Source organism: Colwellia meonggei, from assembly GCF_057537295.1.
Genome location: NZ_BAAJLZ010000007.1, coordinates 115,344 through 171,793, shown reverse-complemented (window position 1 = coordinate 171,793; position 56,450 = coordinate 115,344). Strand labels below are relative to the sequence as shown.

Annotated in this window: 61 protein-coding genes and 1 tRNA gene (1 of these 62 only partly in view); 49 read left to right on the top strand and 13 right to left on the bottom strand. The window is 38.5% G+C overall.

Annotated elements, in window-relative coordinates; translation table 11 throughout:
* Window positions 1-123 precede the first annotated feature (123 nt).
* The gene (locus AC27E9_RS16105; protein ID WP_487131925.1) at window positions 124-2,127 is read right to left on the bottom strand and encodes a methyl-accepting chemotaxis protein; all 2,004 of its coding nucleotides are present in this window, start codon (window positions 2,125-2,127) and stop codon (window positions 124-126) included.
* A 201-nt stretch (window positions 2,128-2,328) separates the two neighbouring features.
* A complete protein-coding gene (gene fusA, locus AC27E9_RS16100; RefSeq protein WP_487131923.1) occupies window positions 2,329-4,416 on the bottom strand; it encodes an elongation factor G in 2,088 nt (695 codons plus the stop codon).
* Between the two features lie 615 nt (window positions 4,417-5,031).
* On the opposite strand from fusA, the gene rpsJ reads away from it, so the two are divergent.
* The 30 genes from rpsJ (at window position 5,032) to AC27E9_RS15950 (ending at window position 21,245) form a co-directional block, all read left to right on the top strand.
* Complete coding sequence (gene rpsJ / locus AC27E9_RS16095) at window positions 5,032-5,343, top strand: 30S ribosomal protein S10 (RefSeq protein WP_487093364.1); 312 nt, start codon at window positions 5,032-5,034, stop codon at window positions 5,341-5,343.
* Between the two features lie 13 nt (window positions 5,344-5,356).
* Window positions 5,357-5,995 carry a 50S ribosomal protein L3 gene (gene rplC / locus AC27E9_RS16090; protein ID WP_077287504.1) on the top strand — a complete coding sequence of 213 codons (639 nt, stop codon included), beginning with the start codon at window positions 5,357-5,359 and terminating at the stop codon, window positions 5,993-5,995.
* A 15-nt stretch (window positions 5,996-6,010) separates the two neighbouring features.
* Complete coding sequence (rplD, locus tag AC27E9_RS16085) at window positions 6,011-6,616, top strand: 50S ribosomal protein L4 (RefSeq protein WP_487082119.1); 606 nt, start codon at window positions 6,011-6,013, stop codon at window positions 6,614-6,616.
* Window positions 6,613-6,915 (top strand): 50S ribosomal protein L23, encoded by a 303-nt coding sequence (gene rplW, locus AC27E9_RS16080; protein WP_085284014.1) that lies wholly within the window; start codon window positions 6,613-6,615, stop codon window positions 6,913-6,915. The genes rplD and rplW overlap by 4 nt, the downstream gene beginning before the upstream one ends.
* 12 nt (window positions 6,916-6,927) lie before the next feature.
* Window positions 6,928-7,752 (top strand): 50S ribosomal protein L2, encoded by an 825-nt coding sequence (rplB, locus tag AC27E9_RS16075; RefSeq protein ID WP_487131921.1) that lies wholly within the window; start codon window positions 6,928-6,930, stop codon window positions 7,750-7,752.
* A gap of 25 nt (window positions 7,753-7,777) precedes the next feature.
* Window positions 7,778-8,053 carry a 30S ribosomal protein S19 gene (gene rpsS, locus AC27E9_RS16070; RefSeq protein ID WP_077287496.1) on the top strand — a complete coding sequence of 92 codons (276 nt, stop codon included), beginning with the start codon at window positions 7,778-7,780 and terminating at the stop codon, window positions 8,051-8,053.
* A 10-nt stretch (window positions 8,054-8,063) separates the two neighbouring features.
* Window positions 8,064-8,396: a 50S ribosomal protein L22 gene (gene rplV / locus AC27E9_RS16065; protein ID WP_487131919.1), complete on the top strand. Its 333-nt coding sequence runs from the start codon at window positions 8,064-8,066 to the stop codon at window positions 8,394-8,396.
* A gap of 11 nt (window positions 8,397-8,407) precedes the next feature.
* Window positions 8,408-9,106 (top strand): 30S ribosomal protein S3, encoded by a 699-nt coding sequence (gene rpsC / locus AC27E9_RS16060; RefSeq protein WP_487082121.1) that lies wholly within the window; start codon window positions 8,408-8,410, stop codon window positions 9,104-9,106.
* An 11-nt stretch (window positions 9,107-9,117) separates the two neighbouring features.
* Complete coding sequence (gene rplP / locus AC27E9_RS16055; protein ID WP_085301057.1) at window positions 9,118-9,531, top strand: 50S ribosomal protein L16; 414 nt, start codon at window positions 9,118-9,120, stop codon at window positions 9,529-9,531.
* On the top strand, window positions 9,531-9,722 hold the full coding sequence (gene rpmC / locus AC27E9_RS16050) for a 50S ribosomal protein L29 (RefSeq protein ID WP_130601348.1): 192 nt from the start codon (window positions 9,531-9,533) through the stop codon (window positions 9,720-9,722). Before rplP ends, rpmC begins: the two co-directional genes overlap by 1 nt.
* A complete protein-coding gene (gene rpsQ, locus AC27E9_RS16045; protein WP_487131917.1) occupies window positions 9,722-9,973 on the top strand; it encodes a 30S ribosomal protein S17 in 252 nt (83 codons plus the stop codon). Before rpmC ends, rpsQ begins: the two co-directional genes overlap by 1 nt.
* A 426-nt stretch (window positions 9,974-10,399) precedes the next feature.
* On the top strand, window positions 10,400-10,768 hold the full coding sequence (gene rplN / locus AC27E9_RS16040; protein ID WP_303455072.1) for a 50S ribosomal protein L14: 369 nt from the start codon (window positions 10,400-10,402) through the stop codon (window positions 10,766-10,768).
* Between the two features lie 12 nt (window positions 10,769-10,780).
* Window positions 10,781-11,095 carry a 50S ribosomal protein L24 gene (gene rplX / locus AC27E9_RS16035; RefSeq protein ID WP_487082123.1) on the top strand — a complete coding sequence of 105 codons (315 nt, stop codon included), beginning with the start codon at window positions 10,781-10,783 and terminating at the stop codon, window positions 11,093-11,095.
* A gap of 12 nt (window positions 11,096-11,107) precedes the next feature.
* The gene (rplE, locus tag AC27E9_RS16030) at window positions 11,108-11,653 is read left to right on the top strand and encodes a 50S ribosomal protein L5 (protein ID WP_487131915.1); all 546 of its coding nucleotides are present in this window, start codon (window positions 11,108-11,110) and stop codon (window positions 11,651-11,653) included.
* 4 nt (window positions 11,654-11,657) lie between these two features.
* Complete coding sequence (gene rpsN / locus AC27E9_RS16025; protein ID WP_487131914.1) at window positions 11,658-11,963, top strand: 30S ribosomal protein S14; 306 nt, start codon at window positions 11,658-11,660, stop codon at window positions 11,961-11,963.
* A gap of 19 nt (window positions 11,964-11,982) precedes the next feature.
* Window positions 11,983-12,372 carry a 30S ribosomal protein S8 gene (gene rpsH / locus AC27E9_RS16020; RefSeq protein ID WP_487131913.1) on the top strand — a complete coding sequence of 130 codons (390 nt, stop codon included), beginning with the start codon at window positions 11,983-11,985 and terminating at the stop codon, window positions 12,370-12,372.
* Window positions 12,373-12,384: 12 nt separating this feature from the next.
* Entirely contained in the window at window positions 12,385-12,918 is a 534-nt protein-coding gene (rplF, locus tag AC27E9_RS16015) for a 50S ribosomal protein L6 (RefSeq protein WP_487131912.1), read from the top strand.
* Window positions 12,919-12,927: 9 nt separating this feature from the next.
* Complete coding sequence (rplR, locus tag AC27E9_RS16010) at window positions 12,928-13,281, top strand: 50S ribosomal protein L18 (protein ID WP_487131910.1); 354 nt, start codon at window positions 12,928-12,930, stop codon at window positions 13,279-13,281.
* 9 nt (window positions 13,282-13,290) lie between these two features.
* Window positions 13,291-13,800, top strand: coding sequence for a 30S ribosomal protein S5 (gene rpsE / locus AC27E9_RS16005; protein WP_487082129.1), 510 nt, complete (start codon window positions 13,291-13,293; stop codon window positions 13,798-13,800).
* 6 nt (window positions 13,801-13,806) lie between these two features.
* On the top strand, window positions 13,807-13,986 hold the full coding sequence (rpmD, locus tag AC27E9_RS16000) for a 50S ribosomal protein L30 (protein ID WP_487131909.1): 180 nt from the start codon (window positions 13,807-13,809) through the stop codon (window positions 13,984-13,986).
* A gap of 2 nt (window positions 13,987-13,988) precedes the next feature.
* The gene (gene rplO, locus AC27E9_RS15995; RefSeq protein ID WP_487131908.1) at window positions 13,989-14,423 is read left to right on the top strand and encodes a 50S ribosomal protein L15; all 435 of its coding nucleotides are present in this window, start codon (window positions 13,989-13,991) and stop codon (window positions 14,421-14,423) included.
* Window positions 14,424-14,431: 8 nt separating this feature from the next.
* Entirely contained in the window at window positions 14,432-15,757 is a 1,326-nt protein-coding gene (gene secY, locus AC27E9_RS15990; RefSeq protein ID WP_487082132.1) for a preprotein translocase subunit SecY, read from the top strand.
* Between the two features lie 28 nt (window positions 15,758-15,785).
* Complete coding sequence (rpmJ, locus tag AC27E9_RS15985; RefSeq protein ID WP_077287462.1) at window positions 15,786-15,899, top strand: 50S ribosomal protein L36; 114 nt, start codon at window positions 15,786-15,788, stop codon at window positions 15,897-15,899.
* Between the two features lie 153 nt (window positions 15,900-16,052).
* The gene (gene rpsM / locus AC27E9_RS15980) at window positions 16,053-16,409 is read left to right on the top strand and encodes a 30S ribosomal protein S13 (RefSeq protein ID WP_044833209.1); all 357 of its coding nucleotides are present in this window, start codon (window positions 16,053-16,055) and stop codon (window positions 16,407-16,409) included.
* 14 nt (window positions 16,410-16,423) lie between these two features.
* The gene (gene rpsK / locus AC27E9_RS15975; RefSeq protein ID WP_085300443.1) at window positions 16,424-16,813 is read left to right on the top strand and encodes a 30S ribosomal protein S11; all 390 of its coding nucleotides are present in this window, start codon (window positions 16,424-16,426) and stop codon (window positions 16,811-16,813) included.
* 21 nt (window positions 16,814-16,834) lie between these two features.
* Window positions 16,835-17,455, top strand: coding sequence for a 30S ribosomal protein S4 (gene rpsD, locus AC27E9_RS15970; protein ID WP_077287458.1), 621 nt, complete (start codon window positions 16,835-16,837; stop codon window positions 17,453-17,455).
* A gap of 25 nt (window positions 17,456-17,480) precedes the next feature.
* The gene (locus tag AC27E9_RS15965) at window positions 17,481-18,470 is read left to right on the top strand and encodes a DNA-directed RNA polymerase subunit alpha (RefSeq protein ID WP_487131907.1); all 990 of its coding nucleotides are present in this window, start codon (window positions 17,481-17,483) and stop codon (window positions 18,468-18,470) included.
* Window positions 18,471-18,511: 41 nt separating this feature from the next.
* Window positions 18,512-18,919: a 50S ribosomal protein L17 gene (gene rplQ, locus AC27E9_RS15960; protein ID WP_487131905.1), complete on the top strand. Its 408-nt coding sequence runs from the start codon at window positions 18,512-18,514 to the stop codon at window positions 18,917-18,919.
* Between the two features lie 155 nt (window positions 18,920-19,074).
* Window positions 19,075-19,974, top strand: a complete 900-nt coding sequence (locus AC27E9_RS15955) for a phosphoribulokinase (protein ID WP_487131903.1) — start codon at window positions 19,075-19,077, stop codon at window positions 19,972-19,974.
* A 2-nt stretch (window positions 19,975-19,976) separates the two neighbouring features.
* Window positions 19,977-21,245, top strand: a complete 1,269-nt coding sequence (locus AC27E9_RS15950; protein ID WP_487131901.1) for a hypothetical protein — start codon at window positions 19,977-19,979, stop codon at window positions 21,243-21,245.
* A 35-nt stretch (window positions 21,246-21,280) separates the two neighbouring features.
* Here AC27E9_RS15950 and AC27E9_RS15945 read toward each other — a convergent pair whose 3' ends face one another.
* The gene (locus AC27E9_RS15945; RefSeq protein ID WP_487131899.1) at window positions 21,281-21,685 is read right to left on the bottom strand and encodes an OsmC family protein; all 405 of its coding nucleotides are present in this window, start codon (window positions 21,683-21,685) and stop codon (window positions 21,281-21,283) included.
* Window positions 21,686-21,799: 114 nt separating this feature from the next.
* Window positions 21,800-21,876, bottom strand: a tRNA-Arg gene (locus tag AC27E9_RS15940).
* A 256-nt stretch (window positions 21,877-22,132) separates the two neighbouring features.
* On the opposite strand from AC27E9_RS15940, the gene AC27E9_RS15935 reads away from it, so the two are divergent.
* From AC27E9_RS15935 to prsR, 4 genes are read left to right on the top strand one after another with little or no spacing between them, the layout of a single operon-like run.
* On the top strand, window positions 22,133-23,125 hold the full coding sequence (locus AC27E9_RS15935; protein WP_487131897.1) for an efflux RND transporter periplasmic adaptor subunit: 993 nt from the start codon (window positions 22,133-22,135) through the stop codon (window positions 23,123-23,125).
* Window positions 23,126-23,130: 5 nt separating this feature from the next.
* Window positions 23,131-26,166 carry an efflux RND transporter permease subunit gene (locus tag AC27E9_RS15930; RefSeq protein ID WP_487131895.1) on the top strand — a complete coding sequence of 1,012 codons (3,036 nt, stop codon included), beginning with the start codon at window positions 23,131-23,133 and terminating at the stop codon, window positions 26,164-26,166.
* Window positions 26,167-26,169: 3 nt separating this feature from the next.
* Window positions 26,170-28,203, top strand: coding sequence for an XrtA/PEP-CTERM system histidine kinase PrsK (prsK, locus tag AC27E9_RS15925; RefSeq protein ID WP_487131893.1), 2,034 nt, complete (start codon window positions 26,170-26,172; stop codon window positions 28,201-28,203).
* A gap of 35 nt (window positions 28,204-28,238) precedes the next feature.
* Window positions 28,239-29,588 carry a PEP-CTERM-box response regulator transcription factor gene (gene prsR, locus AC27E9_RS15920; RefSeq protein ID WP_487131891.1) on the top strand — a complete coding sequence of 450 codons (1,350 nt, stop codon included), beginning with the start codon at window positions 28,239-28,241 and terminating at the stop codon, window positions 29,586-29,588.
* Window positions 29,589-29,675: 87 nt separating this feature from the next.
* Here prsR and AC27E9_RS15915 read toward each other — a convergent pair whose 3' ends face one another.
* The 5 genes from AC27E9_RS15915 to AC27E9_RS15895 are packed head-to-tail and all read right to left on the bottom strand — an operon-like array spanning window position 29,676 to window position 35,392.
* A complete protein-coding gene (locus AC27E9_RS15915) occupies window positions 29,676-30,707 on the bottom strand; it encodes an XrtA/PEP-CTERM system-associated ATPase (RefSeq protein WP_487131889.1) in 1,032 nt (343 codons plus the stop codon).
* Between the two features lie 4 nt (window positions 30,708-30,711).
* Window positions 30,712-32,313 carry a TIGR03016 family PEP-CTERM system-associated outer membrane protein gene (locus AC27E9_RS15910; RefSeq protein ID WP_487131887.1) on the bottom strand — a complete coding sequence of 534 codons (1,602 nt, stop codon included), beginning with the start codon at window positions 32,311-32,313 and terminating at the stop codon, window positions 30,712-30,714.
* Entirely contained in the window at window positions 32,276-33,136 is an 861-nt protein-coding gene (locus AC27E9_RS15905) for an XrtA-associated tyrosine autokinase (protein ID WP_487131885.1), read from the bottom strand. Before AC27E9_RS15905 ends, AC27E9_RS15910 begins: the two co-directional genes overlap by 38 nt.
* A 3-nt stretch (window positions 33,137-33,139) precedes the next feature.
* Window positions 33,140-34,732, bottom strand: a complete 1,593-nt coding sequence (locus AC27E9_RS15900; RefSeq protein ID WP_487131883.1) for an XrtA system polysaccharide chain length determinant — start codon at window positions 34,730-34,732, stop codon at window positions 33,140-33,142.
* A 36-nt stretch (window positions 34,733-34,768) separates the two neighbouring features.
* On the bottom strand, window positions 34,769-35,392 hold the full coding sequence (locus AC27E9_RS15895; protein WP_487131881.1) for an XrtA/PEP-CTERM system exopolysaccharide export protein: 624 nt from the start codon (window positions 35,390-35,392) through the stop codon (window positions 34,769-34,771).
* 239 nt (window positions 35,393-35,631) lie between these two features.
* Between AC27E9_RS15895 and AC27E9_RS15890 the strand changes: the two genes are divergently transcribed.
* From AC27E9_RS15890 to AC27E9_RS15830, 13 genes are all read left to right on the top strand, one after another.
* A complete protein-coding gene (locus tag AC27E9_RS15890; protein WP_487131879.1) occupies window positions 35,632-37,041 on the top strand; it encodes a TIGR03013 family XrtA/PEP-CTERM system glycosyltransferase in 1,410 nt (469 codons plus the stop codon).
* A gap of 38 nt (window positions 37,042-37,079) precedes the next feature.
* Window positions 37,080-38,282: a TIGR04063 family PEP-CTERM/XrtA system glycosyltransferase gene (locus AC27E9_RS15885; protein ID WP_487131877.1), complete on the top strand. Its 1,203-nt coding sequence runs from the start codon at window positions 37,080-37,082 to the stop codon at window positions 38,280-38,282.
* Between the two features lie 3 nt (window positions 38,283-38,285).
* Window positions 38,286-39,401, top strand: a complete 1,116-nt coding sequence (locus AC27E9_RS15880; protein WP_487131875.1) for a glycosyltransferase — start codon at window positions 38,286-38,288, stop codon at window positions 39,399-39,401.
* Window positions 39,401-39,913 carry a serine O-acetyltransferase gene (locus AC27E9_RS15875; protein ID WP_487131873.1) on the top strand — a complete coding sequence of 171 codons (513 nt, stop codon included), beginning with the start codon at window positions 39,401-39,403 and terminating at the stop codon, window positions 39,911-39,913. The genes AC27E9_RS15880 and AC27E9_RS15875 overlap by 1 nt, the downstream gene beginning before the upstream one ends.
* On the top strand, window positions 39,913-41,055 hold the full coding sequence (locus AC27E9_RS15870) for a glycosyltransferase family 2 protein (protein ID WP_487131871.1): 1,143 nt from the start codon (window positions 39,913-39,915) through the stop codon (window positions 41,053-41,055). The genes AC27E9_RS15875 and AC27E9_RS15870 overlap by 1 nt, the downstream gene beginning before the upstream one ends.
* Window positions 41,055-42,212: a hypothetical protein gene (locus AC27E9_RS15865; RefSeq protein WP_487131869.1), complete on the top strand. Its 1,158-nt coding sequence runs from the start codon at window positions 41,055-41,057 to the stop codon at window positions 42,210-42,212. Before AC27E9_RS15870 ends, AC27E9_RS15865 begins: the two co-directional genes overlap by 1 nt.
* 4 nt (window positions 42,213-42,216) lie before the next feature.
* Window positions 42,217-43,209: a polysaccharide deacetylase family protein gene (locus AC27E9_RS15860; RefSeq protein ID WP_487131867.1), complete on the top strand. Its 993-nt coding sequence runs from the start codon at window positions 42,217-42,219 to the stop codon at window positions 43,207-43,209.
* Window positions 43,206-44,381, top strand: coding sequence for a carboxylate--amine ligase (locus AC27E9_RS15855; protein WP_487131865.1), 1,176 nt, complete (start codon window positions 43,206-43,208; stop codon window positions 44,379-44,381). Before AC27E9_RS15860 ends, AC27E9_RS15855 begins: the two co-directional genes overlap by 4 nt.
* 1 nt (window position 44,382) lies before the next feature.
* Window positions 44,383-46,056: an asparagine synthase-related protein gene (locus tag AC27E9_RS15850; protein ID WP_487131863.1), complete on the top strand. Its 1,674-nt coding sequence runs from the start codon at window positions 44,383-44,385 to the stop codon at window positions 46,054-46,056.
* A gap of 106 nt (window positions 46,057-46,162) precedes the next feature.
* The gene (locus AC27E9_RS15845) at window positions 46,163-47,254 is read left to right on the top strand and encodes a GNAT family N-acetyltransferase (RefSeq protein WP_487131861.1); all 1,092 of its coding nucleotides are present in this window, start codon (window positions 46,163-46,165) and stop codon (window positions 47,252-47,254) included.
* Between the two features lie 71 nt (window positions 47,255-47,325).
* Window positions 47,326-48,063 carry a hypothetical protein gene (locus AC27E9_RS15840; protein WP_487131859.1) on the top strand — a complete coding sequence of 246 codons (738 nt, stop codon included), beginning with the start codon at window positions 47,326-47,328 and terminating at the stop codon, window positions 48,061-48,063.
* Window positions 48,064-48,075: 12 nt separating this feature from the next.
* Entirely contained in the window at window positions 48,076-49,101 is a 1,026-nt protein-coding gene (locus AC27E9_RS15835) for a glycosyltransferase family 4 protein (protein WP_487131857.1), read from the top strand.
* A 4-nt stretch (window positions 49,102-49,105) separates the two neighbouring features.
* On the top strand, window positions 49,106-50,611 hold the full coding sequence (locus AC27E9_RS15830) for an oligosaccharide flippase family protein (RefSeq protein ID WP_487131855.1): 1,506 nt from the start codon (window positions 49,106-49,108) through the stop codon (window positions 50,609-50,611).
* Between the two features lie 86 nt (window positions 50,612-50,697).
* Here the strand turns inward: AC27E9_RS15830 and AC27E9_RS15825 are convergent, their stop codons facing one another.
* The 3 genes from AC27E9_RS15825 to AC27E9_RS15815 are packed head-to-tail and all read right to left on the bottom strand — an operon-like array spanning window position 50,698 to window position 53,620.
* Complete coding sequence (locus AC27E9_RS15825; protein ID WP_487131854.1) at window positions 50,698-51,993, bottom strand: O-antigen ligase family protein; 1,296 nt, start codon at window positions 51,991-51,993, stop codon at window positions 50,698-50,700.
* A gap of 22 nt (window positions 51,994-52,015) precedes the next feature.
* Window positions 52,016-53,083 (bottom strand): acyltransferase family protein, encoded by a 1,068-nt coding sequence (locus tag AC27E9_RS15820; RefSeq protein WP_487131853.1) that lies wholly within the window; start codon window positions 53,081-53,083, stop codon window positions 52,016-52,018.
* A 27-nt stretch (window positions 53,084-53,110) separates the two neighbouring features.
* Window positions 53,111-53,620: a GNAT family N-acetyltransferase gene (locus tag AC27E9_RS15815; RefSeq protein ID WP_487131851.1), complete on the bottom strand. Its 510-nt coding sequence runs from the start codon at window positions 53,618-53,620 to the stop codon at window positions 53,111-53,113.
* A gap of 142 nt (window positions 53,621-53,762) precedes the next feature.
* Between AC27E9_RS15815 and AC27E9_RS15810 the strand changes: the two genes are divergently transcribed.
* Window positions 53,763-54,464, top strand: a complete 702-nt coding sequence (locus AC27E9_RS15810) for an SGNH/GDSL hydrolase family protein (protein WP_487131850.1) — start codon at window positions 53,763-53,765, stop codon at window positions 54,462-54,464.
* 3 nt (window positions 54,465-54,467) lie between these two features.
* Window positions 54,468-55,541 (top strand): acyltransferase family protein, encoded by a 1,074-nt coding sequence (locus AC27E9_RS15805; protein WP_487131848.1) that lies wholly within the window; start codon window positions 54,468-54,470, stop codon window positions 55,539-55,541.
* A 22-nt stretch (window positions 55,542-55,563) separates the two neighbouring features.
* Here AC27E9_RS15805 and AC27E9_RS15800 read toward each other — a convergent pair whose 3' ends face one another.
* Window positions 55,564-56,450: the 3' portion of a right-handed parallel beta-helix repeat-containing protein gene (locus AC27E9_RS15800; protein ID WP_487131846.1), read on the bottom strand. Its footprint extends 592 nt past the window's final position; the window shows 887 of its 1,479 coding nt (coding positions 593-1,479); its start codon lies beyond the right edge, outside the window; it ends in the stop codon at window positions 55,564-55,566.

Here is a 56,450-nt window from a genome sequence, read left to right as displayed (position 1 = left end):
GGATATGATCTAAGCAAATATAAGTTGTGCTAAGGCTTTGTTAGCAAAATACAATAAAAAAAGACGCATGTGCGTCTTCTTCATAAAAGGGGATTTTTCTACTGGTTAGATTAAAGAGATACGCTATACATTGAATTGACTCACAACCGTAGATAATGAGTTAGATTGTGTAGATAACCCGGCAAGACTGCTACGCATGGTACTTGATGCTTCAACTGTATCATCAGTTAGGGACCTAACGTTTTCAATATTTTTCGAAACATCATCAGCAACACTTGCTTGCTGCTCAACGGCGGTGGCTATTTCAAACGTTTGGCTTTGAAATTCACTGATCACGGATGCAATATCAGTTAATACTTGTTGTACTTGCTGATTGAGCTGAACACTGTTTTCCGCTTCACTACAACTAGATTCCATAACATCGACGGCATTAACCGCTGTTGATTGCAGTTCTTCTATTATTCCTTCAATATTGGCGGTAGACTCTTGGGTTCGAGAGGCTAAAGTTCGTACTTCATCAGCAACAACAGCAAAACCTCGGCCTTGCTCTCCCGCTCGTGCTGCTTCTATGGCTGCATTTAGTGCCAAAAGGTTAGTTTGTTCTGCAATGCTGCGAATAACCGTTACAACGTCACCTATGCTCTGTGTGCCGGCTCTTAACTGTTGTACTACATGTGAGGCATTATCGACATTATTAGAAAGTTTCTGCATGCCTGAGGTCGCCTGATTAACCACACTCGAGCCAAGAGAAACTTTTTCTTCAGCATTTGACACTAACTCTTTCGATTGATTGGTATTATCTGATATTGCGATGCTAGTTTGTGCTAACTGAGTTGCGGCTGCAGCAACTAAGTCAATCTCACGTTTTTGAGATTCAACTATGTTCGCCGTATTTCTACTTATCGCTTCAGTTGCTTCTGATGAGGAAGTAACGTCATTAGTAATGGCGACGGTCTTTTGCACCAATTCTTGAATAGAGTCGATAAAGGTATTGAATTCATCAACCAGCTGGCCAATTTCATCATTTTTCAATGGCGCAATTCTTTTCGTTAGGTCGCCATCTCCCTCAGCGATATCTTTCATAGCATTTTGTAGACGTGTAATACGTTTAACGAACGGCAATACAGTAAGCCAGACCACAATCGCAATCATTAAAATAATAACAATAACCGTCAAGCTTGAAGACCAAAATGCTGCTTCCACTGGCTCGGAAATGAGACGTTCCGGCACTAGAAAGCCTAGCTTCCAATTCATCATCGGATAGTCGCTTTTTACTTCATTGAAAATGACTTGATATTTATCACCGCGCCAAGTGACATTCGCAAGGCCATTGGCGTTATTGGCTAAAGTTGTTTGTAATGAGCCGAAGCCATTGGTATTGGCAAAAACCGAGTCTATGCTTGCCATAGTATTACCCGGTTTGAAGTTATCATCAAAACCAGGGAAGAAAACTAATTTACCGCTATCGGTGACTAGGAAAGCATCCCCTTCACCTTTATATTTAATCTGTGAAAGTAGGTCTTGTCCAATGGTAGTGATCAAGATATCCATACCACCTATACCTAATAGTTTTCCATTGGGTAAATAGTAGGGTGAAGTTATCGTTGCCGAGACTGAACCATCGTTATTATCAACCGCAGGCTCTGTTACATACATTTTTCCTTTGGTTATTCCGTTTTGCCACCAAGGACGTTTATTAGTGAAGTATGTTGCATCATCGTAGCGTCCATTGAGATCAAAATACTCAAAGGTATTGGCACTGCCAAAGAATACACTCTTAATCGCCGGATCTTGCGTGGAGAAGTATTTAAAATACCGAGTAACATCTTGATATGATTGATTGCTACTAATATCGCTAAGGCGTGATTGATAATCCTTAAACCAATTGATAACAAGTGGATTAGAAAATACGCTGTGATTGATCTGCCCTTTGGCAATAAAGAAGTCCTGAACTCTAGTTGATTGTAACGTTACTAGATTATCAATATCGGCTATTAATTGTTTACGAGTATTTTCACTAACGCTCGATAAGACAAAAAAAGAGGTGATAATTAGCAGTACAGCAACTGTACTTGAAATCGTAATAACCAACTGACGCATGATGGATCGATGTATAAAATTGAACATTTTAACTACAGCCTATTTTTATATTTTTTATTATTTAGGTGTCACAATTCATGAGTAATAATTCTTATTTCTGAACCATGCTTTGAAACTCTATCATGCAGTTCAGGACATGGCTAGAAATTGTACTGTGATATTTAATGATTTTTAGGCAATAAAAAAGGATGCCGAAGCATCCTTTTAAAAAGATAAATAATCTAATGATTATTTTTTAGCGTTACGCTCTTTAACTTCAGCGATTACCGCTTCTGCTACGTTGTTTGGACAAGGCATGTAGTGAGAGAATTCCATAGAGAATTGACCACGACCAGATGTCATTGTACGTAATGTTCCGATGTAACCGAACATTTCAGATAATGGAACGTCAGCTTTAATACGAACACCAGAAACACCGGCTTCTTGGTCTTTGATCATGCCACGACGACGGTTTAAGTCACCAATAACGTCACCAACGTGATCTTCAGGAGTGAACACATCAACTTTCATGATAGGTTCAATTAACTGAGCACCTGCTTTTGGAATTGATTGACGGAATGCACCTTTAGCTGCGATTTCGAAAGCAACAGCCGATGAATCAACCGCGTGGAAACCACCATCAAATAATTCAATTTCAACATCTAGTACAGGGAAGCCAGCAAGAACACCAGTCTCCATCATACCTTTAAAGCCTTTCTCTACAGCAGGGAAGAATTCTTTAGGTACGTTACCACCAACAACTGTTGATTTAAATGTGAAACCTGAGTTTGGCTCACCAGGACGGATACGGTAATCGATCTTACCGAATTGACCAGAACCACCTGATTGTTTCTTATGCGTGTAGCTATCTTCGATTTCTTGAGTGATAGTTTCACGGTAAGCAACTTGAGGCTTACCAACAACTAAATCAACACCGTAAGTACGCTTAAGGATATCTACTTTGATATCTAAGTGAAGCTCACCCATACCACGTAGGATGGTTTCACCAGAATCTTCGTCAGTTTCAACTTTAAATGTTGGATCTTCAGCAACCATTTTACCAATTGCTACACCCATTTTCTCAGAACCACCTTTATCTTTAGGTGCAACAGCAATTGAGATTACAGGCTCAGGGAAAACCATTGCTTCAAGCGTGCATGGTTCTTTAACAGAACATAAAGTATGGCCTGTTTGAACGTTCTTCATACCAACGATAGCAAGGATGTCACCAGCTTGAGCTGAAGTAAGCTCTGTACGGTCTTCTGCCTGCATTTCAACCATTCGGCCGATACGCTCAGTTTTGCCGGTGAATGAGTTAAGTACTGTATCACCTTTATTTAGTACACCTGAGTATACACGTACGAATGTTAAGGCACCGAAACGGTCATCCATAATCTTAAATGCTAATGCACGGAACGGCTCGTCAGTTTTAACTAATGCGAATTCACCCGTTGGTTCACCTTCTTCATCCGTTAACGGCTGAGGTGGAACTTCAGTTGGTGAAGGTAAGTAATCAACAACAGCATCAAGAAGAAGTTGCATACCTTTGTTTTTAAATGCTGAACCACAGTATGTAGGGAAGAACATTAATTCGTTTGTACCTTTACGGATACACGCTTTAATTTGGTCTTCAGTTGGTGTCATTTCACCTTCTAAATATTCCATTAACATGTCTTCATCAGCTTCTAAAGCTGTTTCGATCATCTCTTCACGGTAAGCAGCAGCGTCGTCAACCATATCCGCAGGAATATCTTCAACTTTGTAGTTTTCAGGTTGGCCTGAATCATCCCAGATGTATGCTTTTTGAGATAATACGTCTACTACACCAACGAAATCATCTTCTTCACCAATTGGTAATGTCATTACTAATGGACGAGCGCCAAGTACGTTTTCTACTTGTTCTTTAACGCGGTAAAAGTTAGCACCTAAACGGTCTAATTTGTTAACGAAAATCAAACGAGCAACTTTTGATTCGTTAGCGTAACGCCAGTTAGTTTCTGATTGTGGTTCAACACCACCAGAACCACAGAATACACCGATACCACCATCAAGTACTTTAAGTGAACGGTAAACTTCTACTGTGAAGTCAACGTGACCAGGAGTGTCAATTACGTTAAAACGGTGTTTTTTCCACTCACAAGTAACAGCAGCAGACTGGATAGTAATACCGCGCTCAGCTTCCTGTTCCATGAAGTCAGTTGTTGACTCACCGTCATGTACTTCACCAATCTTGTGGATCATACCAGTTAATTTAAGGATACGTTCAGTTGTTGTGGTTTTACCCGCATCAACGTGAGCGAAAATACCAATATTTCTGTATTTTGATAAATCTGCCATTACTTTACTCTATATAATGTGTGATAAACTCCGCAAATAACGCGGAATTGACGAAAATTTGCGCGGGAGTATACCATTACTTTTATAAAATCGACATAAAAATTATTCAAGTTTAGCAATTATCCTTAACTTGTCAGAAAATTACAGTGGTTTAATCGGCAGGAAAGTCATAAGTACCTTGGTATTAATTGTACGAAAATTAACTTTTATTGATTTACCTATATAATAGGTATAATTAAATAGGGCTAAAAGAGCCGTTGAGCATATACATATATGTAAGCATATATAGAAAGGCATCGATAAACCCCTACCTATCTTTAACATTGCCAGTAACAATCTCTACAGAAGAGTTGATATCTAAATTACAGCTCAAGTAATAACTTAACTATAGATAAACAAGATAGTAGTTGAATTTATCATCTGTCTCTGTATAATACGCCTCCACGTCGAGCTATGCTCAGCGTGTTTTACCAGTTAGCATATTGATTTTTAAAATTAATGGTTAACACACAGCAGCTCCGATTTGGAGTTGAATGTTATAGCGATACTCCCCCCTTTTACATAAAAAAGGTGATGGGCTGTATTTTGTTGTTCTTTAAAATGGGGATTTGTTTCATGACAAATCAAAGAATTCGCATTCGTTTGAAAGCGTTCGATCATCGTTTGATTGATCAATCAACAGCTGAAATCGTTGATACTGCTAAACGTACTGGCGCACAGGTTCGTGGTCCAATTCCACTTCCTACTCGCAAGGAACGTTTCACTATCTTGATTTCTCCACACGTTAACAAAGATGCACGTGATCAGTACGAAATTCGTACTCACAAACGCATGATTGATATCGTAGAACCAACTGAAAAGACTGTAGACGCATTAATGCGTTTAGACTTAGCAGCTGGTGTTGACGTTCAAATCAGCTTGGGTTAATAGGAGTTTTAACATGACTATAGGTCTAGTTGGACGTAAAGTGGGTATGACTCGCATCTTCTCTGAAGATGGTGTATCTACTCCTGTAACCGTCCTAGAAGTTGAAGCGAACCGTATTGCTCAGGTTAAAACTGTTGACAATGATGGTTATTCAGCGCTTCAAGTTACTACGGGTAGCAAAAAAGCTAATCGTACTAACAAGCCAACAGCCGGACATTTCGCTAAAGCTGGTATCGAAGCAGGTCGTGGCCTGTGGGAATTCCGTTTAAACGAAAACGAAGGTGAAGGTCTTGAAACTGGCAGTGAAATCACTGTTGAGTTATTCAACGACACAAAATTAGTAGACGTAACCGGTACTTCGAAAGGTAAAGGTTTCCAAGGTGGTATTAAGCGCTGGAATTTCAGCATGCAAGATGCTACTCACGGTAACTCTATATCTCACCGTTCAAACGGTTCAATCGGCCAGTGTCAAACACCAGGTCGCGTTTTCAAAGGCAAAAAAATGTCTGGTCATATGGGTGCTGCGAAAGTAACTACGCAAAACCTTGAATTGGTTCGTGTCGATGCAGAACGTAATTTGCTCCTTATTAAAGGTGCGGTTCCGGGTGCTATCAATGGCAACGTAATCATCAAACCAGCTGTTAAAGCCTAGTCCAGGAGATTTGTGATGGAATTAGCATTAAAAGACGCTTCAGGCGCTCTTGAAGTTTCTGAAACAACTTTTGGACTTGAGTTTAATGAAGCTCTTGTACACCAAGTAGTAGTTGCATATGCAGCTGGTGCTCGTGCTGGTACTCGTGCTCAAAAAACTCGTTCAGAAGTTAGCGGCGGTGGCGCAAAACCATGGCGTCAAAAAGGTACTGGCCGTGCACGTGCTGGTACTACTCGTGGTCCAATCTGGCGTACTGGTGGCGTAACATTCGCTGCTAAGCCACAAGATCACAGCCAAAAAGTTAACCGTAAAATGTACCGTGGTGCGATTAAAAGCATCCTTTCTGAGTTAGTTCGTCAAGAACGCTTAGTTGTGGTAGAAAATTTTGCAGTTGAAACACCAAAAACTAAAGAGTTAGTAGCTAAACTAAACGGTTTGGAGTTAAAAGACGTATTAATCGTTACTCCAGAAGTTGATGAGAACTTATTCTTATCAGCACGTAACTTATACAAAGTTGACGTTCGTGACGTAGACGGTATTGACCCAGTTAGCTTGGTTGGTTTCGAAAAAGTTTTGATGACTGCTACTGCAGTTAAACAACTTGAGGAGATGTTAGGATGATAAACGAAGAACGTTTACTGAAAGTGCTTTTAGCACCAAACATTTCTGAGAAAAGCACTATGGCTGCTGAAGCAAACAACACTGTTGTTTTCAAAGTTGCTACTACTGCTACTAAAGCTGAAATCAAAGCTGCTGTTGAGAAACTTTTCGAAGTTTCAGTTGAAGGTGTTCGCACATTAAATGTTAAAGGTAAGACAAAGCGTACAGGTGCTCGTTTTGGTCGCAGAAGCGATTGGAAAAAAGCATACGTTACTCTTGCTGAAGGCAGCGACATCGACTTCGTCGGCGCGGAATCATAGGAGTTTACGAAAATGGCTATTGTTAAATGTAAACCTACTTCTCCGGGTCGTCGCCACGTTGTTAAAGTGGTTAACGCGGAGTTGCATAAAGGTAAGCCTTACGCACCATTATTAGACACTAAGTCTAAGTCTGGTGGTCGTAACAATACAGGTCGTATTACAGTACGTCACGTTGGTGGTGGTCACAAGCATCATTACCGCATGATCGACTTTAAGCGTACCAAAGATGGTATCCCTGCAAAAGTTGAGCGTTTGGAATATGATCCAAACCGTAGTGCAAACATTGCACTTGTACTTTACGCAGATGGTGAACGTCGTTACATCTTAGCCCCTAAAGGCTTAAAAACTGGTGATTCAATCCAGTCTGGTGTAGATGCTCCTATTAAAGCGGGTAACACTTTACCACTTCGCAACACACCATTAGGTAGTGTTGTTCACGCAATCGAACTTAAGCCAGGTAAAGGTGCTCAAATCGCACGTGCTGCTGGTACTTACGCTCAGTTAGTAGCGAAAGACGGTGCTTATGTCACTTTACGTCTTCGTTCTGGCGAAATGCGTAAAATTGAGTCAGATTGTCGTGCTACTTTAGGTGAAATCGGCAATGCTGAACACATGCTTCGCTCTTTAGGTAAAGCAGGTGCTTCACGCTGGCGCGGTGTTCGCCCAACTGTTCGTGGTGTTGCCATGAACCCAGTTGATCACCCACACGGTGGTGGTGAAGGTAAAACATCAGGCGGTCGTCACCCGGTATCACCTTGGGGTGTACCAACTAAGGGTTACAAGACTCGTAAGAACAAGCGTACCGATAAATTTATCGTACGTCGTCGTACTAAATAGTACTTTTAATTAAAGAGGAATCACCATGCCACGTTCTCTCAAGAAAGGTCCATTTATTGACCTACACTTGTTGACGAAGGTAGAGACAGCGGTGGAAAGCGGGAATAAAAAGCCAATTAAGACTTGGTCCCGTCGTTCAATGATCATACCTAATATGATCGGATTGACCATTGCCGTCCATAATGGCCGTCAACACGTACCTGTATTTGTAACTGATGAAATGATCGGTCACAAGTTAGGTGAATTTGCACCAACTCGTACTTACCGTGGCCATGTCGCGGATAAGAAAGCGAAGAGATAGGGGAAATTAGATGGAAGCTATTGCTAAACATAAATTTGCCCGTGGCTCTGCACAAAAAGCACGCTTAGTTGCGGATCAAATCCGTGGCGAGCATGTTGAAAAAGCACTTGAAATTTTAACTTTCAGCAACAAATCTGCTGCTGTTTTAGTTAAAAAAGTACTTGATTCAGCTATTGCTAACGCAGAGCACAATGAAGGTGCAGACATTGATGAACTATTCGTTAAAACAATTATGATTGACGATGGTCCAACAATGAAACGTATTAAGCCTCGTGCGAAAGGTCGCGCGGATCGTATCCTTAAGCGTACAAGTCACATTACTGTGATTGTATCTGATAGCTAGGAGATATTAGAATGGGTCAAAAAGTCCATCCAAATGGTATTCGCTTAGGTATCACGAAACCTTTCGCGTCTACTTGGTTTGCAAGTAGCAAAGATTTCGCAGATAACTTACACGGTGACCACTTGGTTCGTGAATACTTATCTGAAAAGCTTAAGCGTGCATCATTATCAAAAATCGTAATTGAGCGTCCTGCTAAATCTATCCGCGTTACAATTCACACGGCTCGTCCGGGTGTTGTAATCGGTAAGAAAGGCGAAGACGTAGAAAAGTTACGTTTAGCGGTTTCTAAAATTGCTGGTGTTCCTGCTCAAATCAACATCGCTGAAGTTCGTAAGCCAGAAATGGATTCGCAGCTTGTTGCTGACAGCATCGCTAGTCAATTAGAACGTCGTGTAATGTTCCGTCGTGCTATGAAACGTGCAGTACAAAACGCAATGCGTTTAGGTGCTAAGGGTATCAAAGTTGAAGTTAGTGGTCGTTTAGGCGGTGCAGATATTGCTCGTTCTGAATGGTACCGTGAAGGTCGTGTTCCATTACACACTTTACGTGCTGACATTGATTACTCAATTGCACGTGCTGATACCACTTACGGTGTTATCGGTATCAAAGTATGGATCTTTAAAGGTGAAGTAATTGGCAAAATGCCATTACAAGCAGAGCAACCAGCTGCTAAGCCTAAAAGAAAGTCTAACCGTAAGACCAGTAAGTAGAGGAATAAGTAATGTTACAACCAAAACGTACTAAATTCCGTAAGCAATTTAAACTGCGTAACCGTGGTCTTGCACACACTGGTAGCTCAGTTAGCTTCGGTACTTTCGGGTTAAAATCAATGGAACGTGGTCGTATGACTGCGCGTCAAATTGAAGCGGCTCGTCGAGCAATGACTCGTCACGTGAAGCGTCAAGGTAAAATCTGGATCCGTGTATTCCCTGATAAGCCAATTACTAAGAAACCTCTTGAGGTTCGTATGGGTAAAGGTAAAGGTTCAGTGGAATATTGGGTATGCCAAATTCTTCCTGGTCGTGTTCTTTATGAAATGGAAGGTGTTTCGGAAGAATTAGCACGCGAAGCATTTGCTTTAGCAGCAGCTAAACTTCCTTTCAAAACAACTTTCGTAACTAGAACGGTGATGTAATGAAAGCAAGCGAATTGAAAGAAAAAAGCATTGAAGAGCTAAACGCTGAATTACTTGAATTGCTACGCGAACAGTTTAACTATCGCATGCAAGCAAGCACAGGCCAATTAGCACAAACTCATTTGCTAAGACAAGTACGCCGTAATATCGCGCGTGTTAAGACTATCATAACTGAAAAGGCAGGTAAGTAATGAGCGAAGCAAAAATTCGTACACTACAAGGTCGCGTTATCAGTGACAAAATGGATAAGTCTATCACTGTCCTGATCGAACGTCGTGTTAAACACCCAATGTACGGTAAGTTCATGACGCGTTCAACTAAGTTGAAAGCGCATGATGAAACTAACCAATGTGCAGCTGGTGATTTAGTAACTATTCGTGAATGTGCACCTATTTCTAAGAGTAAATCTTGGACTTTGGTTGACGTTGTAGAAAAAGCTTAATCGCTGATTCTATTTCACAATAAGTACTTTGAAAAGGCTCTGCTTAGGCAGGGCCTTTTTATTGCCTCACAATAAGTTTTAATATCCAAGCTAATTCTCCTTACTTATATTTCAAATTTTTTCAAGCTAATTTAGACTGCTATTAAATAAAGTTCAGCTATTGAATTATCAACTTTCAGCCCTATCTATAGTGTTCTACTTGACTATGAGTAGAAGCAGGTTATTACGTAAACAGTTCTTTATTGGTGCCAATTTAAGCTAGTGGTTATTTTTTAGCTAAATAAAGTACCACTTTTAGATAACTGGTGTTATAATCTCGCGCCCGCTCGTTGTGAGTGGGTGGAAAAAGGCAGTGACGGGTCGAATTTTTGGCCTTAAATTTCTATCTTTTTATATGTGTAAAAGATAATTAGCGGAGCAATATAAATGATCCAAATGCAATCACAATTGAACGTGGCTGATAACAGTGGCGCTCGTCGTGTACAATGTATAAAGGTTCTTGGTGGCTCGCACCGTCGCTACGCACGCATTGGCGACATCATCAAAATTGCAGTGAAGGAAGCAAATCCTCGCGGCAAAGTAAAAAAAGGTGATGTTTTAACTGCGGTAGTGGTGCGCACAAAGAAAGGTGTTCGTCGTACAGATGGTTCTGCCATCCGTTTTGATGAAAACGCGGCTGTAATGTTAAATGCTAACTTACAACCAATTGGTACTCGTATTTTCGGGCCTGTGACACGTGAACTTCGTAATGAGAAATTTATGAAGATCGTATCATTAGCACCAGAAGTACTATAAGGAGTCACGATAATGGCATCTAAGATTCGTCGTGATGATGAAGTAATCGTACTTGCAGGCAAAGACAAGGGCAAAACTGGTAAAGTTACTAAAGTTCTTGTTGAAGACAGCAAAGTATTTGTTGAAGGTATCAACTTAATCAAGAAACACCAAAAACCTGTACCTCAGTTACAGCAGCCTGGTGGCATTGTTGAGAAAGAAGCACCTTTACATGTTTCCAACGTTGCGATTGTTAACCCAGCTACTGGGAAAGCAGATCGTGTTGGTTTTAGAGTTGAAGACGGCAAAAAAGTTCGTTTCTTCAAATCTAATAACGAATTAATTTAATTGGAGTAAACGATGGCGAAACTGCATGATTTTTACAAAGATACAGTTGTTGCAGAACTTCAGAAGAAGTTTGAATACAAAAGTGTCATGCAAGTCCCTCGGATTGAAAAGATCACCCTTAATATGGGTGTTGGTGAAGCGATTGCCGATAAAAAGGTATTAGAGCACGCCACAAATGATCTTACTGCAATCTCAGGTCAAAAGCCGGTCACGACAGTAGCACGCAAATCAGTTGCGGGCTTCAAAATTCGTGAAGGCTACCCTATTGGTACAAAAGTAACTCTACGTGGCGAACGTATGTGGGAATTCTTAGAGCGTTTAATCTCTATTTCAATTCCTCGTATCCGCGACTTCCGTGGCTTAAACCCTAAGTCATTTGATGGTCGTGGTAACTACAGCATGGGCGTACGTGAGCAAATCATCTTCCCGGAAATTGATTACGATAAAATCGACAAAATCCGTGGTATGGATATCACTATCACTACAAGTGCGAAGAATAACGAAGAAGGTCATGCATTATTGACTGCTTTCAACTTCCCATTTAAGAAGAAGGTGTAGAGTTATGGCTAAATCGTCAATGAAAGCTCGTGAAGCTAAAAGAACTAAACTAGCTGCACAGTACGCTGAAAAGCGCGCTGCGTTAAAAGCAATCATCTCTGGTGTTGATTCTTCTGAAGAAGAGCGCTGGGATGCTGTATTGAAACTTCAAAGTTTACCACGCGACTCAAGCACATCACGTCAACGTAATCGTTGTAACGTGACAGGCCGTCCACATGGTTACTTGCGTAAATTCGGTTTAAGCCGAATCAAGTTGCGTGAAGCAACTATGCGCGGTGAAGTTCCAGGTCTTAAGAAAGCTAGTTGGTAATTCACGGGAGTAAATGGTTATGATGACTGATCCTATCGCGGACATGTTTACACGCATCCGTAACGGTCAATCTGCAGCAAAGACTGCAGTAACAATGCCATCTTCTAAGGTTAAAGTTGCAATTGCCAACTTGCTTAAAGAAGAAGGTTACATTTCAGAATTTTCAGTTGCTGAAGGTGCTAAGCCTGAGCTAACTGTAGAATTGAAATATTTTGAAGGTAAAGAAGTAATTGAAACAATTAAACGTGTTTCACGTCCAGGTCTTCGCGTATACAAAGGTGCTCAAGAGCTTCCTAAAGTATTAGCGGGCATGGGTATCGCAATTATTTCTACTTCTAAAGGTCTAATGACTGATCGCGCCGCTCGCAATGCGGGTCTTGGCGGTGAAGTTCTTGGTTTCGTAGAGTAAGGGAGCAGAGTTATGTCTCGTGTTGCAAAAGCACCTGTCGCAATTCCTGCTGGCGTTACTGTTACGTTATCAGGTCAAGACATTAAAGTTAAAGGTCCAGTAGGCGAATTATCTCGCACGATCCACGGTGACGTTGTTATTTCTCAAGAAGAAAATAACATTATCACTAACATCGTTGCTGATGTTAAAGGCGCTTGGGCTCAAGCCGGTACTGCACGTGCTTTGATCAATAATATGATTGAAGGTGTTAGTAAAGGTTTTGAAAAAAAATTAGTTTTAAACGGTGTTGGTTACCGTGCTAAAGCTGCAGGTAAGAACTTAAACTTATCTTTAGGCTTTTCACATCCGGTTGACCACGCTATTCCTGAAGGAATTACCGTTGAAACTCCTAGCCAAACTGAAATCACGCTGAAAGGCGCTGACAAGCAGTTAGTTGGTCAAACAGCAGCGAACATCCGCGCTTACCGTAAACCAGAGCCTTATAAAGGTAAAGGTATTCGTTATAGCGATGAGCATGTACGTCGTAAAGAAGCTAAGAAGAAGTAGGGTAATACGATGGATAAGAAAACATCTCGTTTGCGCCGCGCTAAACGCGCCCGTGCAAAAATTAGCGAGCTGGGTGCGAATCGTTTAGTCGTTCACCGTACTCCTCGCCATATTTACGCGCAATTGATCGCTCCAACTGGTTCTGAAGTAATCGCAACAGCGTCTACTTTAGATAAAGAAGTTAGTGCTCAGTTAGAGAAAACAGGTAACGTTGCCGCAGCTGAAGCTGTTGGTAAAGCAATCGCTGAACGTGCAAAAGCTAAAGGCATTGAGTCTGTAGCATTTGATCGCTCAGGTTTCCGTTACCATGGTCGCGTGAAAGCGTTAGCAGATGCAGCTCGTGAAGCTGGTCTTCAGTTTTAGGGGTTGATAATGGCTAATCATAATCAAGAAAACTCACAACAAAGTGATATGGCTGAAAAGCTAATCGCAGTTAACCGTGTATCAAAAGTGGTTAAAGGTGGTCGTATATTCAGTTTCACAGCATTAACCGTAGTTGGTGATGGCGCTGGTCGTGTTGGTTTTGGTTACGGTAAAGCACGTGAAGTGCCTGCTGCAATCCAAAAAGCAATGGAAAAAGCGCGTCGTAACTTAGTAACAGTTGACTTGAAGGGTACAACTCTTCAACACCCTATCAAGGGTCGTCATTCTGGTTCTAAAGTTTACATGCAACCAGCTTCTGAAGGTACAGGTATCATCGCCGGTGGCGCGATGCGTGCAGTACTTGAAGTTGCAGGCGTACAGAACGTATTGTCAAAAGCATACGGTTCTACTAACCCAATCAACGTAGTTCGCGCTACTGTTTCTGCTCTTGCGAATATGCATTCGCCTGAAGCTGTTGCAGCTAAACGTGGCAAAAGCGTTTCAGACATTTTGGGGTAATTGAGCATGGCTAAAACAGTTAAAGTAACTCAGTTAAAAAGTTCTATCGGTCGTTTACCGAAGCATAGAGCTACGTTAAAAGGTCTTGGTTTACGTCGTATCAATCATACAGTTGAGTTAGAAGATACTCCGTCTGTACGTGGTATGATCAATCAAGTATCTTATATGATTAAGGTGGAGGATTAATAATGCATTTAAATACTTTATCTCCTGCACCAGGTGCTAAGAAGACCAAGAAACGCTGTGGTCGTGGTATTGGTTCTGGCATAGGTAAAACAGGTGGTCGTGGTCACAAAGGTCAGAAGTCTCGTTCTGGCGGTAGTGTACGTCCTGGTTTCGAAGGTGGTCAAATGCCATTGAAACAACGTTTACCTAAGTTTGGTTTCACGTCACGTAAATCTTTAGTTCGCGCTGAAGTACGTTTACATGAACTAAACAACATCACAGGTGATGTTGTCGATATCTTTGCCCTTAAAGATGCTAACTTAATTACACGTAACATTGTGTCAGTGAAAATCATGCTTTCTGGTGAAATCACTCGTCCAATTACTGTTCGTGGTTTAAGTGTTACTAAAGGCGCTCGTGCAGCTATTGAAGCGGCAGGCGGAAAAATCGAGGAATAGTACAGGTTATGGCTACACCAGGAATGGATAATAAAGCGCAGGGCGGATTGTCTGAGCTTAAACAAAGATTGTGGTTTGTATTCGGTGCACTTATTGTGTTTCGTTTGGGATCATTTGTGCCAATCCCTGGTATTGACGCCGCTGTATTAGCTCAGTTGTTTGAACAACAAAAGGGCACCATTGTAGAAATGTTTAACATGTTCTCTGGTGGTGCACTTGAGCGAGCCTCTGTATTGGCACTTGGTATTATGCCGTACATTTCAGCTTCGATTATTATGCAATTGCTTACTGTGGTTCATCCCGCAATGGCAGAGCTTAAAAAAGAAGGTGAAGCTGGACGACGTAAAATCAGCCAATACACCCGCTACGGCACTTTAGTTCTAGCAACAGTACAATCAATTGCAATAGCAAGAAGTTTACCGGGAATGATGCCAGGTCTAGTAATGGACGCAGGTTTCGGATTCTACTTTGCTGCGGTAGTAAGTTTGGTGACTGGTACCATGTTTTTAATGTGGTTAGGTGAACAAATTACTGAACGCGGTATTGGTAACGGTATTTCAATCTTGATATTTGCTGGTATTGTTGCTGGTATGCCATCAGCTGTAGGTCAAACTGCAGAGATGGCGCGTCAAGGTGAATTGCACTTATTAGTATTATTGCTAATTGGCGTAATTATATTTGCTACTACTTTCTTTGTAGTATTTGTGGAACGTGGTCAACGACGTATTGTTGTTAACTATGCTAAGCGTCAGCAAGGCCGTAAGGTTTTTGCCGCGCAAAGCACGCATTTACCGTTGAAAGTAAATATGGCAGGTGTTATTCCACCAATTTTCGCCTCAAGTATTATCTTGTTCCCAGGCACGCTTGCGAGCTGGTTTGGTCAAGGTGAAGGTATGGTTGCTGATTTCCTACAAGAAGTATCAATTGCTATTTCTCCAGGACAGCCACTTTACGTAATGTTACTTGCAGCAGCGATAATATTTTTCTGTTTCTTTTACACGGCTCTTGTTTTCAACCCGCGTGAAACTGCAGATAACCTGAAAAAATCTGGTGCGTTTATTCCTGGGATTCGTCCTGGTGAGCAAACGTCAAAATATATCGATAAAGTAATGACTCGTTTAACCTTAGCTGGTGCGATGTATATTACCTTTATCTGTTTAGTACCTCAGTTTATTATCATGGCATGGGACGTCAATTTTTACTTTGGCGGCACATCACTACTAATTATTGTAGTTGTGATAATGGACTTTATGGCACAAGTACAAACGCATTTGATGTCTCATCAATATGACAATGTACTTAAAAAAGCAAACCTTAAGGGCTACGGTCGCTAGACTGAGCCATTAGGTAACGGAGTATAAAATGAAAGTACGTGCATCCGTAAAAAAGATTTGTCGTAACTGTAAAGTTGTTAAACGTGCTGGTGTTGTTCGCGTAATCTGTGAAGAGCCAAAGCATAAGCAACGTCAAGGTTAATATAGACCTAAGCGAAAGCTAAATCTTTTAGAAGTGGCATTATGTAGATAACTCTGTATAATGCCGCTTCGATTTGCAAAAAAAGCGGCTGGTTGAGTATCCTAACGGGCTTTTCAACCGGTAAATTTTAAATTAAGAATAGGAGATGTGTTAGTGGCCCGTATCGCTGGCATTAACATCCCTGATCGTAAGCATGCAGTAATCGCCATTACTGCGATCTACGGTATCGGAGCTACACGTGCGAAAGCAATCTGTGCAGCAACTGGTATTGCAGAGTCAACTAAGATCAGTGAATTGGACGAAGCTCAAATTGATTTGCTTCGTGCTGAAGTGGATAAATACACCGTAGAAGGTGATTTACGCCGTGAAGTTTCAATGAACATCAAGCGTCTTATGGACCTTGGCTGTTTTCGTGGCATCCGCCATCGTCGCAGTCTTCCTCTACGTGGGCAACGCACTAAAACTAATGCGCGCACTCGTAAAGGTCCTCGTAAGCCAATTAAAAAGTAACGAGGGATTAGACAATGGCTAAAACACCAGTTAAAACGCGTAAACGCGTAAAAAAACAAGTTGCTGATGGCATGGCTCATATCCATGCATCTTTCAACAACACAATCGTGACTCTTACAGATCGTCAAGGTAATGCTTTATCTTGGGCAACTGCAGGTGGTTCAGGTTTCCGTGGTTCACGTAAATCTACTCCATTCGCTGCACAGGTTGCTGCTGATCGTGCTGGTAAAACTGCACAAGAGTTTGGCTTGAAGAATATTGAAGTGTTCGTTAAAGGTCCAGGTCCAGGTCGTGAATCTGCAATCCGTGCCTTAAATGCTGCTGGTTTTAAAATCACCAACATTACTGACGTTACACCTATTCCTCATAATGGTTGTCGTCCTCCTAAGAAACGTCGCGTTTAATAGGAAAGTTGGAGAAAGAACATGGCTAGATATTTAGGTCCTAAGTTAAAGCTTAGTCGTCGCGAAGGTACAGATTTGTTCCTTAAAAGCGGTGTACGAGCAATTGACACTAAATGTAAAATCGAAACTATTCCAGGTCAGCATGGCGCCCGTCGCGGTCGTTTATCTGATTACGGTATTCAGCTTCGTGAAAAACAAAAAGTTCGTCGTATTTACGGCGTACTAGAAAAACAATTCCGCAACTACTATAAAGAAGCGGCTCGTCTAAAAGGCAACACAGGTGAAAACTTGTTACAACTTTTAGAGAAACGTCTTGATAACGTAGTATACCGTATGGGCTATGCAAGCACTCGTGCTGAAGCTCGTCAACTTGTTAGCCATAAAGCTATCGTAGTTAACGGTGTTGTTGTTAATATTCCATCTTTCACTGTTAAAGCCGAAGATGTTGTTTCTGTACGTGAAAAGTCTAAAACTCAAGCGCGTATTATCGCTGCTTTAGAATTAGCTGAGCAACGTGAGAAGCCAGTTTGGGTTGAAGTAGATAACAAGAAACTTGAAGGCGTTTTCAAACGTGTTCCTGATCGTTCTGACCTATCTGCCGAAATTAATGAACAGTTGATTGTTGAACTTTACTCTAAGTAAAGTTGCACTTTAAGAGAGGACAAACATGCAGGGTTCTGTAACCGAATTCCTTAGACCACGATTGGTTGATATCGAAACTGTTAGTACTACGCGTGCTAAAGTAACTTTAGAGCCATTAGAGCGTGGTTTTGGTCACACTTTAGGTAATGCGTTACGCCGCATTCTTTTATCTTCAATGCCAGGTTGTGCTGTAACTGAAGTTGAAATCGACGGTGTACTTCATGAGTACAGCAGTAAAGAAGGTGTGCAAGAAGACATCATCGAAATACTGTTAAACCTTAAGGGACTAGCTATAAGTTTAGAAGGCAAAGATGAAGCTGTTCTTACCTTAACTAAGTCCGGTGAAGGCCCTGTAACGGCAGCCGATATCCAACATGATGGTGATGTAGAAATTGCAAATCCAGAACATGTAATCTGTCATTTGACAGGTGATGGCTCTATCAGTATGCGTATTAAGGTTGAAATGGGACGTGGTTATGTTCCTGCTTCAACTCGACGTGATGCCGAGGAAGAAGATCGCGCAATCGGACGTTTGTTAGTTGATGCTTCATTCAGTCCTGTTGTAAGAATTGCCTATGATGTTGATTCTGCACGTGTTGAACAGCGTACAGATTTGGACAAGTTAGTACTAGACATGGAAACTAACGGAACGTTAGATCCTGAAGAAGCAATTCGTCGCGCTTCAACGATTTTAGCTGAACAGCTAGATGCGTTTGTTGAGCTTCGTGATGTGACTGAAGTAGAGCCAAAAGAGGAGAAACCACTGTTTGATCCTATTTTGCTTCGTCCTGTTGATGACCTTGAACTTACTGTTCGTTCGGCAAACTGCTTAAAAGCAGAAGCAATTCAATATATCGGCGATTTAGTACAGCGTGCTGAAGTTGAGCTTCTTAAAACACCTAACTTAGGTAAGAAGTCTTTAACTGAAATCAAAGACGTTTTAGCGTCTCGTGGTTTATCTCTGGGAATGCGCCTTGAAAATTGGCCACCAGAAAGCATAGCTGATAACGACTAAGTCGATCATCGTTTTTTAATAGTTGAGATAAGGATTAACTTATGCGCCATCGTAAAAGCGGTCGCCAGTTAAACCGTAATAGCAGTCATCGCCAGGCGATGTTCCGCAATATGGCAAGTTCTTTAGTTAAGCACGGTATGATTAAAACTACTGTAGCTAAAGCAAAAGAATTACGTCGCGTTGTTGAGCCATTAATTACATTGGCCAAAACCGACAGTGTAGCAAATCGTCGTTTAGCGTTTGCTCGTACACAAGATAAAGAAGTAGTAGGTATTTTATTTAACGAACTTGGTGAACGTTACCAAGAACGTCCAGGTGGTTACACTCGCATTTTAAAATGTGGTTACCGTACTGGTGATAAAGCGCCTATGGCTTACGTTGAGCTTGTAGACCGCCCAGTAGTTGAAGAAACTGCTGAAGTAGTTGAAGAAGCTAGCGCAGAAGCATAATTTAGTACTTGTACTAAGTTTATTCTGAAGTATTGAAAGCGGAGCTTAGGCTCCGCTTTTTTGTGGCTGAAATTTGGCAACAAAGCCTAAAAGCTTGACCAACAAAGTAATTCCTCGTATAACAATTATCCATGCTCTTTTAGGCCAATTAATTTATGTCATCACGTAATCCAATTATTGCTGTTACTGGTTCCTCTGGGGCTGGTACCTCTACGACTACAGAGTCGTTCGAACATATATTTCGTTCGTTGGGTATTTCATCAGCGACTGTTGAAGGTGACAGCTTTCATCGCTTTTCTAGACAAGAAATGGACTTAGAAAAACGTAAAGCACGTGAAGAACAACGTAATGTTAGTTATTTTGGTGACGCGGCTAATGACTTTGACGCGCTTGAGAAGTTATTTAAAGATTACTCTGAGACTGGTAAAGGTAAAATGCGTCGTTACCTGCATACCTTTGATGAAGCGGTTCCTTACAATCAAATGCCAGGCACATTTACCCCATGGGAAGAACTGGGTGAGGGTACAGATTTATTGTTTTATGAAGGACTGCATGGTGGTGTAGTTACTGAAAAAAATGATGTTGCTAAGCATGTTGATCTATTAATTGGCATGGTGCCAATTGTAAACCTAGAGTGGATCCAAAAGATTATTCGAGATACGAGTCAGCGAGGGCATAGTCGGGAAGCTGTCACCGGCAGTATCGTTCGTAGTATGGAAGACTATATTTCGTTTATTACCCCACAGTTTTCCCGCACACATATAAACTTTCAGCGGGTACCAACCGTTGATACTTCTAATCCATTTAGTGCAAAAGCAATTCCAACCTTAGATGAAAGTTTTGTTGTTATAAGGTGTCGTGAATCAAGCCATTTAGACTTCCCCTATTATTTAAGCATGATAGAAGGGGCTTTTATGTCGCGAATGAACACCTTAGTTGTACCTGGCGGGAAAATGGGCTTAGCGATGGAGTTAATTTTAACACCACTAATAAAAGATTTAATGCATAAGAAAAACGAAGCGAACAAGCAATTAGATTGGATGAGTGATCTATAGTTATGCTGCGTATTTTTGTGTTTAAGTTGGTTACTGCTGTAATACTTTACGGCAGTTCTATATTCGAAGCACACGCAGCAAATATTTTATATACCGAAATCGAAAAGCTTTCTGCAAAGCACTGGCAAGTAAGTTACCAAAGCCAAACGCCGATAAAGGCAATTATGTTTGCAAACTCTCCTGATGATAGTCGAATAGCGAGATGGCAGCCATTGTCGGACGCGTTTAAAATCTCTTATATCAATGGCAGAGAAATCGTAGCTCGCAAAGACGCTACTACCTTTACCTCAGTTACTTTTAAACTTACACCAACCTATATTCACTTACCCAAGAATTATGCGCCATTCTCACCTTTTTCAAATAACGCCATGCTATTACATAGTGGCCGATTTTTTGCCTGTCCAAATATTTGCTCAGGGAATGAAAACCTCTGGGCTATGGCGGTAAAAGCGCCCGCGGAGGATAATATTTTTGTTGACGGGATAAGTTATAAAATAAAAACGTCTTGGTGGGATAAAAATGACGGCCAGAAGTTATACATTGGCCAGCAGCTTTCACATGACAATGGCAGCTACATTGGAATTGTAGATCCTAAGCTATCAAGCGAAATTGCAAAACAAATGGAAATTATGCTTCCAAAGATGATGTCTATTCTTGAAGAGTCATACGGTGTATTGTCCAAAAAGCCTATGTTATTCGCCTCATTTAGTGAAACTAATGATGGGCGTTTTGGTCATCAAGGCGGCACATTACCTAACCAAGTTTTTATGCATTGGTATGGGCACAACGTTTATAAAAAACAAGATGCTGCAGCAACGTTGTGGTTTTTCGCGCATGAGGCAGCACATATGTATCAGCACATGTCAGGTAGTGCAGTAGACCCGGTCGATAATTGGATGCATGAAGGCCACGCTGAAATGATGGCGAAAAAGATAATGTTAAGCTTGTCACCACAATATGAAGGGTTCGTTCGTGCAAAGGTCAGCGAGGCAAAAAATCATTGTTTAGCATCGGCAGATCAATCAACTTTAGTGGAACAGGTAGCGCTAGGAAATTATCGTGCTTTATACCAGTGTGGTTTTTATATTTTTAATACCATCGAAAATGGTGACGCAAGAATTAATACTACAGAAACGTTATGGCTTGAATATATGAAAGAAATAACTGGCAATAAAGAAGTGAGCAGTGACTCTCTGTTAAGCTTAGCTGAGCTATCGTATGGTTTATCAAAAGAAAATAATAATAAATTTAGAAACCTAATAGGGAATTAATAGTAGTTCCCTATTAGTAATACGCGTAACAGAAATTACGCAGACTTGATTTCAAAATCGTGAGTAATATTCACAGACTTGTTTAACATTAATGCCACCGAGCAGTATTTATCAGCAGAAAGGTTAACGGCACGTTCAACATGTTTTTCGGCTACATCACTACCTTCAATAACGAAGTGTAAATGAATATCAGAAAACAGTTTTGGTACTGAATCAACACGTTTTGCCTCAATTGTAACGGAACAGCCTGTGATATTTTGGCGTGCTTTTTCTAATATGCTAACAACATCAACAGATGAACAACCACCTAGAGAAATTAAAACGTTCTCTAATGGGCTAGGAGCAAGAGCACCGGCATTAGCATCTAATACAATTGTATGACCACTTTCTGATGTGCCCATAAATAGTTCTTCACCCACCCATTTTACTTCAGCTTTCATGATAATTTTCCTAAATTCTGTATGTAGGAATATTGTAGAGAATTACTTTTATATTAGCTAGTGCTGATATAAGGCTAAGGGAGTAAAACTAATATAGGTGTAAAATGCCAATAATGGCGCACCCAGCAGGAGTCGAACCTGCGACCTCTGCCTCCGGAGGGCAGCGCTCTATCCAGCTGAGCTATGGGTGCGTATTGAAAAGGTTTAAGCGCGCAAATAGTATAGATTATCTTAGATTATGTCTAGGTCGAATGGATAATTTAATTCAATTTAACCATTTGAGATAAGGTTTTATTTGGGAATGAACCGATAATCGAATAAAACTAATTGTATTAATTTAATGTTAAAACAAAATCTGAAAAAGATGTACATTCATTGGGAAGATGCCTAAAGTAAAGGCTATAATAAAATCATTAATCTCAACACTCTATAAGTAAACATTTCACCATGAAACAATTATTTACTGCCTTTATTTTGTTACTTATCTTTAAGCCTGTTCTGGTATTCTCGCAGTCATTTGATACTGAAGTTGTCGTTGCCGAACTTTACAGCGATACCATAAGTAGAACCGGTAAGCTTGATTATAAACGTACTCTTAATCTTTCTTTTAAAAGTGCAGGCTATTTAGCATTGTTAAATATTGATGAAGGTGAGAAATTTACTGAAGGTCAGTTGCTAGCATCTTTGGATGTTACTGAATTAAAAGAAGAGAAAAATGCTAACTATGCAAAATTATTGCAAGCTAAGCGTGATGTGAAGCGTATCAGTCGTTTGATGGATGAAAAAATGGCTTCAGAGCGCGATTTAGATGATGCCATCACATTAGTTGAAACTACTCGAGCTGCATATCAAGTATCCTACTATAACTTAGAAAAAGCGCGTATTTATGCACCTTTTTCAGGCGTTGTTCTCGCTCGAAGTACAGAGCTAGGTGAACTACAAAGCCCGGGCCAAGAAGCTTTAAAGGTGGCTAAACTTGATTGGGTCGTCAAAGTAGCACTAACTGGCATGGAAGTTAGCCAGGTTAAGTTAGCGCAGAAAGTTAAAGTATCAATGAATAATATTGGTATTGTTGAAGGGGTTATAAGTAAAGTGCCAGCCATTGCTAATGGCGACAGCAACCTATTCGTTATTGAAATATTGCTGCCGAACTTAAGTGATAGGTCTGGGATGATAGCTGGGCAGTTAGCGGGGGTTATTATCGCCTTTGAAAGTGACAAGTTTGTTTATAGGTTGCCTATTGCTGCACTGGTTTCAGTTGATGAGCACGGGAAGGCGATTGTCGTTGCTAAATCTGTAGATAGTAAAGGGTTTACTCAACAGCGTTTTGATATTTCTCAACTAGATAACGACTATGTTTATTTAAAAGCAAACCGTCATGATGCTGATTTAAAAATAATCACTAAAGGTTGGCAAAACTTTTCTGAAGCTGAGCAATAACAATTATGCACCTTCCTCGCGCCGCAATTAAAAATGCACAGTTTACCTTAACTATTGTTGTTCTACTGGTTTTAGTAGGTATCGTTTCTTATTTTCAGATGCCTAGATCTGAAGACCCCCAGTTTGATATTCCTATTACCTTACTTGAGATTATCTACCCAGGTGCTTCACCTACTGATATTGAAACCTTAGTGGTTGACCCACTAGAGGAAGAGTTTGCAGATATTGAAGGCATTAAAAAAGTAGAGTCACAAATTAAAAATGGTGGTGCTCGCATTGAGGTTACTTTTTTGTATGGCAGCGACCCCAATGCAGCATACAACGAAGTAAAACAAGCGGTTTCTACTGTTAAACCTACATTGCCTGAAGGTGTACAAGACGTACTCGTTTTAAAAGCGACCCCAACCAGTGTCGCCATTATTCAGTTGGCGTTGTGGAGTGAGGTAACTGATTATAAAAGTATGGAGTTTCATGCCAAGCAACTGGAAAAAAGGCTAGAAGCAATTGAGGCGGTAAAAAAAGCTGATATTTGGGGCTATCCAACCCAAGTTGTTGCCGTTGATTTAAACCTTGCGATGCTTAAGCATCATAATATTAGTATTACCACGATTAATAACTTACTAAAAGGTCGAGCGGTCAATATCACGCCAGGTTTTGTTGATGCAAACACTCGGCGCTTCAATGTAAAAGCCAGTGGAAATTTTCAGCAAATCGATGAATTAAATGACACGGTAATATATTCCAATGATACGTCAATTATACGCTTGAAAGACGTTGCACGAGTGAGTTTTTCAGATCGAGATCCAAGTTACCTTGCTTATTATGACGGCAAGCCGGTGATCTTTCTCACCGCTGAACAACGAGCAAATACGAATATTTTCGCGTTAACAAAGGCAATTGATAACGAGATTTTAGCCTTTCAGAAAACATTACCTGATAGCGTTAAAATAGCGACGCTGTTTAAACAGTCCGACGGTGTTGAGAATCGTGTTAATGGCTTTTTTGATAATTTGTGGCAAGGCTTAGTGCTTGTTGGCATTATGTCATTGATCTTTCTCGGTGTTCGAGAGGCGCTTGTTGTTATTGTTGCGATTCCGCTATCTTTTTTAGTTGCCATTGGTTGGCTTGATTTTGCAGGCTTTGGTTTACAGCAAATGTCGATAGTTGGTCTTATTATTGCGCTTGGCTTGTTGGTAGACAATGCAATTGTGGTTACTGAAAGCATTCATCGAGAAAAGACCAAGAGCCAATCATTAAGTGAAGCTGCAGCTTCTGGTACTAGTCGGGTTGGTTGGGCTATTAGTAGTGGCACTTTAACCACAATGTTAGCGTTTCTCCCTATGTTGATGCTGGCTAGTGATACCGGAGATTTTATTCGCTCAATGCCAGTTACTGTTGTCTTGGTGTTGTTAGCATCACTACTGATTGCTTTAACCTTAACCCCATTGCTGGCAAGTAAGTTCTTTACTAAGAAACCGTCGAAAATAAAAACGCTACAATTTTATGCCAACGCATTCGCCGAACGTTTTTACGTAAATTGGTTAAGTAAATTAATGAATGCCAAGATAATTATGCTTATTGTTGCCTTTATAGCGTTATTTGCTATGGCATCATTATTTGGCCAAGTCGGGTTAAGTTTATTCCCAAAAGCAGAAAAGTCTATGCTGCTTATTGATGTTGAAACGCCAGCTAATTCATCGTTGGACTACACCAACAGCGTTATGCATTCAATGACGGATTTCATTGAACAGCAACCTTATGTCGAAAAAATAGCCTTGAATGTCGGTAACTCGAATCCAAGAATTTATTACAATGAAATTCCAAAACGAGGTGTTGTTACCTATGGGCAAGTGCTTGTTGTTTTAGGCAAGTATGATGAGGCAAAAATAAATGCACTAGTTGCTAAATTACGTACAGAGTTTTCTGCTTGGCATCAAGCTAAAATTACAATTAAAGAGTTTACCCAAGGCCCAGTTACTGATCAGCCTATAACGGTAAGGTTGATCAGTGAGTCGTTGAGTGACCTTGAACACGTTGCAGCAGACTTGCAAAAACAAATGGCGTCAATTCCGGGCATTATTAATTTAGATAACCCGATTGGTGTTGCTAATACAGAATTAGCCTTAACGATTGACTATGATAAAGCGGCGCTGTCAGGAGTAGATATTAATAATCTAGATAATACTATTCAAACGGCTCTTTCTGGTACGTTTATTGGTCAGTTTAACGACAGTAACGGTGAGAATTATCCTATTTTGGTTCGCCGTCCTAAAAGTGATTTAGGAGGCTTAGCTGACATTAGTATTGTTAATCAGCAGGGCCAAAGTATCCCGTTAGGGCAATTTGTCGAAACGAAATTGCAAAAAGGTCGCACTGATTTCTTTCATTATCAGAAACTTCGTATGGCTCGGGTATCTGCAGATGCCGCGCAAGGACATTCTGTGCAAGACTTAACAGCTAAAGTTGTTAATTACCTTGAAAGTGTTCAGCTGCCCGCAGGTATGTATTACATTTTAGGTGGTGAAGAAGAATCTCGACAAGAGTCTTTTGCGGGTTTGTCGCAAATTATGTTGATAACTGCTATTGGCATATTCGCAATTTTGGTCTTGCAGTTTAAATCATTCCTACAACCTTTAGTTATTTTTACTTCAATTCCATTTGCGATGGCAGGCTCAGTGTTAGGTTTGTATTTAACGGGATTATCATTTTCTATGATGGCATTTATTGGCCTGATTAGTTTATTTGGGATTGTGGTTAATAATGCCATTATTTTAATTGATACTACCAACCGTAATTTAGCTACTGGCAATGATAAGAAACAAGCGATTTTATCGGCAAGTGCTACCCGATTTACGCCAATATTATTAACAACAATTACCACGATTGGAGGCCTATTACCGCTGACATTGTTCGGTGGTAGTTTATGGCAGCCTCTAGGTGTAGTGATTATTTCTGGCTTATGTATATCCGCACTCGCTAGTTTTGTTATTGTGCCAATACTAACGGAATTGTTTACTAAAACAGCCATTAACGAAGAATAAAACATGGACTTTATTGGAACTATTGGTTTTTCGCTAGCAAGTATTGCTTATGCATTATTTTCGCTTCTCATTATTGCTGCGCGCAATAACAGCTTATTAGCCCGTTGGGTGCTGCTCTGTACACTGGTAACTTGTGCCAGTAGTATTATCGCGACCTTACAAATTAAGTTAGGTTTCAGCTTGCAATGGGCAATGCTTGCAGATTGCTTAAAAATTGCTTGTTGGTCACTGTTAATCATTTTATTTAATACCGAAGATAGAAATATTAAAGCGCTAATTAAAAATTACTATGTTCGCCAATATGTTGGAATTTGGCTGGCATTGGTATTGGGCAGTTGGTTGGCTAGCTACTGGCTAAATTATGCATATGAATATATTTTCCTACTCTTTATTGTACTGAATTTATGGATGTTAGTGCTGTTAGAACAGTTATATCGAAATGCCAATTTGCAAGTTCGTTGGGCTATTTGGCCATTAGTGATTGCGCTAGCAAGTATGGCGGTATTTGATTTTGTTCTATACGCTCAAGCAACCATGGTCGGCGGTATTGATTTTGACTTTTGGTTTAGTCGTGGTTTTTTAGCATTATTCATTGTGCCTTTATTACTTATAAGCACTCGCAGGGTCAAGAATGGTGAAGTACGAATTTTTGTCTCACGCAACGTGGTTTTTTATAGTTCAATGCTGATGATAGCGGGTGTTTACTTACTTCTAATGGCTTTAGCTGGGTATGTTATCAACTATGTAGGTGGTGAGTGGGGTAGTTTAGTTAGTATCGGCTTTTTAATGTTAAGTGGCATAGTACTGATTGCACTCCTGATAACTGAGTCGTTACGACGCAAAGTGAAAGTTTTTATTGCGAAAAACTTTTTTGCTAATAAATATGAATACCGTGACGAATGGCTGAATTTGATTGAAAAAATTGAAACAACCAGTGGTGAAAACCACTACCAAATGGCAACACAAATCATGATGTCTAAGGTTAATGTTTTACGTGGCGCCATTATAAAAAAAGTTACCGATCAGCATTATCAACAGCAGTATAGTCATGGTTTACATATTGATGAAAATACTGAAGAGCAATTAATTGAAGTGGGTATATTTTGTCAGGCACAAGGATGGATTGTCGATGTTAATGAATATGAACAATCTCCAGCGATATATCCTGATTTGTCGTTAAACTTAGAGTATTGTCGTCAACAAAATATCCAAATTATTGTGCCTATTTTTATTGGTAAGGCGTTTTATGGCTTATTTGTGCTTGCTGATGAAAATAAAACTAAGCAACTGAATTGGGAAGATAGAGATTTACTTTTTGCGGTGTCGAAACAACTCGGTAACTTTATCTCATTATATGAAGCAACAGACAAGCTAAGTGAATCTAAGCAGTTTGATGCTTTTAATCGCATGTCAGCATTCCTAGTTCATGACTTGAAAAATGTTCAAGCGCAGTTAGCGTTAATTACCACCAATGCTGAAAAGCATCGTACTAACCCTGAATTTATTGATGATGTCTTTGAAACTGTTGAATCGGCTACCGAAAGATTAGCGAAAGTATTATCGCAATTGCGTAAAAAACAGGTAGAGCAGTCAATAAACCGCGATACCGACCTTGCCAGTATTATTGAAAAAGTGGTTGCGCAATGTAGTGTTCTGCAGCCAAAGGTTGAGTTTCAACATATAGGTAATTGTTCCACCTTGATTGATGCGGAGTCATTCCACTCGGTGATGCATCACTTAATTCAGAATGCGCAAGAAGCAAGTAAAAATGATGGCTGGGTTAAGGTGACCTTAGCTGAAAAAAAACGTACCATTAGAATTATAATAGAAGATAATGGCTGTGGCATGACTGAAGAGTTTATGGATACCCGTTTATTTCGCCCATTTGATACCACTAAAGGTAACGCAGGAATGGGAATCGGTGTTTTTGAAGCTAAGCAGTTTTTTGAAAGTATGGCTGGCGTTATTAAAGTTGAAAGTGTTGTAGATAAAGGCTCGATATTTACTATCGATTTGCCTATAGATTCAAGAGCTTAGTAATTTACTGAACTCTATAATAAGGATTTCCCAATATGGAAAAGTTGTTAATTGTAGACGACGATAAAGGTATTCAAAAGCAACTCAAATGGAGTTTATCTGATTACGAAGCTATTTTAGCGGGTGATAGAGAAAGTGCTGTTGCGGCTGTACGTAGACATGAGCCAAAAGTTGTCACATTAGATTTAGGTTTGCCGCCGGATGAAACTAATGCCTCTGAAGGATTAGCAGCGTTACAAGAAATTCTGACTATCGCCCCTCATACTAAAGTGATTGTTATTACTGGTAATGATGATCGTACAAATGCTTTAACTGCAATAGCAGCTGGTGCTTATGATTTTTATCAAAAGCCGGTTGACACTGAGGTTATTAACGTCATTGTTTCGAGAGCGTTTAGTGTTGCCGCTATTGAAGAAGAAAACCGGAAAATGCGAGCAGTTGCAGGTAGCGACATTGGTATTATTGGTAATAGCGAGAGCATTGATAGATTACGAATGATGGTTAAACGTATCGCGCCAACTGAAATTACTGCCTTGTTGTTAGGCGAAAGTGGAACGGGTAAGGAAGTAACCGCTAATGCTGTCCATTTAGCAAGTGATCGAAAAAAGAAACCATTTATTGCCATTAATTGTGCGTCTATTCCAGAAACTTTACTTGAAAGTGAATTATTTGGTTTTGAAAAAGGCGCTTTCACTGGCGCACATCGCACAACCAAAGGCAAAATTGAGTGTGCGGAAGGCGGTACATTATTTCTTGATGAAATAGGCGATATGCCATACAACCTGCAAGCAAAACTGTTACGTTTTCTCCAAGAGAAACGTATTGAGAGATTGGGTGGTAGGCAAGAAATTGCGGTTGATGTTAGGGTTGTTTGTGCGACAAATCAAAACTTAGAAGAAATGGTGGCAGAGAAAACTTTCCGGGAAGACTTATTTTACCGAGTTAGTGAAATTACTTTGAATATTCCGCCATTACGAGATCGTGATGAAGATGTCATAATATTAGCACAGTACTTTTTGCAGCTTTATGCAACCGAATATAAACGTAATGTAAAAAGCTTCTCGGAAGATGCGCTAAGCGCTATTAAATCGCATCAATGGCCTGGCAATATACGAGAGTTGCAAAACAAGGTGAAAAGCTCTGTTATTATGACGACAGGGCGTCAGGTAACAGCATTTGACCTTGGCTTCTTTGATCATAAAGATACAAACTTTGAATTATCATTGAACTTGCGTACTGTTAGGGAGAAGGCTGAATCTATTGCTATTCAAAAAGCCTATGCATTAGCTGATGGTAATATGTCAAAAACATCTGAGTTATTAGGCGTAACCCGTCCAACCTTGTATTCTTTAATTGAGAAATACGAATTAGCCATTAATGCTTAATTTCATTATGGTGTAATTAATGTAATGCTAATTACCAGAATTAAAAAAACCGCACTAGTGCGGTTTTTTTAATGAGCTCAATAATAGTTATTTTTCAGCTTCACTTGCGGTATCGGTATATACGCGGCTTTTATGTTTTAGCATTTTATCGACATAGCGCGCCATTTTAATTTTTTCTTTAATGCTGCTTTCCAATATGTCTTCAACTTCACGAAGAACGTCTTTAATACTTTCAACTTTCTCCGCGGAATTAACAACTACTTGGTTTGGTTCGCTACTTTTCAATTGCTCTGAGTTTAATGAACCTGTTAGTTCAACCTCCATTTCTTGAGCAACTTCATTGATAGCATCAGTATTGATACTCTCTAACTCTTCTAAAAAGCCGAACAGCAATAGTCGATCAACGAAAATATTAATTTTTCTAGGTACACCTAAGGTTTTTTCATGGATAAGTTCAAATGCAGTTGTCGAGAATACTTCCTCTTTATTACACCCTGCTTGATGCAAGCGATGGTTTATATACTCTTTAACTTCTTCTTTTGATAAAGGTTTTAAATGAGCTGAAGCAATAATACGTTGGCGAAATTGTTCCATATTCGGAGCTTGAATAATGCCTTTAAGCTCTTCTTGGCCAAGTAAAAAGCTTTGAATAAGCGGCTTGTTATCTAACTGAAAGTTAGACAGCATACGCAGCTCTTCAACAGTTTCGCTAGGCAAGTTTTGTGCTTCATCAACAATTAACAAAGCACGCTTACCTTGGTGATGCAGCTGAACAAGAAACTTCTCAATGCCTTGTAGTAAATCCGCTTTACTATCTCCAGTGACGCTAATATTAAACTCTGATACCACCAGTTCAAGCAATTCTTGCGGGTTAAGTTTTGTTGTTACTAGTTGCGCCGCTACTATGCTGGCGTCACCTAAATTGCTTAACAAATTTCGAGCAATAGTTGTTTTACCTGTGCCAATTGGACCAGTAACGACAATGAAGCCTTCACCCTGATCTAAACCATACTGTAAATAGGATAAAGCACGTTGGTGATGGCTTGAAGCAAAGAAGAATCTTGGGTCAGGGCTTAACTGAAATGGTCTTTCTTTAAAGCCATAATAATTTTCATACATACTGCTAGAAACCTTTGGTAATTTTGGCGCTTATGCGACCTTCTTTATAATTAAGTGAGAAATCGCTAGAGCTTCTATTCAAATAACTCAGATCAAAGTTGAAAGAGAAAGTGCTGTTTAATGATTTTTCATAGCCTATTTGATAACGACGATATCTATCTAATCTTTCTTGTTCAGTATCTAGCTGCAAGTTGGTATCTGTGTACGATAACTCAAGGTTTATATTGGAACGACCGCTTACTTTACGTTTAATGTTAAAGCGTAAATGGTTATTCTCATCTTCAATACGTGTGTCTAAGTTTTCTCTATTTTGTCTTCGGGCGACTACAGTGAATGTAGTTCTGGGCAACGTAAGTGTTGAATTCCAATTAAGGGTTTTGTTAAGCGAAAAGAAAGTATCTTCTGCTAATTCAAAATCGGAAACCGTTGTCAACTGAAAGCCATCCGGTGCTATTGTACTACCATCTTGAACAATACATTGGGCAATATCGTCAATAACGCCTGTAGAGGGACACCAAAATCGACCGATAACAAAAGGAATAAAGTTATTCCGCGTTAAGGTTTGTACATCTTCTACATAACTAATGGTGTTGGACAAACGTTTATTCCTGTGCTGGAAGTCCAATCCGTAGCTATCGCCATAAAAGCGCTCAGAGTAGTTTACTTCGAGTTGCGTGCGCCCTGATGGTTCCCACCTTATTTTAGCGTTGATATATTCTTCTTGTGTTTCGCCATCAATATCAAGTTTATTTCCTATTGGCTTATTATAAGAGGCATCAAGGTATAAACGATCTGATATTAACCAGCGCACCCCTGCTCCGTACGAATTAGATTCGATTGAGCGGTTACCGCTGTTAACATTGCCACTATTGTCTTCGTCATAGTAGCGAATAAATGGATTAACCTTAAAATCCGTGATTAAGCCAATCACGGCTTCTGACTCTAATAACTCGCCTTTACTACCGTTATTTTTTAGTTCACGGTAACTATGTTGGATATCCCAGAAAACATGACGTGCAGCTCGACCATTTCGACTACTTAAAATACTATTTATACCATTACGATCGCCAACATTATCTTCTGCATTGGTTTCTTGGTAAGTTGCTAATGCATTGATAATAAAGTCGCTATTATTTACCGTATATTCAATACCACCATTATAAGTTTCAACGCGCACAGTATCTGCTGAAATTATATCTGCTAAAGCATTTTTACTGCCATTTCGGGCCTGATTACTAACATTTACGTTGCCAATTAAAGTAATACCGTTAGGCCATAATTGATAGCGTATATCGCTCGCTAATGAGTGGTAATCGTTATCAAGGTCGTGGTCGTGGCTATATAAAGCATAAGTACTTTCAGATGCAAAATTAAAATCAAGTTGCTGCGCCTGATAAGTTGTGTCTATTAAAATACTGGCCTGACTAACCAAGCTGCTTTGTTCATTACTGCGTACCAAATTAACATTATCGGTATAGGTTTCATTAAGCTTAATGCTTGGATCAAATTGCCAATCTCCAGCAAAAGCGAACTTAGAGCAGAATAGTGTTAGACAGAATACACTAACGCTAATCTGCTGCGCCGTATCCGTAGCCATAATAGCCATACAAATCCTTATGAGATCTAATTGCTTTGTTAAGTACTAGCCCAATTGCCAGGTCTTCGTTTAAGTGCTCAGTTGCCGACTTAATATCCGTGATTGCTGTTTTTGACTCTTCGACAACAATTAATGCTTGCCCCATTAAATTTGCAAGAACTAGTGTTTCTGTAACACCGATTAATGGTGGGCAATCAAAAATAACGATCCGGTCAGGATAACGATTTGCGAGCTCATTGGCCAATGAAGCCATTTTTTCACTAGCTAGTAACTCGTTAGATAAGTGATGTGGCTTTCCTGCTGGGATAAGTTTTAACTTATCGATATCTGTATTGTAGATTATATCAGCGACACTTTCAGATTTGCCCAATAGGTACTCAATGATACCAGGAGAATCTTCAACGCCGAGTTCGCGAATAATGCTAGGGCGCAATACGTCCGCATCAATTAGTAGTACGGTTTTGTCTTGTTCTAGCGCAATACTCAGTGCCAAATTGATTGCGACAAAAGTTTTACCTTCATTTGGCTTGGCACTGCTGACCATAATTAGGTTACTATTGTCTAATGTTTTAGCGCCACTACCAAAGGCATTTTTAAGTAATTTCCGCTTTATCTGACGAAATTCGTCTTTAATGCTTTTACGAGTACCGTTATCAATCAAATATCCTCGCTCGGCTAAACTTTCTTTATCTAGCGCTAGTATCGCTTTTTCATTTATAACCGAGTCGTCAGGTATGGAAGGTTTATCTTCAGCGACAGTTTTTGGTGCTTCCGAAGTCGCTTTGGATTCCTTCGCTTGTTGCTTAGCTAGCGCTTTTTCAATTATGCTCATGACCTATAACACTCCTCTGATCGGCGCTTTAATTATTTCCGGCGCTACGGCATAAACAACGAAGAATGCTAATAGCATTATCAATAAGATATTGGATGCGACAAATATTAACGTTTTTCGTTTATGCCATTGTTGTAGCCCTAAATTGTCTGACGCTGAGACAATACCGAATACCGGGATACCAGTACTTTTAGATACTTGGCTACTTGATGTAACTACCGGGTTAATTTGGCTAAAGAGTAAAGACAAGCCGATTCCAACACCGAAGCCAACGACGGTCACGGCAAATAAAAATAGTATTCGTTTAGGCCCTGCTGGTTCTGTTGGTGCTCGCGGTGGGTCAATGACACGAAATTGAATTGGGTTTGTTGACTCGTCTGCTTGCTGAGCTAACTGTGCCGTTTCTTTTCGGTTTAATAGCTCTTCATATTTATCTTTAGTGATTTCATAGCCACGATTAAGTGATGTTAACTCAGCTTCTATTTCGGGTAAAATATGAATTTTACTTTCAAGCTCTTTTACTTGCTCACGGTAGTCTTCAGCGCGAACTGTCGTTGAAGCCACTTGATTTTCAAGTTGATTAACCTGAATCTGTAATTGCTGAATTACAGGGTTTTGACTAGTTGCTAAACTATTACTGTCGCCATCTTGTGTGGCATTTAAGTATTCATCAATTTCTTTGGTTCTTTGCTCGTTTAAATGTGCTAAGCGACGTTTAACTTCTTTAACATCGGGATGCTTTTCTGTATATCTAAGCTGCAACGAATCTAGTGTCGCTTCCAATTCTGAAATTCGTTCGTCGTATGTGGTTTGGATACTATTTGAGTTTTTAATTTTATTTTGTGGGTTGCTGATATTACTTGGCGCAGTATTCAGCTGTGTTTTTGCTGATACCAATTGAGTTTCTTGCTCGCGAAGACTTAATTCAACAATTTTAAGTTGTTCTTTAACCACGTTCAATTTTTGATAGTAACCACCGTATTGGTCCGGTAGTACATCACTATATTTTTGTTTAAAATCTGTCAGACGAGATTCTGCTGCCAGTAAGCGATTTTCATAGTCTTTGATTTGTGTGTCTAAAAATTTTTGTGCTGAATCGGAATCACTGCGGTTTTCTCCTAGAGTGTTCTCGATAAACACTGTTAATGCAGAATTAACGACGTTTTTAGCTGTTTCTGGATCTTTATTTTGGTAGGTAATGGTGAAGATGTTTTCTTTGCGACCACCAGTTTTACGGATAATGATATCTGTTCTTAGATCTTCGATGAGTTCTTCATAAGCTTCTGGCGTTGCAGCTTGAACATCAAGATCAGTCATGCGAGTAATACGCTCTAAATTAGGTCTACTTAGTAGCGTTTTAATCATTAAGCGAATTTGCACTTCCGGATTTGTTTCTACAGTTAAGCCTTTTAATAACGGCCCAAGAATAGACTGCGTATCTGCATATACACGGGCTTCTGATTCATAAACATTGTCTAATTGTGAAACAAATACCCACGCTAAAGGACAAATAAGCCATGTCGATACCATGATAAAGCGACGCTTTAACCAGATGCCCTTAAGGTAGTCTAAAATTTCTTCAATAATTTCTTGCATTCCCGACCTCTAAAACAGGTAAATATATAAATGAACTTAAAACCATGTTTCAGGTATTACAATAATGTCACCGGGCAGTACGTCGACATTTGCATTGATTTGGCCATTTTTGATTAAGTCTTCAATAAAAATGTCATACTGCTTTTGTTGACCATTTTCTACTCGCACTAATACTGCACCGTTGCCGTTAGCAAATTCTGTTAAACCGCCAACTCGTATCATTACGTCGAGTAAAGTCATATGTTGAGTGTAATTTATTGCCTGTGGCTCAGCTGCTTCACCAATAACGCGAATTTGCTCGCTAAATGGGCCGACAAAACTATTAACTGTTACTGTAACAACAGGGTCACGTAAATATGTACCTAATATTTCTTCAATAGAGCGCGCTAGCTCTGTTGGTGTTTTGCCTGAAACTGGAATGTCCTCCACTAGCGATGTGGTGATCATACCGTCTGGGCGAACGATAAATGTGCCTGAAACCTCAGGGTTACGCCAAACAAATATGTTAACTACATCGCCTGCACCGATAAGATACTTATATGATGCAACATCAACAGTATTTGATTGATGTAATGTAGCAGGAGGCAATGTTGGTGAACTACACCCCGTGATAATGTAACCAAGCATTAGAAATAATATTGCTTTTATTGTGTTAGTCATACGTTTTTCCATGGTATCAACCTTCTTATTTACAACTGTTTTTTTGTATAAGCTACCAGATTGTATTTTATTTTTACTCATGATGCACATTATTTAATTTCTGTAAATATTTTGTAATTGCACTAATTTAAATAACCTCTTGTTTACATTTCTTGATGAATCAATTCTAATATACAACTTAAAAATAAAAACTAACTGTCGCTGGTTTATTTTCTCTGTGAAAGGAATTTCTTGACCTTATGTCTAGCCCTAAATTTCGTGACTTGTCTGCTGGCAGCAAATCTCTAGTATTAATTGAGTTTTTTTGCTTTGCTGGCGCATTGTTGCTCAGCATATATCTGAACGATGTATTCCAATTTATCTCACATACGGTGCAAGATGTTGCGATAAACATTCTATTTATTCATGCGATTGTATTTGCATTAGTTGTGCAATTATCTTCGCTGGCGATGGGATTATATAATTCTAAATTACGAGAAAATTTTCGCGGGGTGGTAAGACGGCAATTAGTATCTGTAGCGATTGGCTTTTTTATCGCATCTTTAATTAATCCGTTTTACGGACAAGGATCTCTTGCTATTGAGTTGCTGGCGATTTCTTCCTTAATGAGTTTGATCTTTGCCAGTGCAGTTAGATATTTAACGCTACAAATTGATTTTTTTGGCTTTAATAAGCGAAACGTTTTGGTACTAGGTTCAGGTGAGCGAGCATCAATAATTGAAAAACGTATGCGCCGAGATGTTGATAGACAAGGTTTTTTTATGCATGGTTTTGTTATTATGAACGGTGATGCTGAAAACGGTATTGTCAATGAGAATCGCATTACACTTGATGGTTCCTTGGTTAATTATGCTTTAGAGCATCAAATTGATGAAATTGTTGTCGCCAACGATGAACGACGAGATAATTTGCCTGTTGACGAGCTTTTTGCTTGTAAAATTCGTGGAGTCGAAGTGACTGAAATTCTCGATTTTATTGAGCGGGAAACTGGGCAGATTGCCGTTAACCTTATTTATCCAAGTTGGGTGATTTATTCTAATGGCTTTGCGTCAGCGAACCACCTTCGTAATACATTAGATTGGGTGTTTAACGCTAGCATGGGTTTTGTTTTACTCTTATTAACTTGGCCTGTGATGTTGATCACGGTTATTTTAATAAAACTTGATGAGGGCCTGAAAGCGCCAATTTTTTATTTTCAGGAGCGTGTTGGTTTAGACGGGCAAGCATTTAATATTGTTAAATTTAGAAGTATGCGTGTTGATGCCGAAAAGCATGGTGCACAAATGGCTTCCGAAAATGATGATAGAACGACAAAAATTGGTAAGTTCATCCGCAAATATCGCGTTGATGAATTACCACAAATTTATAACGTAATGCGCGGTGATATGGGCTTTGTTGGTCCTCGTCCGGAGCGTCCTGAGTTTGTTCAGCAACTGATTAAGAATATTCCGTATTACAATGAGCGTCATAATGTTAAACCAGGCTTAACTGGTTGGGCCCAACTTAAATATCCATATGGTGCTACGGAAGAAGATTCACTCGAAAAACTAAAGTACGACTTATATTACATTAAGCATCGTAGCTTTATGTTAGATCTACTTATTTTGATTCGCACTGTTGAAATAGTGCTGTTTGGCAAAGGTAGGTAGCCGTTAATGCCTTCATCAAGCAAGAAAAGGGAAATGCTTTGAAAGTTTTACATGTATTAGAATACTCAAGACCGAACATCAGCGGTTATTCGCTGAGATCAGATGCCATTATTCGTCATCAAAGAAAAATAGGGATTACTACGAATCAACTAACCAGCCAACGTTATCAAGATTTTGAAACGCTGGAAGAGGATGTTGATGGTGTTTGTTATCAGCGTACTGAGAAGTCTTCTTCATGGCTAAGTAAAATCCCTGTTATCAATTATTTTGATCACATTAATCATCTAGCTAAAAGAATAGAGCAGGCTGTTTTAGCTGATCGTCCTAATGTAATACAAACGCATTCACCTATGTTTAATGCCCTTGCGGCTGTAAAGGTAGGGAAAAAATACAATATTCCAGTTTGTTATGAGGTTAGAGCCTTATGGGAAGATGCTGCTGTTGATACTGGGAAGACAAAAGAAGGTAGCATTAAATACCGTTTAATTAAAGCTATAGAACAAAGTGCCTTTGAAAAAGCAGATGCAGTAAGTTGCATTTGCCAAGGATTAAAAGATGACTTGATTAAACGCGGCATACCAGAAAATAAGCTTTATGTGACACCCAATGCCGTTGATATTAATAATTTTCAACCTTCAATAGAGCGAGATCAAGCACTTGAACAGTCTCTAAATTTGTCAGGAAAAAAGGTATTGGCGTTTGTGGGAACTTTTTTTAAGTACGAGGGGTTGGCATACGCTATTTCTGCAATGCAAAGGATTGTTGAGCAACGTAATGATATTCATTTATTATTGGTGGGAGCTGGAAACGAGTTAGAAAATTTGAAACAGCAAGTTACACAAGCGGGCTTGCAGAGTGCAGTAACTTTTGTTGGTAGAGTGCCATTTGAAGAGGTTAGTCGTTACTATAGCTTAGCTGATTTATTAGTGTTTCCTCGAGAAAGTATCCGTTTAACCGAGCTGGTAACTCCGTTGAAACCATTGGAGTCGATGGCGCAATTTAAACCTGTACTTGCTTCTGATATTGGCGGCCATAGAGAATTGATTGAAGATGGCAAAACCGGATTTTTGTTTACTGCTGATAATGCTGATGCTATGGCAGATAAAATTTTAGCTGTTATTGATGATCAGGCCTTACTTCAGCATGTGAGCGATACTGGACTGAGCTTTGTGCGCGAACAGCGAAATTGGTTAAATACGGCTAAACAATATTTACCTGTTTATCAGCGTTTATGTGAGTAGTTGATGACAGCTAATTCCAAAAAGAGTTTGTTGGTGATTACTAACCTTTATCCCGTGCCTTGGGCGCCTAATCGGGCAAGCTTTAATAAACAACAATTTGATTTGCTTGCGCAAGAGTATACTGTAAACATCATTATCTTGTTGGGCTGGAAGGAGTGGCTTTCGCATCGAAATCTATGTCATTCAAGTGGGAGTGTTAAGTATTGCCCATATTTTTATCTACCTAAATTGGGGCGTCGATTAGTTCCGTTTTTTCAATGGCTTTCGCTGCTTTTTTGTTTGCCATGGATAAAAAGAAAACAGCCAAGTGCTTTGTTAGCGTCTTGGGGGTTTCCTGATGCAGTCGCAGCTTCGATGTTGAATTCGCAATTAAAATTACCATTTTTTATTAAAGTACATGGTACAGATGTAAATGAAAATACCGTATTTGCGGCCCGAAGTTCATTAATGAAGAAGTGGTTAAATCGAGCCAGAACTATTTTTTGTGCAAGCCATGCATTAGCAGAACGCTTGCAGTTAATCGGCATCGAAAGCAAACGTTTGAGGGTAAATTATAATGGTGTTAACCCAGATATATTCTACCCGTTAAAGCAAAAAGCTAGCAGTCAGCACTTTATTTTTGTTGGTAGTTTAATTGAGACTAAAGGTTGTAATGAATTGCTATCTGCTTTTGTTGAGGTGCAGAAAATATACTCAAATACAACCTTAGATATTATTGGTGAAGGCTCTTTGAAAGGCGCACTTTATGAAAAAGTCATCCAATATGAACTCAACGATCAGGTACGATTACTAGGCTCTTTACCGTTGAATGAAGTTGCTGAGGCTGTTAGAGCGGCGAATGTGTTAGTGTTACCCAGTTACCGTGAAGGCGTGCCTAATGTTTTACTTGAATCTTTTGCAAGTGCAACGCCAGTGATTGCAACAGATGTTGGTGGTATTCCTGAAGTGGTAAATAGTGATGTTGGTTTAATGGTTCCTGCTAAAAACGAGCAAAAATTGGCTCAAGCCATGATTAGGGCTATTGAGACGGTATGGTCAACAGAGAAAATAATTAACCATGCTAGTCAATTTAATTGGCAACATAATGTGAATGTCGTTCTTAAGCAGTTGGATAATTAATGAAGTTTTTAATTAGTGATATTAAGCAAAAACAGCAAGTTTTCACTATAGAGGGCTACCGTGTTTCTATGCTTCGAACTTTGCTAAGTGACGGTACTTCTGCTAACGCACTTTATAGAGCAACCAGTTGGTTCATGCATTACAAACTAGCACCGTTAGCTATTGTAACACTTTGGTTAAATAAGTTAATAAACGGATGCGTAATAGGTGCTGGCGTTAAGTTTCAAGAAGGCTTTGTTATTATGCACCCTATTGGGGTGGTTATAAATTCAAAGGTTACTGGCGGTTGTAATGTAGTTATTGAAAGCGGTGTTGTTATTGGAGATGAGAAAGGCAAAGCTCCGGTGCTTGGAAATAATATTTTTATCGGTGCCGGTGCTAAAGTTATCGGTGGGATTAGCATTGGTGATAATGTTAAAATCGGCGCAAATGCTGTGGTCGTAAAAGATGTTCCAAGTAATGTTACTGTCGTTGGCATTCCTGCCAAAATTATAGAAAGAGGTGAGCATTGATGCTTATGGTATTTTGGCTGTCTTTAGCTCTGTTAGTGTACTCTTACTTTATTTTCCCACTAATATTGAGAATATTTGTAACACCTAAGGTTGTGCGCCGCACTAAACCTGACATAGCTCCAAGTGTTGATATTATTATTGCAGCGTATAACGAAGAATCTTGTATAAAAGAGCGCATTGAAAATGCTTTGCAACAAGATTATGCTGGCGACTTTCAAATTTTAGTTGCATCTGATGGTAGCCATGACAACACAGGTGCAATCATAGAATCATTTGATGATCAGCGCGTACTAGCGTTTAATTTTGAAGTTAATCGCGGGAAGATATCTGTTTTAAACGATTTAGTCGCAAAGTCTTCTGCTGATATTTTAGTTTTTACTGATGCCAATACTGATTTCAATACTGACGCTATTACTGTGTTAGTTGAAAGTTTCAATGGAAATGTAGGGGCTGTGTCAGGGGAATTGATCTTGGAAACGGAAGATGGAAATCAAAATTTAGATGGACTCTACTGGCGTTATGAACAATTTTTAAAAAAATGCGAGTCAGAACTTGGAAGCTTATTAGGTGCTAATGGCGCTATTTACGCGTTAAGACGTAATTTATATATGCCATTACCTACCGACACTATTGTCGACGATTTTTGTATCGTTATGAATGTTAAAAAGCAGGGATTTGATGTGCTTTACAATGACCAAGCAATTGCTAAAGAAGAAGTTGCACCTTCCCTTGAAGATGAGGTTGGTCGCAGAATTCGCATTGGCGTAGGTAATTATAAAGCCTTTTTTGCTAACTTATGGGCATTATCTCCTAGCCAAGGATTATTAAGCTGGTGCTTTTGGTCACATAAAGTATTACGCTGGTTTGCTCCACATTTCATGCTCTTAGTTATAGTAAGCAATGCTATGTTATTAGAGTCAGCTTTTTTTAGATTTACCTTTATTGCTCAAATTTTATTTTATGTTGTAGCTTGGCATGGACAAAAAAAAATTCATCAAGGACAAAAAGTGCGAGGCATTGTCGCTATTGTCAGTTTTTTTGTGTCAATGAATGTTGCTTTAGGACAAGGATTTATTCGCTTTTGTAAAGGTCAAAAAAGCGGTGGTTGGAAACGTACAGCTCGCGGAGGAGAAGCGAAGTAATGATGACATTTTTCATGGTATTGGCCATTGTTTTTATAGGCTTATTTTGGCAAGTATTAAAATTTAAAAATATGGATGTATGGTTTTTTTCGTATATTAAACAAATTTTTAGCCGGCCTAAAGTGGACGGTCCTGTTCATGTGATGTTTTGTTTTGTTGATCACTACGAACCTCAATGGCGCAATGATGATATTGAAGTTGAGCGTGCTCGAGTAGATCGCTGGTGTAAAGATTACCCTCTTATGGCTAATCAACATAAAGATGCTGATGGCCATATGCCTAAACATTGCTTTTTTTACCCTGAAGAAGAGTATCGGCATGAGCATTTAGCTAAGTTATCAGATATGTGCTATCACGGTTACGGTGAAATAGAAATTCACTTACATCATGATAATGACACGGCAGAAAATTTCAGTACAGTAATGACGGATTTCGCGCATAAATTACATTATGAGCATGGCGCTTTACCAAAGCATCCGGAAACAGGTCAAATAATGTATGCTTTTATTCATGGTAATTGGGCGCTCGATAATTCACTACCTAATGGTCATATGTGTGGTATAGATAATGAATTGGCATTATTGAAAAAAACAGGCTGTTATGTTGATATGACTTTACCTTCAGCGCCAAGCCCAGCGCAAACGTGCAAAGTGAATTCTATCTATTATGCTACGGGAGTTGATGGTAAGTGTAAAAACCATAATACTGGCACAGACGTAGAAGTTGGAAAAACTGAATCTGGTGATTTAATGTTAATACAAGGGCCATTAGGTATTAATTTAAAGTGGAGAACAGCTAAGGGATTGCCACATATTGAAAATTCTGATGTGAGAAAAGCGATGCCACCAACAAAAACTCGTGTAGATCAGTGGGTTAATTCACATATTCATGTAAAAGGTAAACCGGAATGGATCTTCATAAAAATCCATACTCATGGGACACAGGAAGGTGATATGGATACGCTATTGGGACAACCTAGGCATGATATGCACAGTTATTTAGAGTCTAAATATAATGATGGCAAAAACTATATCTTGCATTATGTTTCAGCTCGTGAAATGTATAATATTGTCAAAGCAGCTGAAAATAATGAAGTTGGCAACCCGAATCAATATCGCGATTATAAGCTTGCTAAGCCAAAGTTTATGAGATTGTAAGTCTATGTATCATCGCTTCCAAGAAATATTAAGTAAGGTGCTTTTATATACCAAAGCAACAGACTTTCTTTGGAAGCGACTGCCTTCGGGGTTGTATGTTTTTAACTATCACCGAATAGGTGTTTCGGAAGCAAGTGGTTATGATCATGCAATTTTTTCATGCTCAAGTGAAGCATTTGATGAACACGTATTAAAGTTAAAGAAAAACTTTACAATTATAAATTGTGCCCAGTTAGCTGAGATACTAGAACAAGAGGCCTTAACTGATAAGCGATATGCAATAATCACATTTGATGATGGTTATGTAGACAACTATACGCATGCATTTCCTATTTTAAAAAAACATAATGTGTCAGGCAGCTTTTATATAGCAACAGATTTTGTCGACTCAAACCATATTCCTTGGTGGGATGAAATTGCTTTTATATTAAGAAATTCGTGCGGCGAAGCATATCAACTGCCTTCGTCGAATAATTCTTTTATGCTTGATAGTACAAATATAAATCAAACGATACGGCAAATAATGAATGCTGCGAAATTATTACGCGACTATAGCATTTTAGAAGTATTAGATGATGTCAGAGCTAAGTTTCCTACGGCGGTAAAAAAGCTGAAATTAACAGAGCCTAAGTTATTTATGAATTGGTCACAAATTAACGAAATGGCTAATTCTGGAATGGAAATTGGCTCGCATACTCTCAGTCATCGTATTTTATCCCAGCTAAGTAGAGAAGAACAAAAGCAAGAAATTTCCAATTCAAAAAAACTAATTGAAGCCAAGCTTTCTTGCCAAATTACCTCTATTGCATACCCAGTTGGTCGATACCATTGTTACAATCAAACATCTTTTGAGGAAGTCAAAGAAGCGAATTATTTAATTGGCTTTAACAACGAGCCAGGCTCTCATCGCTCTATTAGTAACCAATTTGATATTAATCGTTATTGTGTCGCTAGAGATGATATCAATTATCTTAAATTTGAGTGCTGTTTTAAATGATAGAGTCTACTTCATTAGTTATTGTACTTTCGGCAGGGCCTAATGGTTTAGGCGCAGTAAGAAGTTTATATAAAGAGAATGTTAACGTATCAATTATTACTGCTAATCAATTAGAACCAGTAATGAGCTCTCGATTGCCTTGTCAAAAAGTGTTGCTAAAGAAAGGGTTAGATGCAGAAGAGTTGTTAGCGGTCTTGTTAGCATGGCCAAATTCAGGACAAGTGCTGATACCGACATCTGATTGGTATGTAGATTTCTTAGTAGCACATCAAGATAAACTCTGTGAAAAATTTAAGTTCGTGCTGCCCAAAGGTGAACTTTCAAGTAAGTTTATAGATAAACGAGCTGAGGTTGAGCTTGTTAAAGGTTTTGTTGAAGTTCCAAAGTCGATTTTAAATTTGCCTAGTAGCGTAGAAGGGTTACTTGACGTTATCTCGCTTCCAATCATTATTAAACCTCGCTCTAATGAACTTAACCGAATTGGTCAAAAAAATATTCAAATCCATAATAATGAGCAATTACAGGGGTTTTATAAGAAGTACTCGGGAGTTTTGGATTACTGTATAGCTCAGGAAATTGTTGTTGGTGATGATGCTAATTTATGGGTATGTAATTGCGTTTTTAACCTTAAAGGTGAGCTAGTTAATGCATTTACTTTTCAGCGCTTACAATTAACACCGCCACATTTCGGTGTGACGTGTTATGCAAAAAGCAAAGTTAATGAAGAAGTGCTTGCACAAGTGAAGAATCTAGGAAAAGGGCTTGGTTATATCGGTCCCGCAATGGTGGAGTTTAAAGTTGACGATCGTGATGGAAAATATAAATATATCGAAGTAAACCCTAGATTAGGTTTGTGTAATTATTTTGACACCAGTTGCGGTAAAAATAATGTTTTTGCTACTTATTGTGTTGCTGTTGGTCAGACATTTACTGAGCAGGCTCAGAAGGACAATAGAATGTTTTTGAGTTTCTATGAAGATCTTTATTCTCGCTATCGTGACGGTCAAAACACCTTAAGTATTTTATCTACTTATCTTAGCAATATCTTTAAGTCACATACTTTTATGTATTTTGCTTGGAGCGATCCTTGGCCGGCTTTTGCCGTTGGTTATCGCCAATGGAAACGTACTGTTCTGTCAGTTGTTAATAAATTTACTAAGAAGCCAAAATAATATGAATGGTTTTGTCGTTACTCAGAGCAAAAATGAGCCGGTGATCACAAGCACAAATGAAGAAGCTGTCAAATTAGGCCAATATAATTACCACATTAAAGCTGGTGATTGTTATTTCGAAACACTTGATGATGGCAGCATATTTATTGTTGATGGCTATATTTTTCCTGATAGCTTTAACGTATTGTCTGCGGCATTATCATCGGGAAACACCGAAATTCTTTCTGAGCTAGAAGGGCACTTTTCCGGATTATATATTAGCAAAGACAAGGTACTCGCGTTTAACGATCGCTATGGCGGTAAAACGATATTTTGGCAGCAACACCAAGCGTCTGTTATTTTTTGTTCTCGTAGTCATCTGATGCCCATTTATGACCTTAAGCCATGTAAAGAAAGTGAGGCTGAACTTGTAAACTATCGATGGACATCCGGAAGCAACACGTTGCTAAGTAGTATTCAGCAATTAGAAATACATCATCTCGGTGAATTCCTTGCAAATGGTTTAATAGAGCGAACAAACTATTGGCAGTTACCAGCGCTAAAGACTAATGATTTACCCGATAGTAAAAAAATATTAGCGACAAAGAAGGCATTAGTTAACTGTTTGAAAAAGGCTAGGCAACGATACAGCAAGGTCGCCGTTTTTTTGAGTGGTGGCGTTGATTCGTCTATTTTGGCTGCTTTAAGTAAAGAAATATTTGATGATTGTTATCTACTTACGCCAATTTTCAAAGGTGAAGAAAATCCGGAACTTGAAAATGCTAAAAAATTTGCTCAAACCCTAAACCTACCTCTGCATTTAGTTGAAGTAGATCCTGATAAACTTTGTCATGACCTAACCACATTGCTGGCACTTAAGCGAGAACCGCTAAGACATTATAGTTCGTTAGCTATGATGGCTATGATGGCTTCAATACCTGAAGAGTATAAAGCGATTGTTTATGGTGAAGCCGCAGATACACTATTTGGTTCAAATGCCATTAGGCGTGTAGTAACCCATGCAAAATGGAAGGAGCAGTCAGCTTTTTTGCCTTCATTTGCTCTTAAAATCTTGAGAAAGGTGGTCCCGGGTAGAGCCAATATCTTGTTGAAATTAAAAGATCTTACGCTGGAAGATATAATGGCTTCCGCAATGAAAATTAGCTACTCCGAAAAAGAAAAGTACTTCTTAGCACAGTTATCGGGTGCTGAAGAGGTTTATGTTAATGCGTTTGAAAAAAATGAAATGGTTGACCTAAGGCAAGCAACGCAAGAACGTGTGTTAGCAAATGATGCAGGAACACATTTTTTAGAGGCTGAATTAATTGCTCAACTTTATGACAAGCATATTATATCTCCTTTTGTGACACCTGAAGCGGTTGCCGTTTCTAGTTCGTTAACCGAGCAGCAATATTTTGGTGACGAGTATGTTAAGCCAATATTGCGTGAACTTGCGTGTGAGTTCTACTCTAGAGGTTTGATTTACCAACGGAAGTTAGGCTTTCCTGTGCCTTTTGTTTCATGGTTACAAGGGCCACTGGCCGAACTTGTTGAAGATATTAAAGTAGAGCGTGAGATGTTCGATGGAAGTTTCTTTGATGATCTTGCAATTGAAAAACATTACGAATTATTTTGGCTAGCAATAAACTGGCAACTAGTTAAGAATAACTTTATTAAGCAATCGGCTAAAACTTGAAGTGTATGTACTTGAAGGTTAGTTTACTCGACACAGTTGTCAGCAATATTTATTGTTATATTTTATGGGGTTGCCGCCAAGTAAGTATAAGTAAAGCTGAAATTTCATGAAGAGTATATGTGTCAATGTTTTAACAGGAATTGAACAGCTTGAAGGGTATGCTGAGCAGTGGGACTATTTCCGCCTACAATATAGCGCTGATAATATCTGCTCGAGCCATATTTGGTTATTAACTTGGTGCCAGATATTTTTACAGCCAGATGATGAACTCGCCATTCATTGCTATTTTCATAATGAGCAATTAATTGGCATTTTTCCTGTTTATAAGAAAAAAATCACTGCAGGGTATCAGTTGCGCTTTATTGGTACCGGTGAAAAGGAAGTCGAAGAAGTCTGTAGTGAATTTCAGGATTTTATTATAAGCCCTGCTTATAAAAGTGAACTGCTTACTTTATTTAGTCGAGCAATAGAAGGGATGTCTGGCGTAGTCTCTTTAGCGTTCGATGATGTCCTAATAAATAGCATAGTCGCAGGTTGGATATCAAATAAGGATATGCAAGCTTGGTGTCAAATGAAAGCTTTAGCTGGTAATCGTTATATCATTCCAGTCGCCGAAGATGATGGTAAGCAACTTAAGAGCCTAACGAGTAAAAGTAGTCAACGGCAAGCAAAAAAATATATTCAACATAGTGATTACCGTGTTGTTTATGCAACTAACGATGAGCAAGTACAACAATTTTTTTCTGAGCTGAGCGCCTTACATAATGCCAGTTGGAAATCTCGTGGAAAAGTGGGGGTCTTTGAAAATAAGAATTTCTGCGTTTTTCACCAAAAATTAATAGGAAAGCTTAATCATCTAAGTCAGTTAGTGTTATTTAAGATTATTTACAAAGAACAAATTATTGCTGTTTTTTATGGCATAAAATGTGGTTCTATTTTGCAGTATTATCAAAGTGGTCTAGTAAAAATTAAAAGTATTCCTTCAACGGGTATGGCAATGCATGTTGAGGCACTTCGATATGCAAGAATGCAAGGGTTACAGACTTATGACCTTATGAAAGGTGCTACCGATAGTTATAAAAACCGCTTAACCGAGCCTGGAAGTCAAGTTAGTAGTATTACTGCATTTAAGAAATACTATTTTTGGTTGCCATATTATTGGCGTATTCAAGACAAATTGAGCATATTATTTAGGTAATTAGCATTATAAAGTTAGCTACAACTTAGGTACAATGTTACGACAAAATCAAAGGATTCGATCAGTTTAGAATGAAAGAAAAATTAGCGAAGATAAAACAAATTTGGCAGATGATTCGCACAATGCCGAGAGTTGAAATTAATTTAATGAGACAAGCCTGTGAGGGTAATGATCCATTCTATGCACGAATCACAGATGAATTACATAATGAAGTGAATGGTCGTCATCCAAAGCTGCCACTCATTAGAAAAAAGGTCTATGGTGTCGCTTTATATCAACTAGGTGAAGAAACCGATAATTATTTAAAAGCTGTAGAGAGTTCGGCGAGACGAAATTTCAAAAAGGCGATACGTAATGGCTACACATTTAAGCGTATAGATTTTAACGAATATTTGGATGATATTTGGGACATAAGACGCTCGGCAAAAGTACGCCAAGGAGAAATGCCAGAAGACTTTGTAACTAAACGACCTGTTGAAGTTTATGTTCCTAAAAGTAATTCTAAAACTCATGATTATCCTTATTTTGGTATCTTTAATAATGAAGGTAAATTGGTTGCTTATGCTGGATGTATTGTTGCAGGCGAGTTAATCGAAGTTGAGCATATATACGGTCATAGCGAATTTCAAACTGATGGCATTGTACCTATGCTATATATTTCTATTGCTGGTTATGCTGTCACTGAGTTTCCTCAAATTAGGTGTTATGGCTATGGGACATTTTTGGGGGCAAGCGACACCATGAAACGCTTTAAGAAGAAATTTAAATTCTTGCCTCATAAAGTTACCTGGAAATTAGGCAACAAATAATAGGGAAACCATGTGCGAGTATTACATGTTGTTAGTAGCTTAAATGTTGGAGGGGCTGAACGCTTTGTTATTGATTTAGCAACTCAACAAAAAAATGCACTGTCAGTAGATGTTGGTGTTTTATCAATGGGAAAAGCTGGCGAGCCCTTAGAAGAAGAGATAAATATCGCTGATATTTCGCTATATTTTGCAACTGCAATACGTGATATTCGTCAAGTAGTTAAGCACTACGATGTGATCCATATTCAAAGTAGCCATTGTTTACTTAGAGTTATGATTGCATCACTAGGCTTGTCTGTGAAGCTTATTTATACCCGTCATAATGAAGTGGTGCATCAAGGCCATAAATGGCAAGGGGTGTACTTTTTCGCTAATTTAATGCTTCATAAAATGCTCTTTGTAGCTGAAAAAGCCAAAGATAACTATTTGCGTAAATACCCCCAATACACAGCTAAAGCTCAAACTATCTTAAATGGCGTTTTGCCTATTGATAAGATGACGGAGCGAACATCTATATTTCGGCTCGGCCATGTAGGTCGTTTTGTACCATTAAAATCACAGCATGTGCTTATTGAAGCAATTGCGGAGCTTCCAAAAGATATTCAACCTATGATTGAAGTTTCTTTTTTTGGTACAGGGGAATTAATGGAGAAAAACCAATTATTGGCAAAAACACTAATTCCGAAGACAACTACTCGGTTTCATGGTTTTGAAACGAATCGAGAGATTATTTATAAATCATTCGATGTTCTAGTTGTTACGTCAGAAACTGAAGGTTTGTCATTAGCCATTTTAGAGGCATTTGCAAGTGGGACTCCTGTTATTGCGTCAAATGTTGGTGGTAACCCTGAATTAGTTAAAGATAAAGTTAACGGCTTTTTGTATGAGTACGCTGATGCAAAAGCGCTTTCACTAGCCATAGAAAAACTAATGGATGCTCAAACCTACAAGATTTTTTCCGATAAATCACGCCAGCGCTACTTAGATGAATTTTCTATGGAAATATGCGCACTAGAATACTTAAAGAGTTACCAGTAATTTTATGAGAACAATATTTCAAGCATCTTTAGCCGCTATTAATCTATATAGTGAGTATTTTCTCGGCTTATTAGTTTCTATTATTATCGCTAGAAATTTATCAACGGAAGAATATGGCATCTATTCTAGCGCTATTTGGTTAGCAGGTTTAGTAACAATAGCAATTAATGCGGGTTTATCGATAACTGTGACGAAATTTGTTGCTGAATTTAAAAAGAACAACCAGCAGCAGCTTAGTAGTTTACTTGCCTTTATTCGCAAAGTTTTAATTAAACGTATTATTTTTGTGGTAGCTGTTTTCCTTCTCCTCATACTTTTCGATGTTAGTGCGGTTACTGTTCCTGTTTGGCTTATCTGTACGCTATTGGTTTGTGCGGTATTTAAAGCAACGTATATCTATCAAATTTCGATTTTTAAAGGTTTACAGCGTTTTGATGTGCTAGCTAAAACAAGCATGATAGCGAATCCAATTAACCTATTGAGCGTTGCAATATTTGCTTATTTCGCGCCTTCGATTGAAGGCTTTTTAGTTGCTTATTGTATTGCATGTTTAGCATTTGCATTGAGCATTTTATCCTTTAAAAAACAAATGCCAGAGGGTAATACTGGTGTTCTATTAATTGGAGAAGATAAGCAGCGCATAATAGGGCAAATATATGCAGCTTCTGTTATTATTTTCTTCGGTGCTTTAGTTTTTAGGCAAAGCCAAATTTTAGTTTTGGAAGGAAGTGGTCTGTTCTCTGAAGCAGGGTACTTTAATATAGCTTACATTTTAGCGACCTCAGCCGTTACTTTAATTCCTGGTATTTATCAGGAAGTTTTATTACCTAAGATAACTCAAGCAGTGGGTAATAACGGGCTAAAAAGCAATGTATTACAAGCTCAACGTTACTTAACAATTTTATGTTTATTGGTGTTAGTGCCAGTGTTAATGTATGCCGATGTTGTTATTGATATATTTTATGGTGAAAGATACCAAGACGCTGTATTCGCTTTGCAGGTATTAGTTGTGCTCAGAGTTATTGTTGTTATTAATGATGGGGCCAATTTAACTTTAATTAGTCATGACCGTCAAAGAATTATGGCGAAGGTAAACTTTTTTCTTTTCTTAATTGCCGCTGTATTGAGTTATTTAGTTACACCACTATATGGCGTTGAAGGTGCATTAGTTGTTTATGGCATTTTAATCTTCTTATTAGTCATATTTTATAATCGAATTGCTAAAGGTGACGGTTACTGCTTGATGCCTATGAAAGTGTTCTTTTCGATAATTGGTGCTGCCGCGTTAGCGTCATTGCCAAGTCTGACTCTAAACCATTACCTTTCTGGCATATTATCAGCTATTTTGGGCAGCATACTCTTTGTTTTAATATACGTAAATCTATTATTTGTAACACGTGGATATGATAAGTCTGTAGGCTATATCTTAGTTCAAATAAAGCCTAAGTTACCGAGTTTTTTACATAATTATTTGTCTTGGAGTCTTAGTAAAATTGATTCCCCTCCTTAATATAAATCTTCTATTTAATAAGTCTTGATTCATGTGCTTTTGGTGGAATTATGTGTCAGTTAGAGGTACTCGGAATTTCTAAATAGCTAAAGTAATAGGTTAGTTGACATCCGATTAAACAGATATACAAAAACCACAAAACCACAAGATGAAACTATGAGCTTGATTAAAGATGGCTCTAAAATATATTTATGGTAGTTCTCAGGATTATTGACTCGGACATATGCCATTAAAATTGCAATATAGAGAAATGGTAAGAGTACATAGGTTCTGGAAATAAAGAATATAGAGGTCATTATTCCTACTAAGCCACTAGTTAATGCTATCATCTCCATTTTGACTAATTTATTTTCTTCTGCATAAGCAACTTTTATTGCTGTTGATATCGAAATAATGAAAAGGCTTAAATAGGCTGTAAAGCCGAAAATACCTGTTTCTGCAAATGCTAGTACAAAGCTATTATGGGTAGTTATGAAGTGGTATTCCAAAAATTGCTTGGCTCCAATGCCAAATACAGGATTCATCCTAAATAGGCCTAGGGCTTCTATCCAAGCGTAAATACGACCCATTGAGCTGGTATCTCCTGAAGTAATTTCTGAAAGCCTACTCGGTCCAGCAATAATAACTAGCATTCCCAATACAGCAATAATGACAAGGGCTTTAATTGACTTTTTCTTAATAATTACAAAGGAAGAAATACCGGCAAGTAGCGCTACCATGGTACCGCGAGAGTTTGTGAGGTAAATCGTATAAACTATAAGGCAAAGTGAAAGTAACCAAAATATTCTTGAACTTGCTCCTAAAGGGGTGAAAAAACACCTATTTATAATGTAAGGTATAAATGCGATTAATAGCATACCTAAATCATTCGGATCACCAAAAACACCAAACCAAATTACCTGAAAGGCCCTTATTGTCGCAATTCCATCTTCATCACGGCTCGTTAAAATGCCACGGGAATAAGGCTCAAGGCCTCCCCAGTTAACGCCGTTAGTAACTTGTATATGACATTGGAAACATATAAACAATAAAGTAATTATGAATACTAAAATTAATTTATTAATTTGCTTCGGATTGTTAATTGTCGCTTGAACAAGCATAAAAGTTATAATGATGGACAGCAGTTGTGTGAAGTAGAGTGGAATTGAATGAAACTTGAAGTTAGCAATACTTGATACAATAACGGCTAAAACAAACCAAATAAGAAAGTGGGTTGTTCGGTCAATGTTGGCCTTACTATCTTGACTAATTATTTTTCCAAAAATAATTAAAATTCCTAAGCCATTTAGTAGCATGTTCCAATTGAAACCTAAGCCAGGGATCCACTCTGCTGGTCGAATTAAATACACCACAATAGTCAGAATTAGTACAAAATATCCCATAAATGTTGACTCGTCTTTTGGTTTAGCTAGGTTTATTCAGTGTTTTAATTCCTTGAACTGGCGATCTTAATATCAGCTTAATATCAACAAAAAACTGAGAAATAGATCGAGGCAGTAGCAAGGCTTTAAATATAGGGGTTTTATCAATAATAACGCTGGTTATGCAGCTCAGGGTTACAGTAATAATAAAAACTATTACACCGCTTTCGCTAATCTTTAAAAAGTTAACTAGCATGATATAAAACATTTGGTGTGATAAGTAGATCCAGATGCTATATCGACCGCAAAATGCAAGTGCATCTGTCAACTTTTTGGGAACGACCCGCGTTAAATATAAAATACCGGGGTAAGAAAAAAGTAATATCGTGATGTAATATGCGTATTGGGTGAACTCCAGTGCTGTAGGAATAACTCCAGCGAACATTAATAATCCAGGGGGGACCAGTGGATTAATTATTATGAGCAGCACAAAAATACAAAATGCTACTAAACCATACTTATCATCTTGAGTAAATTTTTGATGAATTTTCTGGTAAATACAGCCAACAAAATATAGAAAGAAAGCAACATGAGCGCCGAAAGGGAATTGTGCTAATGTATCTTCATGCAATAAACCGATGAACATATTGCATCCTGCCATTAGTAACAAAAATGGCCACCCTATTCGCATGTGAATATACCGTAATAGATAAATAAAGCATAGACATGGTAAGAACCAGAAGAAAGCAAAGCCTGATGCTTCTTTAATAAAGGTTGTTGATTGCCAAAATAAGGCGATAGCATATGATTGAGTATGTTCACTCAATGATAAATTATTAAAAATAAAAAAATTTAATACCGTTGCAACACTTAAAAAGAAAAAGTATGGAATAAAATAACGGTAGTATTTGTCAATATAAGCTAAAAAGTTAGTATCTTTAACTTCACGTGTAAAAGTCAATAACATAAAACAACCAACACAGAAACTATTTACTATAGGCCTTAATGCTGGCTCCACAGAGGTAATTAGTAAGTTGTGCTCCAAAACAATCAATAATTCTAAAATACCTTTTACGGCGTCTAATCGTTGTACTCTTCTATTGTTATTCATAGTGATTAATAACTCTTGTTCAGCTAACTATTCTGAATCTCTTAAATAACTTGATTTGACGGCGCCAAACGCTGATTTTTCAATAACCTTTTGCATGGCGTAGTTATCTTCCTTAGTATCAATATATATCTTCGAGTATTGAGCTTTATTTTTTAGGTATATTACACTATTGATCAGGCCAAATGTCGCGAAACCTTTACCAGCAAATGATTTGTCCGTATTTACTGGGCCAATGACACAGTCATCTTTTGCTATCGGATAGTGGTTACATTGACCATAGGAAATCAAACCTTCAGAAGCTATCGTGTTATGAAACTTTACAATATATAGTGCGTTTCGCTTTGTGAGCAGTTTAATGAGCACTTTTAACAGCTCTTTCGATAAACCAAATCGCTTAAGCAATATAAAGAAATTTTTACAGGTTTCCATAAATGTATCAATAACCTCGAATTGAGCGTTGTCGGTACGATTTATGTCTGTATCGGTCGAATAAGGAACATCTAATGAGGCTTCAAGATAGTAAATATATTGTTTCATTTTGGCGTTCCTTGCTATGTTAGTTTAGAGATTGGCGATAGCTCTAATACATATATTCTTTGATATTATTATTAGCTCTTATCTTATCAGATAGATATGCTACATAATAGTCACATAGTATTTTCTAATTGGGTAAAACTTTATGCGCAAAGGTTTGATTTTTAATTCTTATTTAGTTGCCATACATATTACTATCGTTGTTATTTTGTTGAACTTAGAAACGGTAAGTTACTTAAAGGCATCAGTCATTGGTCAAAATAGTTTACAAACACAGGCTTACAAGAAAACTCATACTTTTTATAAAAGGGTCAGTCAAAACATTTCTGAAAATAGTAATGTATTCATAGGAGATAGCCATATTCAAGGATTAGCTGTTTCAGCTATTTCAGATAATGCTGTGAATTTCGGAATTGGTAAAGATACAATACAAGGTCTTAGTCGTCGAATTTTGGATTATGATCTACTTAAAGGAAATCATCGCTTAATTTTATCAGTTGGTGTCAATAATTTATGGCGAGAAGACGTAAGTAGTGCATTGAAATATTTTAAACAGTTACTCGAAGTAATACCCGATAGTACTCACGTGCTTATTTCTGCGGTATTTTTTGTTGATGAGAATTTGACAGGTCTAAGAAACTCTAAAATAGTATCCTTTAACCAAGCAATAAGGAAGCTAGTAAGAGAGAGAAATAACGCCAATTTTATTGATATTAATAAGCAGTTGGTTGCCAATGGTCAGTTGAATGGTGAATATCATATAGGGGATGGTATACATCTAAATGAAAAAGGTTATGATATTTGGATAAATACCCTAGCTGCTAAAATGTCGCAACAAAAAAGGTAAAACATGGGAAGAATACAATATTTAGACGGACTTCGTGGCATTGCCATTATTCTCGTGATCTTTTATCACGCTTTTTCGCGTTGGGGGGAATCTTTACCCTACGGCAATCAATATTCTAATATCCTTTTCGAACAAGGCTTTTTGGGTGTCCAGCTATTCTTTCTTATTTCGGGCTTTGTTATTTTAATGACGCTTGATAAGACTCCATCATTCGGTAATTTTATTTATCGACGTTGGCTTCGATTATTCCCCGCTATGTTAATTTGTAGCGTAATTATTGTTATAAGCGCCGTTGTTTTTACTGCCAGACCAAATGGCGACGTTGAATTTATTAACTTAATTCCTGGATTGCTATTTATTGAGCCATATTGGCTAGAAAAAGTATTTGGTATTCCGTTTCAGAGTATAGAAAGTGCTTTTTGGTCGTTATATGTCGAGTTTAAATTTTACATTATTGCAGCGTTGCTATATTTTTTTATGAAGGATAAAAAGTTAGTTTTTAGCTTATTTGGCTTATTTGTTTTTTGGGCAGTCATTAATGTGCTGAATAACTTTGTTAGTAACCCTATTGTTTACATGCTCTTTGCTTTAAGCACACATTTAAGCTTGTCTTATTTTGGCTGGTTTGCGTCAGGTGCTTGTTTTTATCTTTTCCACAAATCACAACAAAAATTTTGGTTTATGTTAGGAGCCATTATGGCATTGTTAACTGCGATAATTTTGTACTTCAACAGTCCTAGCACTATGATATTTGCAATGGTATTGTCGTTAATATTTGCAGCATCATTTGTAACATCTTGGATACAACGTATTTTGGCGCATTCATCAATAGTTTTTGTTGGTTTTATTAGTTATCCATTATATCTCTTGCATGAAAATATGATGATTTCAATCTCTATCCAATTACCTAAGGTTTTTGAAAGTATGCCATTAGTTTTAGCCCCTTTATTGGCTATATTACTGATTTCTTTAATTTCATATATCGTAACGCGCTATATAGAGATTAATACCAGAAATACTATTCGAGCAGTATTAGTAAAAATTTCAACTAAAAGAACCTTAAAAAGTCCATCTTAGTATAGTGTTGGAAGTGTATAATCTATCTATCTAGGGAATTGACGGCTAAAGCTCCTAGAGAATGGGGTAATGTTCTTTTTTGATTAAGAATATCGTGAATAGGAAAAGTAGCTTGGCCACCCTTTTTATTTTCAATGGCGTCAGTTTTATTTGCTACCGCATAATAATGAATTAATCTCAGAAATGCTTCTCGTATGGTGAATGAACCATCAGAAAATTGTTGTTTTTCACCTCGCCAAGTTGGCGTTATAAGTTGCCCATTCTTATTGAATCGCGGGTTTTTAAGAATCCTTGAATTGTCATTATTAGGGTTTATTTGATCTAGAAGTGAAGAAGGAAGTTTAGCTCCACCATTCCAATAAACATTGTTTTCAATATGAAAACTTCCTAAATGATGTATTAGTGTATCAGAGAAGTCATTGCTGCTCTCAAATGAGCCTTGACCCATCGTTGCTGTCGGATCGGACCAAATATTATTAAATAACTTGATGTTTTGAGGTTTCTTATTTTTCCGTTCCTTTGTCACTCTGATAGCAAATGCGCTACTTGGAAGATCTCCTGATACTGTATTGTTATAAAACATAATATCTTTCGCACCTTTTACCATTAGTGGCGCACGCATCGTATGTTGACTATTACCTAGCATTAAGTTGTTAAAGATTTCAACATTATGCGCTTCATAATAAGGCTTTCCATCTTCACCTATTAATATAAAACCTTGTCCGTGAGAACCTTGCCAATTGAAGAATATGTTACGATTGATTTTAACGTTTTCCGAGCCTAAAAAACGATCTTCTTTGCCATTGCTATCTTTGACTACGATGAAACTAGATGATTTTTTTGTCAGTATCCGGCTACTTTTTTTAAAGTCATTAAAAAATAAATTATCACTAATATGAATATTGGCGA

Bases quoted from the DNA above. Each gene is read 5' to 3' on its own strand.
- rplB (WP_487131921.1), top strand. From the start codon at position 6,928: ATGGCTATTGTTAAATGTAAACCTACTTCTCCGGGTCGTCGCCACGTT.
- AC27E9_RS15900 (WP_487131883.1), bottom strand. From the start codon at position 34,732: ATGCAAGAAATTATTGAAGAAATTTTAGACTACCTTAAGGGCATCTGG.
- AC27E9_RS15810 (WP_487131850.1), top strand. From the start codon at position 53,763: ATGCGCAAAGGTTTGATTTTTAATTCTTATTTAGTTGCCATACATATT.
- rpsC (WP_487082121.1), top strand. From the start codon at position 8,408: ATGGGTCAAAAAGTCCATCCAAATGGTATTCGCTTAGGTATCACGAAA.
- AC27E9_RS15890 (WP_487131879.1), top strand. From the start codon at position 35,632: ATGTCTAGCCCTAAATTTCGTGACTTGTCTGCTGGCAGCAAATCTCTA.
- AC27E9_RS15895 (WP_487131881.1), bottom strand. From the start codon at position 35,392: ATGACTAACACAATAAAAGCAATATTATTTCTAATGCTTGGTTACATT.
- rpmD (WP_487131909.1), top strand. From the start codon at position 13,807: ATGGCTAAAACAGTTAAAGTAACTCAGTTAAAAAGTTCTATCGGTCGT.
- AC27E9_RS15950 (WP_487131901.1), top strand. From the start codon at position 19,977: ATGCTGCGTATTTTTGTGTTTAAGTTGGTTACTGCTGTAATACTTTAC.
- rplW (WP_085284014.1), top strand. From the start codon at position 6,613: ATGATAAACGAAGAACGTTTACTGAAAGTGCTTTTAGCACCAAACATT.
- AC27E9_RS15905 (WP_487131885.1), bottom strand. From the start codon at position 33,136: ATGAGCATAATTGAAAAAGCGCTAGCTAAGCAACAAGCGAAGGAATCC.
- AC27E9_RS15875 (WP_487131873.1), top strand. From the start codon at position 39,401: ATGAAGTTTTTAATTAGTGATATTAAGCAAAAACAGCAAGTTTTCACT.
- AC27E9_RS15865 (WP_487131869.1), top strand. From the start codon at position 41,055: ATGATGACATTTTTCATGGTATTGGCCATTGTTTTTATAGGCTTATTT.
- AC27E9_RS15965 (WP_487131907.1), top strand. From the start codon at position 17,481: ATGCAGGGTTCTGTAACCGAATTCCTTAGACCACGATTGGTTGATATC.
- AC27E9_RS15850 (WP_487131863.1), top strand. From the start codon at position 44,383: ATGAATGGTTTTGTCGTTACTCAGAGCAAAAATGAGCCGGTGATCACA.
- rpsS (WP_077287496.1), top strand. From the start codon at position 7,778: ATGCCACGTTCTCTCAAGAAAGGTCCATTTATTGACCTACACTTGTTG.
- AC27E9_RS15860 (WP_487131867.1), top strand. From the start codon at position 42,217: ATGTATCATCGCTTCCAAGAAATATTAAGTAAGGTGCTTTTATATACC.
- rpsJ (WP_487093364.1), top strand. From the start codon at position 5,032: ATGACAAATCAAAGAATTCGCATTCGTTTGAAAGCGTTCGATCATCGT.
- AC27E9_RS15840 (WP_487131859.1), top strand. From the start codon at position 47,326: ATGAAAGAAAAATTAGCGAAGATAAAACAAATTTGGCAGATGATTCGC.
- rpmC (WP_130601348.1), top strand. From the start codon at position 9,531: ATGAAAGCAAGCGAATTGAAAGAAAAAAGCATTGAAGAGCTAAACGCT.
- AC27E9_RS15815 (WP_487131851.1), bottom strand. From the start codon at position 53,620: ATGAAACAATATATTTACTATCTTGAAGCCTCATTAGATGTTCCTTAT.
- rplC (WP_077287504.1), top strand. From the start codon at position 5,357: ATGACTATAGGTCTAGTTGGACGTAAAGTGGGTATGACTCGCATCTTC.
- AC27E9_RS15825 (WP_487131854.1), bottom strand. From the start codon at position 51,993: ATGGGATATTTTGTACTAATTCTGACTATTGTGGTGTATTTAATTCGA.
- prsR (WP_487131891.1), top strand. From the start codon at position 28,239: ATGGAAAAGTTGTTAATTGTAGACGACGATAAAGGTATTCAAAAGCAA.
- rplR (WP_487131910.1), top strand. From the start codon at position 12,928: ATGGATAAGAAAACATCTCGTTTGCGCCGCGCTAAACGCGCCCGTGCA.
- rplD (WP_487082119.1), top strand. From the start codon at position 6,011: ATGGAATTAGCATTAAAAGACGCTTCAGGCGCTCTTGAAGTTTCTGAA.
- AC27E9_RS16105 (WP_487131925.1), bottom strand. From the start codon at position 2,127: ATGTTCAATTTTATACATCGATCCATCATGCGTCAGTTGGTTATTACG.
- rplN (WP_303455072.1), top strand. From the start codon at position 10,400: ATGATCCAAATGCAATCACAATTGAACGTGGCTGATAACAGTGGCGCT.
- AC27E9_RS15845 (WP_487131861.1), top strand. From the start codon at position 46,163: ATGAAGAGTATATGTGTCAATGTTTTAACAGGAATTGAACAGCTTGAA.
- rpsN (WP_487131914.1), top strand. From the start codon at position 11,658: ATGGCTAAATCGTCAATGAAAGCTCGTGAAGCTAAAAGAACTAAACTA.
- fusA (WP_487131923.1), bottom strand. From the start codon at position 4,416: ATGGCAGATTTATCAAAATACAGAAATATTGGTATTTTCGCTCACGTT.
- secY (WP_487082132.1), top strand. From the start codon at position 14,432: ATGGCTACACCAGGAATGGATAATAAAGCGCAGGGCGGATTGTCTGAG.
- AC27E9_RS15910 (WP_487131887.1), bottom strand. From the start codon at position 32,313: ATGGCTATTATGGCTACGGATACGGCGCAGCAGATTAGCGTTAGTGTA.
- AC27E9_RS15880 (WP_487131875.1), top strand. From the start codon at position 38,286: ATGACAGCTAATTCCAAAAAGAGTTTGTTGGTGATTACTAACCTTTAT.
- rpsQ (WP_487131917.1), top strand. From the start codon at position 9,722: ATGAGCGAAGCAAAAATTCGTACACTACAAGGTCGCGTTATCAGTGAC.
- AC27E9_RS15830 (WP_487131855.1), top strand. From the start codon at position 49,106: ATGAGAACAATATTTCAAGCATCTTTAGCCGCTATTAATCTATATAGT.
- AC27E9_RS15870 (WP_487131871.1), top strand. From the start codon at position 39,913: ATGCTTATGGTATTTTGGCTGTCTTTAGCTCTGTTAGTGTACTCTTAC.
- rplP (WP_085301057.1), top strand. From the start codon at position 9,118: ATGTTACAACCAAAACGTACTAAATTCCGTAAGCAATTTAAACTGCGT.
- rpsH (WP_487131913.1), top strand. From the start codon at position 11,983: ATGATGACTGATCCTATCGCGGACATGTTTACACGCATCCGTAACGGT.
- prsK (WP_487131893.1), top strand. From the start codon at position 26,170: ATGGACTTTATTGGAACTATTGGTTTTTCGCTAGCAAGTATTGCTTAT.
- rplQ (WP_487131905.1), top strand. From the start codon at position 18,512: ATGCGCCATCGTAAAAGCGGTCGCCAGTTAAACCGTAATAGCAGTCAT.
- AC27E9_RS15930 (WP_487131895.1), top strand. From the start codon at position 23,131: ATGCACCTTCCTCGCGCCGCAATTAAAAATGCACAGTTTACCTTAACT.
- AC27E9_RS15805 (WP_487131848.1), top strand. From the start codon at position 54,468: ATGGGAAGAATACAATATTTAGACGGACTTCGTGGCATTGCCATTATT.
- AC27E9_RS15820 (WP_487131853.1), bottom strand. From the start codon at position 53,083: ATGAATAACAATAGAAGAGTACAACGATTAGACGCCGTAAAAGGTATT.
- rplF (WP_487131912.1), top strand. From the start codon at position 12,385: ATGTCTCGTGTTGCAAAAGCACCTGTCGCAATTCCTGCTGGCGTTACT.
- rpmJ (WP_077287462.1), top strand. From the start codon at position 15,786: ATGAAAGTACGTGCATCCGTAAAAAAGATTTGTCGTAACTGTAAAGTT.
- rplV (WP_487131919.1), top strand. From the start codon at position 8,064: ATGGAAGCTATTGCTAAACATAAATTTGCCCGTGGCTCTGCACAAAAA.
- AC27E9_RS15915 (WP_487131889.1), bottom strand. From the start codon at position 30,707: ATGTATGAAAATTATTATGGCTTTAAAGAAAGACCATTTCAGTTAAGC.
- AC27E9_RS15955 (WP_487131903.1), top strand. From the start codon at position 19,075: ATGTCATCACGTAATCCAATTATTGCTGTTACTGGTTCCTCTGGGGCT.
- rpsE (WP_487082129.1), top strand. From the start codon at position 13,291: ATGGCTAATCATAATCAAGAAAACTCACAACAAAGTGATATGGCTGAA.
- AC27E9_RS15855 (WP_487131865.1), top strand. From the start codon at position 43,206: ATGATAGAGTCTACTTCATTAGTTATTGTACTTTCGGCAGGGCCTAAT.
- rplO (WP_487131908.1), top strand. From the start codon at position 13,989: ATGCATTTAAATACTTTATCTCCTGCACCAGGTGCTAAGAAGACCAAG.
- rplE (WP_487131915.1), top strand. From the start codon at position 11,108: ATGGCGAAACTGCATGATTTTTACAAAGATACAGTTGTTGCAGAACTT.
- rplX (WP_487082123.1), top strand. From the start codon at position 10,781: ATGGCATCTAAGATTCGTCGTGATGATGAAGTAATCGTACTTGCAGGC.
- rpsD (WP_077287458.1), top strand. From the start codon at position 16,835: ATGGCTAGATATTTAGGTCCTAAGTTAAAGCTTAGTCGTCGCGAAGGT.
- AC27E9_RS15945 (WP_487131899.1), bottom strand. From the start codon at position 21,685: ATGAAAGCTGAAGTAAAATGGGTGGGTGAAGAACTATTTATGGGCACA.
- AC27E9_RS15935 (WP_487131897.1), top strand. From the start codon at position 22,133: ATGAAACAATTATTTACTGCCTTTATTTTGTTACTTATCTTTAAGCCT.
- rpsK (WP_085300443.1), top strand. From the start codon at position 16,424: ATGGCTAAAACACCAGTTAAAACGCGTAAACGCGTAAAAAAACAAGTT.